The organism is Serratia sp. BIGb0163 (assembly GCF_024809935.1).
GTDB lineage: Bacteria > Pseudomonadota > Gammaproteobacteria > Enterobacterales > Enterobacteriaceae > Serratia > Serratia quinivorans.
In genome coordinates this window covers 56,923-114,593 of sequence record NZ_JANUDZ010000010.1, presented here as the reverse complement: position 1 = coordinate 114,593, position 57,671 = coordinate 56,923, and the positions used below count along the sequence as shown (strand labels likewise).

47 protein-coding genes (2 of these 47 only partly in view) are annotated in these 57,671 nt (G+C 55.7%); 25 read left to right on the top strand and 22 right to left on the bottom strand.

Annotation, left to right across the window (positions count from 1 at the left end; translation table 11 throughout):
- The 4 genes from fhuA to hrpB all read right to left on the bottom strand — a co-directional run.
- On the bottom strand, positions 1-1,833 hold the 5' portion of the coding sequence (gene fhuA / locus M2406_RS24445; RefSeq protein ID WP_012146681.1) for a ferrichrome porin FhuA. The gene continues 357 nt to the left of window position 1, outside the view; 1,833 of the gene's 2,190 nt are visible here — the first part of the coding sequence; it begins with the start codon at positions 1,831-1,833; its stop codon lies beyond the left edge, outside the window.
- Positions 1,834-2,055: 222 nt separating this feature from the next.
- A complete protein-coding gene (locus tag M2406_RS24440) occupies positions 2,056-3,450 on the bottom strand; it encodes a DUF1996 domain-containing protein (protein WP_259191745.1) in 1,395 nt (464 codons plus the stop codon).
- A gap of 181 nt (positions 3,451-3,631) precedes the next feature.
- Positions 3,632-6,145, bottom strand: a complete 2,514-nt coding sequence (mrcB, locus tag M2406_RS24435) for a bifunctional glycosyl transferase/transpeptidase (protein WP_259191743.1) — start codon at positions 6,143-6,145, stop codon at positions 3,632-3,634.
- Between the two features lie 99 nt (positions 6,146-6,244).
- On the bottom strand, positions 6,245-8,683 hold the full coding sequence (hrpB, locus tag M2406_RS24430) for an ATP-dependent helicase HrpB (RefSeq protein WP_259191742.1): 2,439 nt from the start codon (positions 8,681-8,683) through the stop codon (positions 6,245-6,247).
- Positions 8,684-8,762: 79 nt separating this feature from the next.
- Between hrpB and thpR the strand changes: the two genes are divergently transcribed.
- The 6 genes from thpR to folK all read left to right on the top strand — a co-directional run bounded on the left by thpR (position 8,763) and on the right by folK (position 13,743).
- Entirely contained in the window at positions 8,763-9,305 is a 543-nt protein-coding gene (thpR, locus tag M2406_RS24425) for an RNA 2',3'-cyclic phosphodiesterase (protein ID WP_259191741.1), read from the top strand.
- Positions 9,302-10,009 (top strand): DNA/RNA nuclease SfsA, encoded by a 708-nt coding sequence (gene sfsA, locus M2406_RS24420; protein WP_017893929.1) that lies wholly within the window; start codon positions 9,302-9,304, stop codon positions 10,007-10,009. The genes thpR and sfsA overlap by 4 nt, the downstream gene beginning before the upstream one ends.
- Positions 10,010-10,192: 183 nt before the next feature.
- Positions 10,193-10,648, top strand: coding sequence for an RNA polymerase-binding protein DksA (gene dksA, locus M2406_RS24415; protein WP_012146687.1), 456 nt, complete (start codon positions 10,193-10,195; stop codon positions 10,646-10,648).
- A gap of 71 nt (positions 10,649-10,719) precedes the next feature.
- On the top strand, positions 10,720-11,631 hold the full coding sequence (gene gluQRS / locus M2406_RS24410; RefSeq protein WP_259191740.1) for a tRNA glutamyl-Q(34) synthetase GluQRS: 912 nt from the start codon (positions 10,720-10,722) through the stop codon (positions 11,629-11,631).
- A 61-nt stretch (positions 11,632-11,692) separates the two neighbouring features.
- On the top strand, positions 11,693-13,243 hold the full coding sequence (gene pcnB, locus M2406_RS24405; protein WP_071593043.1) for a polynucleotide adenylyltransferase PcnB: 1,551 nt from the start codon (positions 11,693-11,695) through the stop codon (positions 13,241-13,243).
- Positions 13,243-13,743 (top strand): 2-amino-4-hydroxy-6-hydroxymethyldihydropteridine diphosphokinase, encoded by a 501-nt coding sequence (gene folK / locus M2406_RS24400; protein WP_017893931.1) that lies wholly within the window; start codon positions 13,243-13,245, stop codon positions 13,741-13,743. The genes pcnB and folK overlap by 1 nt, the downstream gene beginning before the upstream one ends.
- Positions 13,744-13,769: 26 nt before the next feature.
- Here folK and qseC read toward each other — a convergent pair whose 3' ends face one another.
- Entirely contained in the window at positions 13,770-15,128 is a 1,359-nt protein-coding gene (gene qseC / locus M2406_RS24395) for a quorum sensing histidine kinase QseC (protein WP_012146691.1), read from the bottom strand.
- Positions 15,125-15,787 (bottom strand): quorum sensing response regulator transcription factor QseB, encoded by a 663-nt coding sequence (gene qseB / locus M2406_RS24390; RefSeq protein WP_012146692.1) that lies wholly within the window; start codon positions 15,785-15,787, stop codon positions 15,125-15,127. The genes qseC and qseB overlap by 4 nt, the downstream gene beginning before the upstream one ends.
- 169 nt (positions 15,788-15,956) lie before the next feature.
- Between qseB and panB the strand changes: the two genes are divergently transcribed.
- From panB to panD, 3 genes are all read left to right on the top strand, one after another.
- On the top strand, positions 15,957-16,751 hold the full coding sequence (panB, locus tag M2406_RS24385; RefSeq protein ID WP_017893934.1) for a 3-methyl-2-oxobutanoate hydroxymethyltransferase: 795 nt from the start codon (positions 15,957-15,959) through the stop codon (positions 16,749-16,751).
- Positions 16,752-16,775: 24 nt separating this feature from the next.
- Positions 16,776-17,630: a pantoate--beta-alanine ligase gene (panC, locus tag M2406_RS24380; RefSeq protein ID WP_259191738.1), complete on the top strand. Its 855-nt coding sequence runs from the start codon at positions 16,776-16,778 to the stop codon at positions 17,628-17,630.
- 134 nt (positions 17,631-17,764) lie between these two features.
- Positions 17,765-18,145, top strand: a complete 381-nt coding sequence (gene panD / locus M2406_RS24375) for an aspartate 1-decarboxylase (protein WP_012146695.1) — start codon at positions 17,765-17,767, stop codon at positions 18,143-18,145.
- Positions 18,146-18,184: 39 nt separating this feature from the next.
- On the opposite strand, the gene M2406_RS24370 is transcribed toward panD, so the two are convergent.
- The 3 genes from M2406_RS24370 to M2406_RS24360 all read right to left on the bottom strand — a co-directional run bounded on the left by M2406_RS24370 (position 18,185) and on the right by M2406_RS24360 (position 21,377).
- A complete protein-coding gene (locus tag M2406_RS24370; protein WP_017893937.1) occupies positions 18,185-19,465 on the bottom strand; it encodes a polysaccharide deacetylase family protein in 1,281 nt (426 codons plus the stop codon).
- 221 nt (positions 19,466-19,686) lie between these two features.
- Entirely contained in the window at positions 19,687-20,457 is a 771-nt protein-coding gene (locus tag M2406_RS24365; protein ID WP_012146697.1) for an ABC transporter permease, read from the bottom strand.
- The gene (locus tag M2406_RS24360) at positions 20,454-21,377 is read right to left on the bottom strand and encodes an ABC transporter ATP-binding protein (RefSeq protein WP_012146698.1); all 924 of its coding nucleotides are present in this window, start codon (positions 21,375-21,377) and stop codon (positions 20,454-20,456) included. The genes M2406_RS24365 and M2406_RS24360 overlap by 4 nt, the downstream gene beginning before the upstream one ends.
- Before the next feature lie 236 nt (positions 21,378-21,613).
- Between M2406_RS24360 and can the strand changes: the two genes are divergently transcribed.
- Positions 21,614-22,270, top strand: coding sequence for a carbonate dehydratase (can, locus tag M2406_RS24355; RefSeq protein ID WP_012146699.1), 657 nt, complete (start codon positions 21,614-21,616; stop codon positions 22,268-22,270).
- Between the two features lie 37 nt (positions 22,271-22,307).
- On the opposite strand, the gene hpt is transcribed toward can, so the two are convergent.
- The gene (hpt, locus tag M2406_RS24350) at positions 22,308-22,844 is read right to left on the bottom strand and encodes a hypoxanthine phosphoribosyltransferase (protein WP_012146700.1); all 537 of its coding nucleotides are present in this window, start codon (positions 22,842-22,844) and stop codon (positions 22,308-22,310) included.
- A 97-nt stretch (positions 22,845-22,941) separates the two neighbouring features.
- The gene (gene cueO / locus M2406_RS24345) at positions 22,942-24,561 is read right to left on the bottom strand and encodes a multicopper oxidase CueO (protein ID WP_259191734.1); all 1,620 of its coding nucleotides are present in this window, start codon (positions 24,559-24,561) and stop codon (positions 22,942-22,944) included.
- 221 nt (positions 24,562-24,782) lie between these two features.
- Here cueO and M2406_RS24340 point away from each other — a divergent pair, with 221 nt between their 5' ends.
- The 7 genes from M2406_RS24340 (at position 24,783) to M2406_RS24310 (ending at position 30,852) form a co-directional block, all read left to right on the top strand.
- Positions 24,783-25,130 carry a YacC family pilotin-like protein gene (locus M2406_RS24340; protein ID WP_037410781.1) on the top strand — a complete coding sequence of 116 codons (348 nt, stop codon included), beginning with the start codon at positions 24,783-24,785 and terminating at the stop codon, positions 25,128-25,130.
- 110 nt (positions 25,131-25,240) lie between these two features.
- Complete coding sequence (speE, locus tag M2406_RS24335; protein ID WP_012146703.1) at positions 25,241-26,104, top strand: polyamine aminopropyltransferase; 864 nt, start codon at positions 25,241-25,243, stop codon at positions 26,102-26,104.
- 27 nt (positions 26,105-26,131) lie between these two features.
- The gene (gene speD / locus M2406_RS24330; protein WP_012146704.1) at positions 26,132-26,926 is read left to right on the top strand and encodes an adenosylmethionine decarboxylase; all 795 of its coding nucleotides are present in this window, start codon (positions 26,132-26,134) and stop codon (positions 26,924-26,926) included.
- A gap of 187 nt (positions 26,927-27,113) precedes the next feature.
- Positions 27,114-28,013, top strand: a complete 900-nt coding sequence (gene yhfZ / locus M2406_RS24325) for a GntR family transcriptional regulator YhfZ (RefSeq protein WP_115183849.1) — start codon at positions 27,114-27,116, stop codon at positions 28,011-28,013.
- A gap of 15 nt (positions 28,014-28,028) precedes the next feature.
- Positions 28,029-28,397, top strand: a complete 369-nt coding sequence (locus M2406_RS24320; RefSeq protein WP_012146706.1) for a PRD domain-containing protein — start codon at positions 28,029-28,031, stop codon at positions 28,395-28,397.
- A gap of 60 nt (positions 28,398-28,457) precedes the next feature.
- Positions 28,458-29,624, top strand: a complete 1,167-nt coding sequence (locus M2406_RS24315; protein ID WP_259191730.1) for a YhfX family PLP-dependent enzyme — start codon at positions 28,458-28,460, stop codon at positions 29,622-29,624.
- The gene (locus tag M2406_RS24310; RefSeq protein ID WP_259191729.1) at positions 29,617-30,852 is read left to right on the top strand and encodes a phosphopentomutase; all 1,236 of its coding nucleotides are present in this window, start codon (positions 29,617-29,619) and stop codon (positions 30,850-30,852) included. The genes M2406_RS24315 and M2406_RS24310 overlap by 8 nt, the downstream gene beginning before the upstream one ends.
- A gap of 43 nt (positions 30,853-30,895) precedes the next feature.
- On the opposite strand, the gene yacL is transcribed toward M2406_RS24310, so the two are convergent.
- From yacL to pdhR, 6 genes are all read right to left on the bottom strand, one after another.
- Positions 30,896-31,258, bottom strand: a complete 363-nt coding sequence (yacL, locus tag M2406_RS24305) for a protein YacL (protein ID WP_012146709.1) — start codon at positions 31,256-31,258, stop codon at positions 30,896-30,898.
- 139 nt (positions 31,259-31,397) lie between these two features.
- The gene (gene acnB / locus M2406_RS24300) at positions 31,398-33,995 is read right to left on the bottom strand and encodes a bifunctional aconitate hydratase 2/2-methylisocitrate dehydratase (protein WP_012146710.1); all 2,598 of its coding nucleotides are present in this window, start codon (positions 33,993-33,995) and stop codon (positions 31,398-31,400) included.
- 425 nt (positions 33,996-34,420) lie between these two features.
- Positions 34,421-35,845 (bottom strand): dihydrolipoyl dehydrogenase, encoded by a 1,425-nt coding sequence (gene lpdA / locus M2406_RS24295; RefSeq protein WP_012146711.1) that lies wholly within the window; start codon positions 35,843-35,845, stop codon positions 34,421-34,423.
- A gap of 233 nt (positions 35,846-36,078) precedes the next feature.
- Positions 36,079-37,971 (bottom strand): pyruvate dehydrogenase complex dihydrolipoyllysine-residue acetyltransferase, encoded by a 1,893-nt coding sequence (gene aceF, locus M2406_RS24290; RefSeq protein WP_112363502.1) that lies wholly within the window; start codon positions 37,969-37,971, stop codon positions 36,079-36,081.
- A gap of 13 nt (positions 37,972-37,984) precedes the next feature.
- Positions 37,985-40,648 (bottom strand): pyruvate dehydrogenase (acetyl-transferring), homodimeric type, encoded by a 2,664-nt coding sequence (gene aceE, locus M2406_RS24285; RefSeq protein ID WP_012146713.1) that lies wholly within the window; start codon positions 40,646-40,648, stop codon positions 37,985-37,987.
- A gap of 170 nt (positions 40,649-40,818) precedes the next feature.
- On the bottom strand, positions 40,819-41,583 hold the full coding sequence (gene pdhR / locus M2406_RS24280; RefSeq protein ID WP_012146714.1) for a pyruvate dehydrogenase complex transcriptional repressor PdhR: 765 nt from the start codon (positions 41,581-41,583) through the stop codon (positions 40,819-40,821).
- 633 nt (positions 41,584-42,216) lie between these two features.
- Between pdhR and M2406_RS24275 the strand changes: the two genes are divergently transcribed.
- The 3 genes from M2406_RS24275 (at position 42,217) to M2406_RS24265 (ending at position 46,157) form a co-directional block, all read left to right on the top strand.
- Positions 42,217-43,599: an amino acid permease gene (locus M2406_RS24275; protein ID WP_259191727.1), complete on the top strand. Its 1,383-nt coding sequence runs from the start codon at positions 42,217-42,219 to the stop codon at positions 43,597-43,599.
- Positions 43,600-43,795: 196 nt separating this feature from the next.
- Positions 43,796-45,196, top strand: a complete 1,401-nt coding sequence (locus M2406_RS24270; protein ID WP_259191726.1) for a glycoside-pentoside-hexuronide (GPH):cation symporter — start codon at positions 43,796-43,798, stop codon at positions 45,194-45,196.
- A gap of 10 nt (positions 45,197-45,206) precedes the next feature.
- Positions 45,207-46,157: a family 43 glycosylhydrolase gene (locus M2406_RS24265; RefSeq protein WP_017893952.1), complete on the top strand. Its 951-nt coding sequence runs from the start codon at positions 45,207-45,209 to the stop codon at positions 46,155-46,157.
- A gap of 198 nt (positions 46,158-46,355) precedes the next feature.
- Here M2406_RS24265 and M2406_RS24260 read toward each other — a convergent pair whose 3' ends face one another.
- From M2406_RS24260 to M2406_RS24250, 3 genes are read right to left on the bottom strand one after another with little or no spacing between them, the layout of a single operon-like run.
- Entirely contained in the window at positions 46,356-47,591 is a 1,236-nt protein-coding gene (locus tag M2406_RS24260) for a cytochrome c (protein WP_259191724.1), read from the bottom strand.
- A complete protein-coding gene (locus tag M2406_RS24255) occupies positions 47,588-48,142 on the bottom strand; it encodes a (2Fe-2S)-binding protein (RefSeq protein ID WP_259191723.1) in 555 nt (184 codons plus the stop codon). Before M2406_RS24255 ends, M2406_RS24260 begins: the two co-directional genes overlap by 4 nt.
- On the bottom strand, positions 48,139-50,928 hold the full coding sequence (locus M2406_RS24250) for a xanthine dehydrogenase family protein molybdopterin-binding subunit (protein ID WP_012146720.1): 2,790 nt from the start codon (positions 50,926-50,928) through the stop codon (positions 48,139-48,141). Before M2406_RS24250 ends, M2406_RS24255 begins: the two co-directional genes overlap by 4 nt.
- 204 nt (positions 50,929-51,132) lie before the next feature.
- Between M2406_RS24250 and M2406_RS24245 the strand changes: the two genes are divergently transcribed.
- Together M2406_RS24245 and M2406_RS24240 are read left to right on the top strand one after the other, a co-directional pair.
- Positions 51,133-51,717: an NTP transferase domain-containing protein gene (locus tag M2406_RS24245; RefSeq protein WP_112363508.1), complete on the top strand. Its 585-nt coding sequence runs from the start codon at positions 51,133-51,135 to the stop codon at positions 51,715-51,717.
- A gap of 7 nt (positions 51,718-51,724) precedes the next feature.
- Positions 51,725-52,777: an XdhC family protein gene (locus tag M2406_RS24240; RefSeq protein WP_012146722.1), complete on the top strand. Its 1,053-nt coding sequence runs from the start codon at positions 51,725-51,727 to the stop codon at positions 52,775-52,777.
- Here M2406_RS24240 and M2406_RS24235 read toward each other — a convergent pair.
- Positions 52,701-53,567, bottom strand: coding sequence for a helix-turn-helix domain-containing protein (locus M2406_RS24235; RefSeq protein WP_115183841.1), 867 nt, complete (start codon positions 53,565-53,567; stop codon positions 52,701-52,703). The genes M2406_RS24240 and M2406_RS24235 overlap by 77 nt on opposite strands.
- Before the next feature lie 169 nt (positions 53,568-53,736).
- Entirely contained in the window at positions 53,737-55,383 is a 1,647-nt protein-coding gene (fumA, locus tag M2406_RS24230; protein WP_012146724.1) for a class I fumarate hydratase FumA, read from the bottom strand.
- Between the two features lie 370 nt (positions 55,384-55,753).
- Between fumA and M2406_RS24225 the strand changes: the two genes are divergently transcribed.
- The 3 genes from M2406_RS24225 to rsmE all read left to right on the top strand — a co-directional run.
- Positions 55,754-56,266, top strand: a complete 513-nt coding sequence (locus tag M2406_RS24225) for a SprT family zinc-dependent metalloprotease (protein ID WP_012146725.1) — start codon at positions 55,754-55,756, stop codon at positions 56,264-56,266.
- Between the two features lie 101 nt (positions 56,267-56,367).
- The gene (endA, locus tag M2406_RS24220; RefSeq protein ID WP_259191716.1) at positions 56,368-57,063 is read left to right on the top strand and encodes a deoxyribonuclease I; all 696 of its coding nucleotides are present in this window, start codon (positions 56,368-56,370) and stop codon (positions 57,061-57,063) included.
- A 187-nt stretch (positions 57,064-57,250) separates the two neighbouring features.
- A protein-coding gene (gene rsmE / locus M2406_RS24215) for a 16S rRNA (uracil(1498)-N(3))-methyltransferase (protein WP_012146727.1) crosses the window boundary here: on the top strand, positions 57,251-57,671 show its 5' portion. It continues 311 nt past the right edge of the window; 421 of the gene's 732 nt are visible here — the first part of the coding sequence; its start codon is at positions 57,251-57,253; its stop codon lies off the right edge, out of view.

Here is a 57,671-nt window from a genome sequence, read left to right as displayed (position 1 = left end):
GGAATACTCGGCATCCGTGTAGGTATAAGAACCCAGCAGATTAAGGTTGGCCGACAGCGCGGCTTTGGCTTCCAGTTCGACCCCGCGAGAACGGATCTCACCGCCCTGCACGCTGGCGAATGGATGATCTGGATTAGGGTCAGCCACCTTGTTGTTGGTCTTGGTCAGCTGATAGATCGCCATGCTGGCAGTAATAGGGCGATCTTTCGGCGCAAACTTCACACCGGCTTCATACTGCTTGCCCTTGGAGGCGGCGAAGGTGTTACCACTGAAGTCCGTGCCGGAAGTCGGCTCAAAGGATTCACTGTAGCTGACATAAGGCGCAATACCGTTTTCAAAGACATAATTCAAGCCAGCCCGGCCGGTGAATTCGTTGTCTTTTTGCTTGGATACCGAGTTCTGATTCAAACGGTTGGTGCTGTTGGTATCGCTCCAGTCATAGCGCCCCCCCATGGTCAGCACCCACTGATTCCACTCGGCCTGATCCTGTACGTAAAGCCCGGTTTGCTCCTGACGATTGACCTGACTTGCACCACCGGTAATGGTGTAATTTTGGTTGCCGTACTGTGGAGCCACGACATTCAGCGGGGAAGCGGTGCCGTACTGATAGACGACGTCGTTACGCATGCGCATGTAGTCCACCCCCATCAGCAAGGTATGATCAACCACGCCGGTGGCAAATTTTGCCTGGGCCTGGGTGTCCACCGCAAAGCTCGACAAATGCTCTTTCGAGTTCATCACGCCACGCGTCAGCTCTGCCGGGTTAGTCGGGCTGATGCCCTGACCATAAATGGAACGGTAATCAAGATCCATTTTTGAGTAACGCAGGTTTTGGCGCACCGTCCACACGTCGTCAAAACCGTGCTCGAAGGCATAACCGACCATCTGTTGCTTGCGCGAGATGTTGTTATAACCCGGCTCACCGTCGTTGAAACTGGTTGGCAACTTGCCGTTGATGCCATTTTGCACCGTGCCCTCTTTCGGCAGCCAACCATAGAAGCCCAGGTCAGGATCATCCTGGAAACTGCTGAGGAAAGTCAGAGAAGTACGATCATCCGGCCGCCAACTGAAAGAAGGCGCGATAGCATAGCGCTTACTCTTTTCGCCCACCTGCTGCTGATCTTCATCACGCGCCAGACCTGTCAAACGGTAAGAGTAAACACCATCATCATCCACTGCGCCGCCAAAATCGAAACCGGTCTGGAACAGGTTGTCGGTACCCATCTTGAACTGAACTTCACGCAGGCTTTCGGTGGTCGGGCGTTTGCTGACCAGAGCGACGACTCCACCCGGATTGCTCTTGCCATAGAGTACCGAAGAAGGACCACGCAGCACTTCGGCACGCTCAAGGAAGTAAGGATCGATCTGGTAAATGGAGTAGTTGTCGTCCTGCAGTTTCAGGCCGTCGAGGTACATATTGGTACCTACCGAACTGAAGCCACGAATGTTCACGGCATCGTAGGCGGTGGAGGCACCACGGTTGCCCACCATCACCCCCGGCGAATAAGCCAGCGCACCTTTCACCGTCTCCGGCTGGCGCATATCCATCTCTTCACGCGTTACCACGGAAATCGACTGCGGGGTCTTTTCGATCGGCGTATCGGTTTTGGTACCGGTGGCGCTGTGCTTGGCCACATAGGTGCCGACCGGCCCCCAGGCGCTTTCCTGCTGCGGTTGGCTGCTGCCCACCACGGTAAGGGTCTCTTCCTTGGTGTCGGCGGAAAATGCCGGCATTGCCAGCGTACCAAGTGCGGCAGCGATAGTTATCGCTAACCCACTGACATGAGTGCGGCCCTGCTTGGCCCCGGAAGATGAAAGACGCTTGGTCGACATAGATGGTTTCTCTGGTAAATTATTTGATGACGAATGTAAACGATAATAATTATTATAAGCGCCGCATTTTATGCAGAAGCCAAATTAAACTGCAAGCTCATTTCAGCAGCAGAAGCCAGAGGGGACGGGGTTGATACACGGATTAACAGAGTGGGAATAGACTGAGCGGATAAGAACAAAAAGCCCGCAACACAATAGTGCGGGCCGGACAACACAATGCGCTTATTTCCTATATCCCATTAACATCAACAACGGTGGTGTTTTGCTCTCGGCTGAATCAATACTGAACAGACGACCGCTGTCATTACCTTCCACCGCGATAGTGATCTCGGTTTGCTGATTTTTCACTGCCTGCCGCAACCACGCATCCACGTTGCTATAACGGTATTCGCGATTGTGGTCCAGATACAGCGCCGTTTTGGTGTCGGTAGAACATGCCGGGCGGGCGCCCCAGCTCAGGTTCTCCGGCTGCCAGTCATTGTTGCATTGATAAAAATAGATCATGCCGGCAGTGGCGTCGGTCACGTTGCCAGCAACCGTGCGCAGGTGATAAACCAGATCTTTATCGGTATCAATATCTTTGTCTGCCGGCCATTCAGGCACCGCAAATTTGAGATAGGCAATTTTCCTGAGGCCCGGTTTTTTGCTGTCTCCCCGCACCAACAGCTCGGCAGGATTTTCATTTATGCTGCCATCAGCGGCAACCGTAGCCTCAGCCAGGGGGGCTGAATAGCTATAAGGTATTTTTTTGCCACAATCCATAGGGAAATTCATGCACTGGTCGGTCATGAAAGTTGCGGCCTGTTCAGTCCAGCCATTCATAAAATCACCGTGTGCGGTATAGATCGAACCCCATTTCTCCACCATTTTGCCGTTTTCCATCACCGGATCCAGCGACAGCTGAGCCTTGCTGATATCTACCGCCGTATCGCTATCCAGCTCATAGGCGACGTTCATATTGATGGTTGGCAGTTTCACCGGATAGGCCGCCGGGCACGCATCCTTCACCGCATAGACCGCATTTTTCAACGTTTTGCCTGGCTTGAGGTTTTTACCATCCCAGCAATTAGGGAATGCCAGAGCAATATTGAACTGCAGTTTGCCTGGCGCATACGGCGGACAGTTTTCAAACGGCACGGCAGAATACCCCAGCCCCTGACAAAAATAGTTCACCACGCCAGGCGTGGGTTTAGTGCCTTGATGGTCACCCACCAACAATTCCAACCCGCGGGGAAATGAATGCAGTGGGAACTGCTCTACGTTTTTCGCCTGGTAATAGGTTTTCTGATAGGCCGGGCGCACCACCGTACCGTCTTCCAACCGCAGTGCAGGCACCCAGTACGCGGAATTGTCGGCCAGGTTATTACAGGTGGTTTCCGGGTTAGCCAACAAAGTATCGGAGGTAGAATTGGCATCGGTTGCCGTGTTGCCAAAGAAATCATGCCACATCGCCATACCGGCCTCGCCCGGCATCATAATGGCATCGTCGGCCAGCGTATGGCTGTAATGGCATTGCACGTCGGCCTGCGGCCCGCTGGGCTGTGCGGCAAAAGTACTGAGGGGCAACCAACCGGCCATGCCGATGGTTAGCGCTGAATAAGCAGAAAAATATCGCATCGTTATGTTCCTTATTACGTTTTAGCGAGAAGGCGACGTCGAGACCTTTTGAAGGTTAATTCTCAGGTGTGACCGCCCTTCATCGACACCGATAATAGGGAATACAAAATGCCAACATCTTGATATAAACATGAAAAAGGGCACAAAGATTTGTGCCCTTTAGGGAAGGTTTCAGCAATGCTTACTTGCCGAACATGTCCTTGATCCAACCGGCAACGCCGTCAGCATCTTTTTGCTCACCCGCATCCTGCTGCTGTTGCTGTTGCTGTTGTTGCTGCTGCTGTTGAGCTGCCTGACTTGCCTGGCACAATCCTTGCGGATTGTCGGTCCACACCGGAATGGTGCGCCCGCCGCCGCCACAGACAAAGTTACCGCCTGAATCGATGCCCATCTGGTTGATACCTTCCGGCGGCTGCAGCATCAGCGGCAGCGGCGTCTGGTTTTCCAGATAGCGGCGATACAGGGTCAGCGCACCGTTGGCACCGGTCAGTTTGGCCGGGCCGTTGTTATCACGACCCACCCAGGCGATAGCCACTTCCTTGCCATCAATACCGGCAAACCAGCTGTCGCGCAGATCGTTGGTGGTACCGGTTTTCGCCGCCAGATTGTAGTTGGGGAATTTCACCGACAACGAGCGAGAAGTCCCACGTGCGACACCCTGTTGCATGGCGTACAGCGTCAGATAAGCGGCCTGTGCCGGCACCACGCGCTCCGCCTGCGGGAAGCTCTGGTACAGCACCGAACCGTCTTCGGCGATCACCGAGCGCACCGCTGACAACGTCGCACGATTACCGCCACCGGCGATGGTCTGGTATTCCTGCGCCACTTCCATCGGCGTCAGGCCAATCGCGCCGAGCAGCATGGAAGGTACCGGATTGATTTCCGCTTTCGGAATGCCCAGACGTTGCAACGTGGCACTGATTTGATCCAGCCCAACCGCCATGCCCAGGTTCACCGTCGGCACGTTGAGTGAGAAGGCAAGGCCATCCACCAACATCACCTGCCCACGGAACTTACGGTCATAGTTGTTCGGCTGCCAGACGGTGCCGTTCTGCAGTTTCAGCGTCAACGGCTGATCCGCCAGCCAGGTATTCAGACGGTATTTATCCGGCTCGGACAACGCGGTCAGGTAAGTGGGTGGCTTGGCCAGTGAACCGACCAAACGGCGCGCCTGCATCGCACGGTTAAACCCGGCGAACTGCGGGTTGGCACCGCCGACCATGGCGCGGACTTCGCCGCTGAAACGATCGACAATCACCATCGCCGCTTCCAGATCCTGCACGTGACGAGCCGCCCTCAATGCCGGAATACCGTCTTCGACTGCTTTTTCCGCCGCATCCTGCGAAACCGGATCCAGCGTGGTGAAGATTTTCACACCGGACAGATCGTTAACCTTGTCGCCCAGCTTGGCTTGCAGTTCCTGACGCACCATCTGCATAAACGCCGGCTGTGGTGTGATCACCCCACCTTTCGGCTGCACGCCCAACGGCCTGGCGCTGAGCATGTTATACAGTTCGGCATCGATAACCCCCTGGTTCTGTAACAGTTTCAGTACCAGGTTACGACGTTCCAGCGCCAGTTTAGGGTTACGCCAAGGGTTATACAGCGACGCCCCTTTAACCATGCCAACCAGCAGCGCCTGCTGATCCAGACTCAGTTCATCCACCGGGCGACCGAAGTAATACAGGCTGGCCAGCGGGAAACCACGGATCTGGTCGTTGCCGCTCTGGCCGAGGTAAACCTCGTTCAGATACAGCTCAAGGATACGATCCTTGCTGTAACGGTAATCCACCAGCAACGCCATATAGGCTTCGTTGGCCTTACGCCACAGCGAGCGTTCGTTGGTCAGGAACAGGTTTTTTACCAGCTGCTGCGTCAGGGTACTGCCGCCCTGCACCGCACGCCCGGCGGTCAGGTTGGCCAGCACGGCACGGCCGATGGAGTATGGGCTGATGCCGTCATGTTCATAGAAGTGACGGTCTTCGGTGGCGATCAACGTGTCCACCAGCAGGTCCGGGAAACCGGCACGCGGCACGAACAGACGCTGTTCACCGTTAGGTGACTGCAACATGGTAATCAGGCGCGGATCGAGGCGGAAGAACCCGAAACTGCGCTGGTTTTCCATGTTCTCGATTTTCGCCAGGCGGTTGTTCTGGAAATCCAGGCGGGCGTGGATCTGGCCTTCTTTACCGTCCGGGAAGTCAAATGGACGGCGCAGCATCTCAATGCTGTTGGCCTGTACGGTAAATTCACCCGGACGGGTCATGCGGCTAACCTGACGGTATTGCATGCCCTGCAGCAGATCGACCATTTCCTTTTTGCTGTACGGCATACCCGGTTCCAGGTTGACCATGCGGCCATACACCGCCGCCGGTAACTGCCAGACCTTGCCGTCAATGCGGCTGCGGATCTGCGAATCCAGATAAACGCCGTAGATTGCCAACAGCACGGCAACCACCAGAATCAGTTTGATCAGCAGGCCGAGCCAGCGGCGTTTTTTACGCGGCGGAGTCGCTTTTACCTTACGCGGCATGCGTTCTTCCTCGTCTTCATAATCATCTTCGTCATCCTGGTACTCGTCTTCCTCGTAATCATCGTAATCGTCATCTCGACGACGGCGCGGCGGCTTGCGCGACGCGGTGCGTGTTGGTTGTTTCCCTTTGCGCCCGATGGGCTCGCGGTCATCCCCAGCCATTGCTGTTAATCTCCAGACTTGGCGGCACTGCCGGCCATTATAAGTCGCTTAATCTGTCGTGGCGTGACGCCGCTGAACAGAAGAAACATCTGAATTCATTTACTGATATTTTTTCGTGCGCCGCGTAGGAGCGGTATTTGCCGGGTCGTCCGGCCACACGTGCTTCGGGTAACGCCCTTTCATCTCTTTTTGCACTTCCCGATAAGCGCCCTGCCAGAACGCCGCCAGATCGCCGGTGATTTGCAACGGCCGGTGCGCCGGTGAGAGTAACTCAAGCACCACCGGGATGCGACCTTCGGCCAGCATCGGGCTACGTTGTTCACCAAACACTTCCTGTAAACGCACCGCCAGCGCCGGGGGTTTGCCGGCATCATAGCGGATCGGCAGCCTGCTGCCGGTCGGCACAGTGTAATGAGTGGGTAACGCATTATCCAGTCGCTGCTTTTGCTGCCAATTCAGTAACCGCGCCAGCGCCTCGGCGATATTCACCTGTTTCAGCCCACGCATGTCACGTACGCCACTCAGCGACGGCAGCAGCCACTGTTCCAGTGATGCCAACAACGCCTCATCGTCGACCGGTGGCCAGTCAGCCTCCGGCAGCCAGTTCAGTGCGCACTGCAGGCGCACACGCAACTGTTCGGCGGCGGTGTCCCAGTTGAGCACCGCTACCCCCTGGGCACGTACCCAATTGAGCAGCGCCAGTTGCAGCTCTTCGGCAGCCGGTTTGGCCAGCGGCTGCGCACGCAGCGTCAGGCGACCAATCTGCTGGCGTTTCCAGGCGCGCAGCGTGCCTTTTTCCTCATCCCACTCTACGGCGGTTTGCTGGGAAACCATCGCCGGCAACTGTGCCGCCAGCGCCTCAATCTCAACCGGCAGCGCCAGCAGGATGCGGGCATCGGGGCTGTTATGTCCTTGCAACAGGCTAGGAACGATCAGCCATGGCGCACGCGATAACGCCTCATCCTGATTCATCGCCGCCCCCATGCCGTTGGCCAGCAGGTAACGGCCATCCTGACCGCGCCGTTGAGCGATGCGGTCAGTGAAGGCTAACGCCAACAGGCGCGGTGCCATCTCGACATCAACCTGCCCGGTTTTTCCTGGCAAACGTCGGGCAAGCTGGGTGGCACGGCGTTGCCAGTTCGGCTGCGGACGGCTCAGCCAGTAGCCAATATCCATTTGTCCGCTGCGCGGAGGCTCTTCCAGTAACGCCGCCAGCGCGGCGGCCGTTGCCAGCCCATCGGCTCCAAGATCCGCGCCATGGGTCAGCATCGCCGCCAGCCGTGGCTCACAGCCCAGTTTGGCCATCTGCCGGCCGCGCGAGGTGAGTTTATCGCCGTCATCAATGGCCCCCAGCCGCTGCAACAGCCTGCGGGCTGCCGCCAGCGCCGTTTCCGGTGGCCTGTCGAGCCAGGTCAGTTGCCCGACGTCATGACAGCCCCATTGCAGCAACTCAAGCCAAAAACCGGCGAGATCGCTTTGCAGAATTTCCGGTTCGGCATGCTCTGCCGCCCGTTCTGCCTGCTCTTTGGCAAACAGATGCCAGCAGATACCCGGCTCCAGACGCCCGGCACGGCCTGCACGCTGGATCATTGACGCCTGACTGATACGTTGTGTGATCAGCCGCGTGAGACCGTTACGCACGTCATAACGCGCCACTCGCTCCAGGCCGCTGTCTACCACCAGCCGGATACCTTCGATGGTCAGGCTGGTTTCGGCGATGTTGGTCGCCAGCACCACTTTGCGTCGCCCGGCGGGGGCCGGTTGAATCGCTTTCTGTTGCTGTGCCAACGGCAAGGCACCGTACAGCGGGCATAGTTCGGTATCCGCCGCCACCTCACCGTTCAACCGCTCCAGCACCCGGTTGATTTCCGCTACGCCCGGCAGGAACAGCAACAGCGATCCTGTCTGTTCCGACAGCAGGCGTTTGACCGCCGCGGCCACGCCATCCTCCAGCCGCTGATGGCTGGCCAACGGCTGATACTGGCGTTCAACCGGGAAACTGCGGCCTTCAGAGACCACCACTGGGGCCTGCGGCAGCAACTGCGACAGGCGGGCGTTATCCAGCGTCGCCGACATGATCAGCAGCTTTAGATCGTCACGCAGCCCCTGCTGTACGTCCAGCAGCAGCGCCAATGCCAGATCGGCCTGCAGGCTACGTTCATGGAATTCGTCGAGGATCACCAACGAGACGCCCTGCAGTTCGGCGTCCTGCTGCAGCATGCGGGTAAGAATACCTTCGGTAACAACGATCAATCGGGTATTCGGCCCGCTTTTGCTTTCGGCGCGCATGCGGTAACCCACCGTCTGGCCAGGCTCTTCTCCCAGTTGCTGTGCCAACCTATAAGCCACGTTTTTCGCCGCCAATCGCCGTGGTTCGAGCATGATAATTTGCCCCGGCAGCCCGGCTCTGGCCAGGATCTGTAATGGCAGCCAGGTGGATTTACCGGCACCGGTCGGCGCATGCAGCAATACCTGCGGGGCGGATTGCAGCGCAGTAAGTAATTCATCAAGAACCGCGCTGACGGGCAGTGAAGACACAGAACTCTCCGTAGTGGTTAACATTGGACGGCGCACATTGTAGCATTAGACTCCGCCTTTCATTACTTGCCGGGAACCTATGTCCAGCTCGCGCCGCCTGTTTTTCGCCCTGACCTTGCCTGATGCGCTGCAGCAACAGGTGATCCGCTGGCGCGCCGAAGCCTTCGCGCCGGAAGTCGGCCGGCCGGTCGCGGCAGCCAATTTACATCTGACGCTGGCCTTTCTTGGTGACGTTTCGTCGCAAAAAGAATCCGCATTGAAAAAGCTGGCCGCCCGTATCAGCCAGCCCGGTTTCAGCATGGTGCTCGATGACCTCGGCCACTGGCCGCGTCCCGGCGTGGTTTGGCTCGGCACCCGCCGTGCGCCGCGTGGGCTATTGCAGTTGGCGGAGCTGTTGCGATCGCAGGCGGCCCGCAGCGGCTGCTATCAAAACCCCATGCCGTTTCATCCGCATATCACCCTGCTGCGCAGTGCAACGCAGCCGGTCGCCGTACCGCCCGCTACGCCGGGCTGGAACTTCAGCGCTAACGAATTCGCCCTGTACCAGTCAGTGTTTGAAAACGGCCGCACGCGTTATCAGATGCTTGAGCAATGGTCTTTAGCCCATCAGGATACGCCATGATTTTTTCGCCACCGTTGCGCCACGCCACGCTGATTAAACGTTACAAACGCTTTCTGGCGGACGTCATTACCCCGGAAGGGGAAACCTTCACCCTGCACTGCGCCAATACCGGTGCCATGACCGGCTGTGCCACGCCTGGCGATACCGTCTGGTATTCCACCTCGGATAACCCCAAACGTAAATATGCCCACAGCTGGGAACTGACGCATACCCAACAGGGGGACTGGATCTGCGTGAACACCCTGCGAGCCAACACCCTGGTACGTGAGGCGATCGAACAGAATCTAATCAATGAATTATCCGGTTACAGTAAAATAAGCAGCGAAGTAAAATATGGCAGCGAAAGCAGTCGTATCGATTTGTTATTACAGGCAGAAGATCGCGCTAACTGCTATATTGAAGTTAAGTCAGTCACATTATTGCAACAACAACGTGGTTACTTCCCTGATGCGGTAACGCTCAGAGGACAGAAGCACTTACGTGAGTTGCTAAGCGTGGTTGAAAGCGGGCAACGGGCGGTATTGTTCTTTGCTGTGTTACATAGCGGTATTGAGCAGGTCGCACCGGCACATCATATAGATGAGCGTTATGCGACACTGTTGGCACAGGTTCAGCAGTTGGGCGTAGAAGTGGTTTGCTATGGGGCTAAATTATCACCTGACGGTATATATCTCTGCGATAAGTTACCGTTTTTTATCGATTAGCACTGACCGGGCACCAATAATTCGACAACCGGTTAACGCGTCGCCAAATACGCCTTCCTTCACACCATTGTCAAGCAGGCGACAGGAATAATTGCCAACCTACTTCCCATCTGTTATTTATAGCGGCCTGTTTTTCCCCCACATTGGGGATTCGATAGTGCGTGTGTATGTAGGAGAAGCAACATGCAAGAAGGGCAAACCCGTAAAACCTCGTCCTTGAGCATTCTCGCCATCGCTGGGGTGGAGCCGTACCAAGAGAAGCCGGGCGAAGAGTACATGAACGACGCCCAGTTGTCGCATTTCAAGCGCATTCTTGAAGCATGGCGCAACCAGCTCAGGGATGAAGTGGATCGTACTGTATCTCATATGCAGGAAGAGGCAGCCAACTTCCCTGATCCGGCCGACCGTGCCACTCAGGAAGAAGAGTTCAGTCTTGAACTGCGTAACCGCGACCGCGAACGCAAACTGATTAAAAAGATCGAGAAAACGCTGAAGAAAGTAGAAGACGAAGATTTCGGCTACTGCGAATCCTGCGGCGTGGAGATCGGCATTCGTCGCCTTGAAGCGCGTCCGACTGCTGATTTGTGCATCGACTGCAAGACTCTGGCCGAAATCCGCGAAAAGCAGATGGCAGGCTAATACAGTTGTTACCGCTGCGGCGTGCGTTCTGCGTGCGCCGCACAGAGAAAAGGGAAAGTTTCCCCTCTGATATGCAAGAAAGACAATATGTGGGGCGCTTTGCCCCATCGCCTTCCGGAAGCCTGCATTTTGGTTCGCTGATTGCCGCTCTGGGAAGCTACCTCCAGGCTCGTGCCCAACGCGGGCAGTGGCTGGTTCGCATTGAAGATATCGATCCCCCGCGCGAAGTCGCCGGTGCGGCCGATCGTATCTTATCCGCTCTGGAACACTATGGTCTCCTCTGGGACGGCCAGGTCATCTATCAATCCCAACGTCATGAAGCCTACCGCGCTACTTTGGATCTACTGCATCAGCAGGGGCTCAGCTATTGCTGCAACTGCACCCGCAGCCGTATCCAGCAGCTAGGCGGTCTGTATGACGGCCACTGTCGTCATTTGAATCTTGGCCCGCAGGGTGCCGCCATTCGCTTACGCCAGTCCACCCCGGTTTACGCCTTTCATGACCGCCTGCAGGGCGAGTTGCAGGCCGACCCAGCGCTGGCACGGGAAGACTTTATCATCCGCCGACGCGATGGGCTGTTCGCCTATAATCTGGCGGTGGTGGTGGACGACCATTTTCAGGGCGTTACCGAAATTGTGCGTGGTGCCGACCTGATTGAACCCACGGTGCGCCAGATAGCGCTGTACCACCAGTTGCAGGCGCCGGTACCCACCTATGTACATCTGCCGCTGGCGCTGGGCGCTAACGGCAGCAAACTGTCGAAGCAAAACCATGCGCCCGCTCTCCCCGACGGCGATCCACGGCCGATACTGGTGGCCGCACTGAAATTTCTGCGTCAACCGCTGCCGGAAAGCTGGCAAGATCTTGACCTGTCGTTATTATTGAGCTGGGCAGTCGCTCACTGGAAGCTGGAGGATGTGCCACGCCGGGAGGCTATTTCCCTGGACGAAAACACATCGGCATTCTCAAAAGAGCCATGGTGAGCTATGATTAGCCGCTATTTATTGTTAGCGCCATTTTTATCAGACACTATCGAGGTGTACCATTTTTACCCGAGTAGCCAATTTCTGCCGTAAGGTGCTAATCCGCGATGACAAGCAACCGCGCGACGATGCGCCGGTCAGCGATAAAAACGTAGTCCGCGAAGAAAGCGTGGTGGCGGAACAGCCAGCCGCGCCGCAGCGACGTTCCGTCGAACGCGGCAGAGAAAGCCCTGCCCGCCGGCCGGCACCGCGTAAACGCCCCCCTTTTCCTGCCGCAGAGGGAACCGGCTCAATGACCGTGATCCCACGCGACCAGCATTCCATCTCACGTAAAGACATCAGTGAGAATGCGCTGAAGGTACTGTATCGCCTGAACAAATCCGGCTTCGAAGCCTATCTGGTCGGTGGCGGCGTACGCGACCTGCTGCTGGGCAAAAAACCGAAAGATTTCGACATCACCACCAACGCGACGCCGGAGCAAGTGCGCAAGCTGTTCCGCAACTGCCGTCTGGTTGGCCGCCGCTTCCGCCTGGCCCACGTGATGTTCGGGCCGGAAATCATTGAGGTTGCCACCTTCCGTGGTCACCACGAGCAGCAAACGCCGGAGTCTGACAAAAATTCTTCCCAGCAGGCCCAAAACGGCATGCTGCTGCGCGACAACATCTTTGGTTCGATCGAAGAAGATGCCCAGCGCCGCGACTTCACCATCAACAGCCTGTATTACGGCGTAGCGGACTTCACCCTGCGTGATTACGTCGATGGCCTGCGCGATCTTAAACAGGGCGTGATCCGTCTGATTGGCGATCCGGAAACCCGTTATCGTGAAGACCCGGTGCGTATGCTGCGCGCGGTGCGCTTTGCCGCCAAGCTGGACATGACCATCAGCGATGAAACCGCCGAGCCAATCCCGCGTCTGGCGTCCTTGCTGCATGAGATCCCGCCGGCGCGTCTGTTTGAGGAATCACTCAAGCTGCTGCAGGCAGGCTACGGTTACCCGACCTATCTGAAACTCTGTGAATACCAGCTGTTCCAGCCGCTGTTCCCGCAGATTGCACGTCACTTCACGCCGGGTCAGGACACGCCAATGGAGCGTATTCTGGCGCAGGTGCTGAAGAACACCGACTACCGTCTGCAAAACAACATGCGCGTCAATCCGGCGTTCCTGTTTGCTGCTATGCTTTGGTATCCGCTGCTGGAACATGCGCAGAAACTGGCGCAGGAAAGTGGGCTGGCTTACTACGACGCCTTCGCGCTGGCGATGAATGATGTGTTGGACGAGCAGTGTCGTTCGCTGGCCATTCCAAAACGCATCACCACGCTGGTTCGCGATATCTGGCAGTTGCAGCTGCGTCTGTCCCGCCGTCAGGGCAAGCGTGCGCACAAGCTGATGGAACATCCGAAATTCCGCGCCGCTTACGATTTGCTGGCGCTGCGTGCCGAAGTAGAAGAAAACCAGGAGATGCTGCGTCTGACCGAATGGTGGGGCGAGTTCCAGGAAGCCACACCGGCACGACAGAAAACCATGTTAAGTACTTTGGGTGACGATCCGGCACCGCGCCGTGCGCGTCAGCGCCGCCCTCGCCGTCGGACGCCGCGTAAAGAAGGAGAATAATGATCCGCGTTTATATCGCGCTGGGCAGCAACCTGGCGCACCCGCTACAGCAGGTGAAAGCCGCACTGGAAGCGCTGGAGCATCTCCCGCGCACCCGGTTGATCGTCTGTTCTTCGTTTTACCGCACCAAGCCGCTGGGGCCGCAGAACCAGCCGGACTTTCTCAATGCGGTGGTGGCACTGGATACCTTGCTGCCCGCCGAACAGTTACTCGATCACACCCAGGCGATTGAACGCAATCAGGGCCGCGTGCGCAAAGATGAGCGCTGGGGCCCACGCACCCTCGATCTGGATATCATGCTGTATGGCGAACAAGTGATCCATACCGATCGCCTGACGGTGCCGCACTACGGTCTGAAAGAGCGTGAGTTTATGCTCTATCCGTTGGCAGAAATCGCCCCCGAGTTAGTCTTCCCGGACGGCGAATCGCTGGTCAGCTGCCTGAAGCGCGTACCGCAAAACGGCATGGAGCTCTGGCACCAACCCAGGCAAAAAGCCTAAGTCGGCGCAGGATATACAGAACGCCCCTACAGCGCTACCTGAGCAACAAAGCCCCCTTCAGGCCGATTGGCGAAGCTAACCCGCAGCCCGTGTAAACCGGCAATGCGTTGCACAATTGACAACCCCAACCCGCTACCGGTCTGTTCCTGACCCGGTGGACGATAAAAACGCTCCCCCAACCGCGCCAGATGTTCCGTCGTCACGCCCGGGCCATCGTCTACCACCGTCAACAGACGCTCTGTCAGCCTCACCGTGACCGTACCGCCCGTCGGGGTGTAACGCACCGCATTATCCACCAGGTTGCGCACCAGCAGCGACAGCAGCAACGCTTGCCCCTGTAACGGTGGTGGCATCCCCTGCTGTTCGTAACGTAGCGTGACGCCGGCCGCATGAGCATGGCGATCCTGCTCGGCCAACGTCATCGGTACCAGTTGGCTCCAGTCGGCAGCTTCCAGCTCGGCGAGGTCTGACAGGGAATCCAACCGCGACAGCGTCAGCAGTTGATCCACCAACCGGGTGGCGCGATCGATACCTACCGTCAGATTACCCAGCGCATGCTCACGCATCTGCTCGTCATCACCGGCCAGTTGTACCACTTCCGTTTGCACCCGCAGCGCCGCCAATGGGCTACGCAGTTCGTGGGCGGCGTCAGAAGTAAAACGGCGTTCACGCACCAACAGCGCATTGATTCGGGCAAACAGAGCATTAAGCGCATCGACCAATGGCCGGACTTCGGTCGGTACCTGACCGGCATCCAGCGGCGTGGCATCGTCCGGTGCGCGTTTACGCAGCCCGGCAGCGACGGTGCGTAATGGCCGCAGCTCGCGCCCGACCATCAGCGCAATCAGCAGCATCAGTATCGGCAGCGTCACCAGCCACGGCACCAGTTGCCCGGTTACCATGCCCAGCGCCATATCCCGGCGATAATCCCACTCCTGCCCCACCACGATGCGATAACGGCCATCCGGGCTGGTCAGCCACAGCAACCGCCAACTGTCGTCATCGCCCTTACGTTCTCCGTCGGTGAAACCTTCACGGTCACCGTCAAAACGGAAATCTGCCCCGTTCTCCCCGTCGTTGAGCAGCATCTTGCCGCTGCGGTCGAAGATGGCGAACGCCAGCGCATCATCATCCTGCTCGCCACGCTTGCCGTGATGCACCAGTTTTTTGGTTTTCGGCAGGCTGCGCACGCTCTCGTCTGCCAACAGATCGCCCAGATTGGCGGTTGCCAGCCGTTTGGCAAACAGCATCTGCTGGGTATCGAAGACTTCGTTGATGGTATTGCGGCTCATCTTCCAGGCCACCAGGCTGGCAGCGCACCAGGTCAATAACGCCAGCAGGCTGAAAATCAGGATCAGCCGCAGCCGCAAACTAAGATGTTTCACGCGTTGTCCCCCAGCGTATAACCCACGCCGTGTATGGTGCGGATAAACCCGTTACCCAGCTTGCGCCGCAGATGATGGATATGCACCTCCACCGCGTTGCTGCTGACTTCGTCGTCCCAGTTGTACAGTTTTTCCTGGATCAGCGGCCGTGCCAATACCCGCCCCTTGTTATGCAAAAACAGCTCCAGCACCGCCAATTCACGCGGGGTCAGCGTGACTGGCTCACCGTTACAGCTCACGCTGCGGGTTGCGGTATCGAACACCACATTGCCATGGACCAGTTGCGGCATCAGTTGGCCGTGACGACGGCGAATCAAGGCCTGCAGGCGCGCCGCAACCTCCGTCAGGGCAAAAGGTTTGCACAGGTAATCATCGGCGCCGCTTTGCAGACCGCTCACCCGTTGCTCCAGTGCATCACGCGCGGTCAGGATCAGCACCGGCACGTCATGGCCGGCCTGCCGCCACTGACGCAACAGATCCAGGCCATCGAGGCCCGGCAGGCTCAAGTCGAGGATCACCGCATCGTAAGGCGCGCTTTCCAGCGCATTTTTGCCGACCAGTCCATCGGTAAACCAGTCCAGATTAAAGCCCAACCTGGTCAGCCCGGCCTTGATACCGTCGCCGATTAACTTGTCATCTTCTATCAGCAGAATTCGCATGTGCGTCCTTTTTTAGCCTTTGCCGCCCATTACACCACAAGGTTCTTAAGAACCGCTTAAGCATTATGATCTGCGCTACCCACCCCGTTAGGGTTACAGTAGAATGACAGCACTTTTTTGCCGCCAGGGCCCTGCGTACACCGCGCGGTTCTATTCAGGAGACGACGTGATGAAACCCACCACCGTGACCCATTTGCACCAGTGGAAGCAGGAACAGCGCAAGTTTGCTTCCCTCACCGCCTACGATGCCAGCTTTGCCAAACTGTTTGAAGAGCAAGGCGTTAAAGTGCTGCTGGTGGGCGATTCACTGGGCATGACGCTGCAGGGCCACGACTCTACCCTACCGGTCACCGTCGCCGATATCGCCTATCATACCCGTGCCGTGCGCCGGGGTGCTCCGGCCTGTCTGCTGTTGGCCGACCTGCCCTTTATGAGCTATGCCACCCCACAGTTGGCCTGCGCCAATGCCGCCGAGCTGATGCAGGCCGGTGCCAATATGGTGAAGCTGGAAGGCGGCAGTTGGCTGTGTGAAACGGTGAAAACACTCACCGAACGCGCGGTGCCGGTCTGCGGCCATCTCGGCCTGACGCCGCAGTCAGTCAACGTATTCGGCGGCTACAAGGTGCAAGGCCGCGATGAACTTGCCGCCAAGCAACTGCTGGAAGATGCAAAAAATCTGGAGCTGGCCGGTATCCAACTACTGGTGCTGGAGTGCGTACCAACCGAACTGGCACGCAAGGTCACCGAAGCCCTGACCATTCCGGTGATCGGCATTGGTGCCGGTAACGCCACCGATGGACAGATCCTGGTGATGCACGACGCCTTCGGCATTACCGGTGGCCACACGCCAAAATTCGCTAAAAACTTCCTGGCACAGAGCGGCGATATCCGCTCGGCGGTGCAACAATATATTCAAGACGTAGAGCAAGGCATTTACCCCGCTGAAGAGCACTCTTTCAACTAAAGTGTCCGCGTTAGGAGTTATGGAATGGTAATTATCGAAACCCTGCCGCTGTTGCGTCAGCAGATCCGCCGCTGGCGTCAGGATGGGAAACGCATCGCGCTGGTGCCGACCATGGGCAACCTGCACGAAGGTCATATGCAGCTTATCGATGAAGCCCGCGCGCGCGCCGATATCGTGGTAGTCAGTATTTTCGTCAATCCGATGCAATTCGAACGCCCTGAAGATCTGGCCAGTTACCCACGCACCCTGCAGGAAGACAGCGAGAAACTAACCCGCCGCGGCGTCGAACTGGTGTTCGCACCTGCGCCGGCCGATGTCTATCCGCAGGGGCTGGAACAGCAAACCTATGTCGACGTACCGGGGATCTCCACCATGCTGGAGGGTGCCAGCCGTCCGGGCCACTACCGCGGCGTCGCCACTATTGTCAGCAAGTTGTTCAATCTGGTGCAGCCGGATCTGGCCTGTTTTGGCGAGAAGGACTATCAGCAACTGGCGCTGATCCGCAAGATGGTGGCGGATATGGGCTACGACATCAACATTGTTGACGTACCGACAGTACGGGCCAAAGATGGTCTGGCGCTCAGCTCACGCAACGGTTACCTGACCGCCGAAGAGCGGAAAATCGCCCCACAGCTCAGCAGAATCATGAATGCACTGGCCGAACAGCTCAGCAACGGTGAACGCCACGTCGACGAGCTGCTGGAACAAACCGCAGAGCACCTGCGCAACGCCGGGTTCACCCCGGATGAGCTGTTTATCCGCGACGCCGACAGCCTGCAACCGCTGAGTGTTGAAAGCCAACGTGCCGTGGTGTTAATGGCCGCCTGGCTGGGTAAAGCGCGGCTGATCGACAACCAGCAGGTTGACCTGACGCTGTAGGTCATTTTTTATGCAATCGTCACCATTACGACCGGCCAGACAGTAGACAATGGCGGGCTTATCGGTGACGATAACGCCGGATGGATGTTTAACCTCAATCGCCTGTGAAGGCTGATACTCAGTTAGGTAAAGTTATGATACGTACTATGCTGCAAGGCAAGCTGCATCGGGTGAAAGTGACTCAGGCCGACTTGCACTATGAAGGCTCCTGCGCGATTGATCAGGACTTTCTGGAGGCCGCAGGCATTCTGGAATATGAAGCTATCGATATTTATAACGTTGATAACGGTCAGCGTTTCTCAACCTATGCCATCGCCGCCGAACGCGGTTCGCGCATTATTTCGGTCAATGGTGCGGCAGCACGCTGCGCCTGCGTGGGCGACAAACTGATCATCTGTTCCTACGTACAGATGAGCGATGCCGATGCCCGCCAACACCGCCCGAAAGTGGGCTACTTCGAGGGTGACAACCACCTGCAGCGCAAGGCAAAAGCCGTGCCGGTTCAGGTCGCATAAAAGTAAAAACGGGCGCTGCCGGCGCCCGTTCCTTCCTGATTATTGCACCACCAGCGTTCCCGGTTTATTGGCTATTCTGTCCGCCATGGTCTGAATCGAGTCGGTGCGCAGAATATACAGCCGTTTCAGCGTATAGGGGTTATCCCCCGGTTTCACTTTGCCCTGCACCGTGGTCACCGCCATATGAAAACCGGCGTCTTTCGCAGCCTGTATCGCCCGCTGATTGTAGCCGCCAAATGGGTAGGAGACATACAGCACATGCGGATTAAACTGCGACAGCGCGCGGCGTGAGCGCTCAAAATCGAATTCAATATTGTGCAGCGAACGACTGAGCAGGATCGGTTGACGATTACCGTCGGTACGATGCAGGAAATGGGTATGCGACTGCACGTCGAACACGTCCTGAATCTGCTTTAGCTCGGAAATGCTCATAAACTGCAGCGAATCTGGGTTCCACTTCTGCGGGTGACGCTTGATGCGTGAAGAAATAATAAACGCCGTGGCACGGAAGCCGTAATTCTTCAAGACCGGGTAAGCGTAGCGATAGACCGATTTCAGCCCGTCATCAAATGTCAGCACCACCGCCCTGCCCGGCAGATTGATCTGGTTTTTCAGGTAGGCTTCCAACTGATACAGGGAAATGGTGTCGTAGCCCGCCTGCTTCAGATAGGTCATCTGGTTACTGAACGCCACGTCAGAGGTGGTCGTCGAGGTATGGCGGAAGCGCTTGTTCTCTTCGTTTTTCAGCAGATGATGATAGGTCAGTATCGGTATACCGGTGTCAATCTCGCAGTCCAGCTCACTGACATAACCCAGGCGATCGCCAATATTAACCTCATACCAGGTGTTGTTGAGCCGATCTTTCAGCTTGCCGATAATCGGGTAGCGCAGGTTCTGTTCCAGTACTCCAAACACATCGCTGGTGTTATCCGCATCGGTATAGACGTTGATCGCCTTCTGCGTGATCAGGTTCTGGTTAGTCAGCGGTTTATTCAACTCCCCCAGATCGTCTTTCACCTTGCGTGATTTTTTAAGCTCTCGCACATCGTCTTTATCGATAAAACCCGTGCCGTGGCCGAATTTGAACTCGTAATATTCCGCATCCGCCGGGAACACCTGGATCAGTTGCCCCTGCTTCACTTCACCGACAGGAATGACATGCTCGCCAATCAGCGAATAAACCTCACTGTCGCGTTGCGCTTCCATATATTCGGATTTAACGGCACTGTCTTCCGACAACAAATTTGCCAGGCTTGCCGGGGCGACAAGGGACAATAGAATGCCGAGTAACCCAGCCGCTATCTTGTGTGTAGACCGCATGGTTATGTTCTGCTTACGAGTGCGTATACCCGTCGCTTTTCCAGCCGCAACTTGAAATTCATAGGGTATATAACAAAATGGAGAAAATGTGGAGCGCCAGCATAGCACGATTTGAATGGCGGGGAGAAAGGGGTTATTTGAGCAATTCTATTGATTTACAGGCTACTTGCTTCAGGTCAGGTAAAGCGTCCCCGTACGCGATGTCCGGGGACGCTGGTTAATCAGGTACGCAGACCGCGACCGCGCTCAATCAGGTACCAGGACAGCAGGTAGAACACCGCAATGAACGCCACCAGCACCGTCATGGTCAGCGTCAACGGCACGTCGCTGATGCCCAGGAAGCCATAGCGGAATCCGCTAATCATGTAGACAATCGGGTTCAGTTTGGACACCGCCTGCCAGAACGGCGGCAACAGCGTCAGCGAGTAAAACACCCCGCCCAGATAGGTCAGCGGCGTCAGCACGAAGGTCGGGATCAGGCTGATGTCGTCAAAGGTGGTGGCAAACACCGCGTTGATCAGCCCCGCCAGCGAGAACAAAATCGCCGTCAGCAGCAGCGTAGCGACAATCACCCACCAGGCATGCACCTGCAACGGCACGAAGAACAGCGAAATCACGGTCACCAGCACGCCGACGCAAATACCGCGCGCTACGCCACCACCGACGTAACCGGCAATCACCACGTGCGTCGGTACCGGGGCCACCAGCAGCTCTTCAATGTTGCGCTGGAATTTGGCGCTGAAGAACGATGACGCCACGTTGGCGTATGAGTTGGTGATCACCGCCATCATAATCAGACCGGGGACGATAAACTGCATGTAATCAAAACCGTGCATCTCGCCAATGCGTGAACCTATCAGGTTGCCGAAGATGATGAAATACAGCGTCATGGTGATCACCGGCGGCACCAGCGTCTGGATCCAGATGCGGGCAAAACGGTTGATCTCTTTAGCCCAGATGCTCTGCAAGGCCACCCAATACAAACGCATCATGCTTTTTCTCCATTACCGTTAACCAGAGTGACAAACAGCTCTTCCAGCCGGTTGGCCTTGTTACGCATGCTCAGTACCTGAACGCCCTGCGCACTGAGCTGGGCAAACAGGCCATTCAGGCCCTGCTCGCGCATCACTTCCACTTCCAGCGTTGAGGTGTCCGTCAGGCGATGACGGTAACCGTCCAGCTTCGGCAACGGGCTTTTCGCCGCCAGATCGAGGATGAAGGTTTCAGACTTCAGCTTGGCCAACAGGCCTTTCATCGAGGTGTTTTCCACCAGCTCACCATTTTGGATAATGCCGATATTGCGGCACAGCATTTCTGCTTCTTCCAGATAGTGGGTGGTGAGAATAATGGTGGTGCCCTGGGCATTAAGCTCTTTCAGGAAGCCCCACATCGAGCGGCGCAGCTCGATATCTACCCCGGCGGTCGGTTCGTCGAGGATCAGCAATTTTGGCTGATGCATCAATGCGCGAGCGATCATCAGGCGGCGCTTCATCCCGCCAGATAACATGCGGGCACGTTCGTCGCGCTTGCCCCACAGATCCAGCTGGGTCAGGTATTTTTCCGCCCGCACCAGCGCCTCACGGCGGGTCACGCCATAGTAGCCGGCCTGATTGACCACAATCTGCATCACGGTTTCGAACGGGTTAAAGTTGAACTCCTGCGGCACCAGCCCAAGTTGGCGCTTGGCGTTGACGATGTCTTTATCGATATCGTAGCCGAACACCCGCACGCTGCCGGACGTCTTATTAACCAGCGAGCTGATAATGCCGATGGTAGTGGATTTTCCGGCGCCGTTAGGCCCCAGCAAGGCGTAGAAATCCCCCGCCTCGACGTTCAGGTCGATCCCGCGCAATGCCTTGACGCCACCGGCGTAAGTCTTGGTGAGCTGCGCTATTTCCAGTGCATAATTCATAAGTTAAAAAGTACCTTGTGACGATGAGTATGCTGCTGCGTCTTGTAATGAAGGTGATGTTATCATCAGCAGCGTTTTCACTGAGGCAAATCCGTGCGGAAAATTCAGGTTCCATCCCGCTTTACTGTATAAAAAGTGGCTGAATACCCTCTAGCGTAGCTGTTCCGATTTCCAAACTGTGACGCTTGTCCTATATTACCCCAACGCAATCTGTCCGTTACAGGTCTATAACCTCCATGAAAGAAATCGAAAAGCTTATCGCTAATAACCATACCTGGTCGGCTAACATCAGCAAGGAAGACCCGAACTTTTTTGAACGTTTGGCCCAGGCGCAAAAGCCTCGCTTTTTATGGATAGGTTGTTCAGACAGCCGCGTTCCCGCGGAAAGACTGACCGGGCTGGAACCGGGTGAACTCTTTGTTCACCGTAACGTGGCCAACCTGGTGATTCACACCGATTTAAACTGCCTGTCGGTGGTGCAGTACGCCGTCGACGTTCTGGAAGTTGAGCATATTATTATCTGCGGTCACCTGGGCTGTGGTGGCGTAGAGGCCGCGGTTGAGAATCCTGAGCTGGGGCTGATCAACAACTGGCTGCTGCACATCCGTGACCTGTGGTACAAGCACAGTTCACTGTTGGGTGAGCTGGAGCCAGAACAGCGCCTCGACGTACTCTGTGAAATCAACGTGATTGAGCAAGTCTATAACCTGGGCCATTCCACCATTATGCAGTCAGCGTGGAAACGCGGGCAGAAAGTGATGATTCACGGTTGGGTGTACGGGATCCAAGACGGACGTCTGCGGGATCTGGAAGTTGCAGCCACCAGCCGGGAAAGCCTGGAAATGGGCTATCGCAAGGCGATGGCTACACTGCAGCAGGATAAGGGGATTTAATCCTGTCAGGGGCGCGGCAAACCGCGCCCACCGCATATTACTCGTCCAGCAGTACCACTTTGCCGACGTACGGCAAATGGCGATAACGCTGAGCGTAATCGATGCCATAACCCACCACGAACTCGTCCGGGATCGGGAAGCCCACGTACTCCACCGGCACTTCGACTTCACGACGTTCAGGCTTGTCCAACAGGGTGCAAATCGCCAGTGATTTCGGCCCGCGCAACGCCAGAATTTCGCGCACTTTGTTCAGCGTATTACCGGAGTCAATGATGTCTTCGACGATCAGCACGTCTTTCCCACGGATGTCTTCATCCAAATCCTTGAGGATTTTCACGTCACGGGTGGTGGACATGCCGCTGCCGTAGCTGGAGGCGGTCATAAAGTCGACCTCATGCGGCACTTCAATGGTGCGACACAGATCGGCCATGAACATAAAGGAACCGCGCAGCAGCCCGACCAGCACCATATCACTGCCGCTATCGCGGTAATCTTCGGTGATCTGGCGGCCAAGTTCGGCGATACGGGTCTTAACTTCCTGCTCGGAAATCATTACTTCTACAGTGTGTTTCATAGTTTTCAGGTCAGTTGCCGGAAGAAGGGCGCAGAGTTTAGCATAGCCTGAAGCCGCTGGCGACGCGAGTGCGCCGCCAGGTTTTCCATGGGGGTGATCAATCGGTGACGGTAAAGCCCAGCATCATGCCGGTATCTTCATGCTCCAACAGGTGGCAGTGGGCCATATACGCATGATCGCTATTGGCTGGGTGATCAAAGCGCACCAATACTTCACTGCGCCAACCTTCGACCCGTACCGTGTCTTTCCAGCCGCTGCGGTGAGCCGCCGGAGGTTTGCCGTTTTCCGACAGGATGCGGAACTGGGTGCCGTGAATATGGAACGGATGCAGCATCATGTCGCCCTCACCCGAAATGGTCCATTTTTCGTATTTGCCGCGCTTGGCCTCAAACATCGGCTTGGTCATGTCGAAGGCCTTACCGTTGATCATATTGGCATGGCTGAAGTCGAACGACTTGGCGCCGTGATCCATCCCTTTCATATTGCCGTGGTCCATCCCCTTCATACTGCCATGGTCCATGCCTTTCATGCCGGCCATATCACCACCGTCTTTAGGCATACTGCCGTGGTCCATGCTCATGCCGGCCATAGCCTGATGGCCGTAGCGGTCCATCAACGCCTGCATACCCAGCTTATCCAACTGCGGGTTCATCATCAGTTGCAACCAGCGCTCCTGGATCCCGCTTACCGCCGGTATTGCGGGCAATTTGACCAGGCTGTCCGGCATGCTCTTGATACCCTGCGCCAGCGAAGGCTGAATATGCAATACCGGCAGCGGCTGGTCGAACGGGGCCAGCGTCATGCCCATCTGTTTAACCGGCAGCGTAACAATATCGAAAGGCTTGCCGTCGGAGGCATCCACCAGCACTTCAAAGCGTTCACCCATCAACATCGACAGTTCGCTCAGCTTGACCGGCTCGGCCAAAAAGCCGCCGTCGCTGGCGATCACGTAGAGCGGCCGATTATCGCTGGTTGCCAGGTTCAGTGAACGCGCATTACAACCGTTGAGGAAACGCAAGCGCAACCAACCACGCGGTGACACATGCCGTGGATACTGGGCACCGTTGGTGAACATGCGGTCACCGAACCAGCCTACTGCGGCACTCATTACGTCCAGCTGGTATTCAATCTGTGCATCTTTACCCAACCGTTTGTCCTGCAGGATCACCGGAACATCATCCTGCCCCCAGGTTTTAGGCAGCGGCAACTTGCTGCTCTCGTCGTCTTCCAGCAGAACCAGCCCCGCCAAACCCATCATCACTTGCTGGCCGGTCTTGCCGTGAGTATGCGGATGGAACCAGCAGGTGGCTGCGGGCTGTTCGACCTTGAATTGCACCCTGCGCGTGGTACCTGGCTGAATCAGTGCCTGCGGGCCGCCATCAACGTCACCGGGGATTTCCAGGCCGTGCCAGTGAACGGTACTGGCCTCCGGCAAGCCATTGCGAATATCCACCGTCACCGGTTTGCCGCGCTGCAATCGCACCGCAGGCCCCAATAACGCCCCATTAACGCCCCAGGTTTGGGTCGCCTTGCCCGGCAGCCAGTTCATTTCGCCGGTTTGCAGCGCCAGCGCTATGTTCCCTTGAGCGTCCGGCATCAGCAGCGGCGGGATCGGCAACGCCGGCAGCTCGGCTGCCCACACGCCCCGGCTCCACAAGGGTAAAGCACTTGCCGCGCCCAGCGCAGCGGTCAATTTGATAAAATCACGGCGTAACATCGCTGACTCCCTTTTTCAGTGATCGGCACTTAATGCGGCACAAGCTGCACTGCAACTTGAAAGAGTATGGGTATAGATTGATCTGTTCGCAGCCTAAACCCTCCCCTTAGCGGAAGGTCAAGCCTTTGCTGCCGGTTATGTTACCTGCCGGTAATAAAATTTGGTGCCTTTACAGGCAAGTGTGATAACGTCTGTGGACAATAAACAGGTCTATTTTCATGATGAAAAAAACAACGTTACTGGTGCTGCTGCTCACCATGCTGGGGTTCTCCAACGCCAGTCTGGCGCTGAATGAGTCTGAGGCGGAAGATCTGGCCGATCTGACGGCGGTCTTTATTTATTTGAAAAATGACTGCGGCTACAACGATTTGCCCAATGCACAAATCAAGCGCGCCATCGTTTATTTCGCTCAGCAAAACCGTTGGGATCTGACCAACTATAATAGTTTTAATATGAAGGCGCTGGGTGAAGACAGCTATCGCGATCTCAGCGGGATCGCCATCCCTACCCCCAACAAGTGCAAATCCCTGGCGCGCGACTCGCTGAGCCTGCTGGCATACGCCAACTAATCCCCCCGCCTTGCGCTACCTCTGTTTGAAATTCAGCCGTGCATCACCAGGCAGAGTTAGCTATGATGTTGCGCCAATTTTTCATGGCTGTTATTACGGAGTCCCCGCACATGACCCAGAAAGAAATTTGGTATGAAACGCTGCATGCCAACTTCGGCCAGTACTTCTCGGTAGAGAACGTACTGTATCGTGAGAAGACCGAGCATCAGGATTTGGTGATTTTTGAAAACCCGGTTCTGGGGCGCGTGATGGCGCTCGACGGCGTGGTGCAAACCACCGAGCGCGATGAGTTTATCTATCACGAAATGATGACCCACGTACCGCTGCTGGCCCACGGCCAGGCGAAGAAAGTGCTGATCATCGGCGGTGGCGACGGCGCCATGCTGCGCGAAGTCAGCCGCCATCAGGGCGTAGAGCAGATCACCATGGTTGAGATCGACGCCGGTGTGGTCGAGTTCTGTCGCCAATATCTGCCAAACCACAATGCCGGTGCTTATGACGATCCGCGCTTCAAGCTGGTGATCGACGACGGCGTCAACTTTGTTAATCAGACCGATGAAAAATTCGATGTGATTATCTCTGACTGTACCGATCCCATCGGCCCCGGCGAAAGTCTGTTCACCTCAGCATTCTACGAAGGCTGCGCGCGCTGCCTGAACGAAGGCGGCATTTTTGTTGCGCAGAACGGCGTGTGCTTCCTGCAGCAAGACGAAGCGGTCAATAGCCACACCAGGCTGAGCCAGTACTTCAAGGACGTCAGCTTCTATCAGGCGGCGATCCCGACCTATTACGGCGGTATCATGACCTTCGCCTGGGCGAGCCAGGATCCGGCGTTGCGCCAGCTTGATCTGACCACGCTGCAACATCGCTTTCATCAAAGCGGCTTAAACTGTCGTTATTACAACCCGGCAATTCACGCTGGCAGCTTTGCTCTGCCACAGTATTTGCTCGACGCACTGAACGTTTCACGTTAAGCGAGAAGATAAAGGAGGTGAACCAAATTGCATAAGCTAAAACTGCACGGCTTCAACAACCTGACCAAGAGCCTGAGTTTTTGTATTTACGATATTTGTTACGCCAAAACCGCGGATGACCGCGCTGGCTATATCGCCTACATTGACGAGCAATACAACGCCAATCGCCTGACCGAGATCCTGAGCGAAACCTGCTCGATCATTGGCGCCAATATTCTGAACATTGCCCGCCAGGACTATGAACCTCAGGGTGCCAGCGTGACCATTCTGGTCAGCGAAGAGCCGGTGGATCCGAACGATGTCGATACCTCGGAACACCCAGGTCCGCTGTCAAAAACGGTGGTTGCCCACCTGGACAAGAGCCACATCTGCGTTCATACCTATCCGGAGAGCCATCCGGAAGGCGGTTTGTGCACTTTCCGCGCCGATATCGAAGTGTCGACCTGCGGCGTGATTTCACCGCTTAAAGCGCTGAATTACCTGATCCACCAGTTGGAATCCGACATCGTTACCATGGACTACCGCGTGCGTGGCTTTACCCGCGACGTGAACGGCGTGAAGCATTACATCGATCATGAGATCAACTCGATCCAGAACTTTATGTCTGATGATATGAAGGCGCTGTACCACATGATGGACGTGAATGTTTATCAGGAGAACATCTTCCATACCAAGATGTTGCTGAAGGATTTCGATCTGAAGCACTACCTGTTTAACGCCAAACCGGATGCGCTGAGTGCCGCCGAACGTAAAGAGATTACCGATCTGCTGTGGAAAGAGATGCAGGAAATCTATTACGGCCGCAATATTCCGCATCTGTGATAAGTAACGGGTGCGGCATGCCGCACCCTACTCTTAAATGCCTGTCTGTTTTCGCCCAAACCATAAGCCTCATTCGTCTACCTCTCTGAGTTATGTGATCCCTCTCCCATTATCATTTTTTGTCGATTGCCTGATCGGCCGGGAAGATAGAAGATTTAAATCTTCACAAAAATGAAAATTAAAAAAGATGAGCAAGGCATTTATTAAGAAGGAAGGTCTGGCGTTAGTCAGCCTGGCACGCTACCTGTTCGGACTGGCACCGGGTGCCCGTCTGAAAACCATTGATGAGCTGTCCAGCGAACTGAATCTCTCGGTCGGCGTGGTACAACACGCCTTGAAGACCCTGGAAACCGCCTCTTGCGTTACGCTGGAGCGTCGCGGCAGGAATGGCACCCTGCTTAGCAACATGAATTATCCGGCCCTGCTGGAGCAAGCGGATATCGGCAATATTGTGTGTGCCATGCCATTGCCCTACACCCGACTGTATGAAGGACTGGCCAGCGCGCTTAAGGCCCAGTTTGAGGGTTACCCACTCTATTACGCCCATATGCGCGGTGCAGATGTCCGCATTGAATGCCTGATCGACGGCGTTTATGACATGGCGGTCGTCTCCCATCTTGCCGCAGAAAGCTACTTGCGCGATGGCAAAGTCACGGCAGCAATGATGTTGGGGGCCGGTTCTTACGTTGACGGGCATCAGTTGGTTTATCGCAAAGGCGAAAAACAGAACATCCGTCGTATTGGTCTGGACTCTCGTTCACCCGATCAGCGTTTGCTCACGGAAGTGGTATTTGCCGGGCAGGATATTGAACGCATTAACCTGCCTTATAACGAATCTCTGACGCGGATTGAGCGGGGAGAAATAGATGCAACGGTGTGGAACGTAACCGAAGATCTCGACAGTCTGAACCTGGTCAAGGAACCCCTTAATCATTACCCGGTAAGCATTAAGGCTTCCGAAGCCGTCCTGCTGGTGCGCAATGATGACCGGGTGATCCCTCATCTGGTCAAGACGCTGGTTAACCTGCAGCGGCTATTGGCACATCAACAAGAAGTCAAAAAAGGCACCAGAGAACCCAGTTACTAACTCAGGAGCAGCAAAATGGAAACACGTCTGCAGATTTTACATGATGCCCAGGTCATCGATACTGAGGTCTATATCGGTATGCTTGAGGTCGTTAAACGGCTCGAACAGCATTGGCAGCTTAATATCCGCCATACCCAGGGCGAAATGATGATTACCCATATGGCCAATGCCCTGACACGCGCACGCCGTGGGGAAATCATCGCGGCTATCGATCCGGAGCTATTAGATGAGATCGAAGCATCAAACGTCTTTGCCAACATCCGGGAAATCAACAGCGACCTGCTGAGTTTATTCGCATTTGCGATTCCAGATTCTGAACTCGGCTACCTACTGGCTAACGTTTTTGGCTTGTATCTCGCCCAGACAGACAGCAGCACAGTGTGAAGTTTTGGTCACGCCTTAAATATTCAAAAAAATGAATTAATAGCACACATCGAGGGACCTATGTTTCTAAATGCGCTGGAAAAACAAAACCCTGCCCTGATTGATGCCGCTGTTCACTTTTGGCGTAACGGCGCTATCAAGCCGGATTGCTACGTTATCGATGTCGACCTGGTATTGGAAAATGCCCGGCTATTACAGGAATGCGCAGAGAAACTGGGCCTTTCGCTGTACCTGATGAGCAAACAGTTTGGCCGCAATCCGCTGCTATGCCAGCTACTGTTGAAGCAGGGTTATCAGGGCATTGTCGCCGTTGATTTTAAAGAGGCGCGTCAACTTTGGCAGCAGGGTTTACCGATAGCCCACATTGGCCATCTGGTGCAAACGCCCGTCAATATGATTGATGAAGCCATTGCCCAGCGTCCAGAAGTCATTACCGTTTATAGCATTGAAAAAGCACGGCAGATCTCCACTGCGGCGCTGCGCCAAAATCACCGGCAGGCGCTGCTACTGAAAGTTCAGGATAAAGGCGACGTGGTCTATCCGGGCCAGGAGGCGGGTTTCTTATTGGCAGAACTGCCGGACGTGATTAATCAAATCAGCAGGATGGCAGGCGTTGAAATTATTGGGGTCACTCACTTCCCCTGCATGCTATTCAACGAGCAACGGCAAACTACCGAGGCAACCCCCAATCTCGCCACATTAGCCAGGGCAAAAAACCTGCTGGAACAGCAGGGTATTGAAGTTCGCCAAATGAATGCCGCTTCGGCAACCTGTATTGAAACCCTGCCCAAACTGGCCGCTGCCGGCGTGACCCATACCGAACCTGGCCATGCCCTGACGGGCACGCAGCCCGCGAATCAGTACGGCGGCGGCCCGGAAAAAATAGCCATGCTTTATCTTTCTGAAATTTCGCACGGCCAGGACAACATCAGTTTCTGCTATGGCGGTGGCTACTATCGCCGCGGTCACCTGCAAAACGCGCTGGTGCTCGACGGCCAATGGCAGCGCTGTCGCGTACTGCCGATAGATAGCGACAGCATCGATTATACGCTGCCATTAGCAGGACGCTGGCCTGTCAGCAGCCCGGTGATTATGTGTTTTCGCACTCAGGTTTTTGTAACACGCAGCGATGTGGCGCTGATAAGCGGTATTCAAATGGGTAACCCTCAACTGTTGGGGGTGTTTGATAGTCTCGGTAACGACCTGGCAAGGAGCCATCATGGATAAGTTTGTGGTTTTGGTCATTGATAGTTTTGGCGTGGGCGCTATGGGAGATGTTCCCGAAGTGCGCCCACAGGACATTGGCGCCAATACTTGCGGCCATATTTTGCAACGGTTGCCCAATCTGCAACTGCCGATGTTGGAAAAGCTCGGTTTGATCAATGCGCTGCATATCGCCGAACCCGACCATCGCGTCAGCGCCATGCACGAAAGCCCGACAGCGGCTTTTGGCGTCGCACTGCTGCAACACGAGGGCGGTGATACCTTCATGGGGCATCAGGAGATCATGGGTACCCTGCCGCTTCCTCCGGTGCGCATGCCCTTCTCTACCCGGCTTGAAAAGGTTGAACAGGCGCTAAAAAACGAAGGTTTTAAGGTCGAACGCTATCCAGCTCACAACAGCGAATTGCGTTTACTTTGGGTCAACGACGCTGTCGCCATTGGTGACAACCTCGAAGCGGATTTAGGCCAGGTGTTTAATGTCTGTGGCAATCTCTCGGCCATCAGTTTTGAACAGGTTGAAAAAATTGGTCGGGTGGTGCGCAGTTGTGTCGAAGTGGGCCGGGTTATCGCCTACGGCGGCTTGCTGGAAAGCAGTGAACAAATCCTGGCGGCGGTGGAAGTCAAAGATAACCGCTTTATCGGCATCAACAGCCCAAAGGCCGGGGTTTATCGGAACGGCTTCCAGGTGATCCACCTGGGCTATGGGGTCGATGCCAGCGTTCAGGTACCGCAACAATTATACCAGCAAGGCATTTTGACCGTCCTGGTAGGGAAAGTGGCCGATATTGTCGAAAACCCGCAGGGACGTAATTATCAGCAGCTGGTTGATTCGCAAACCATTCTGGATATCACCCTCGATGAATTGCAGCGCCCGGGGCCGGCGTTTATCTGCACCAATATTCAGGAAACCGATCTTGCCGGTCATGCGCAAGATGCAGAACGTTACGCCGAACGCCTGCAGCTGGTCGATGCTTCACTGGCAAAACTCATCTCCGCGATGGATGGAAGCGATTGTCTGGTCGTCATGGCTGACCACGGTAACGATCCTACCGTTGGTCACAGCAAACACACGCGCGAACAGGTTCCCCTGTTGATTTTTCGCCCAGGGCAAGCGGCTTGCTCACTCGGTATTCGCACCACGCTTTCTGACGTGGGGGCAACAGTTTGTGAGTTCTTCAACGCTAAAGCTCCCTACAACGGCCGCTCATTTCTGGCCGCGCTTAACGCTTAGCGCCTAATGTACAGGGGCACTCTCACTGCCCCTGCCGGCACAATCAGTATTTCAGCATAAAAGAACGGTAGGCCTTCAGCACCTGCAGGAAATCTTCGACGCCGCAGAATGAGAGGCTTTCTTCGTCATAATAATTCATCCCCTCCTCCATCTCTTCGCCTTCAAACTCCAGCAGATTGGCACGGATCATTACTTCTTCACCGTCCATCAGCAATGTGTATTCATGGCCTTCCAACTGCCATTGACGCTCGCTGCCTTTCACTTCCGCCGCACCGGCTTCAATGCGATCCAGCAGGTTAAAATCGCCTTTGAGTTCTTCGTTGATCCAGTGGCCAATAACCTCATGCCCCATCGAAAATCTGACGATCACCTGTCCGGTCACGTCACGCAGAAATTCGTAATCCATAGCACGCCCTCCTGAGCCCTTTCTCTTAGTGTAAACATTAATTCATGACTAACTCAGTGAGCGCTCGCAAAGTTGGCAACTGAGAAAAATAAAACGGGAGGCCAAGGCCTCCCGTTAAACAGTTGCGCAATATAGCGACTTAAACAGCGGTTTGGAAGATCACGCCGTCGGCTTTTTCAGTGTACTGACCCAGTTGGTCAAAGTTCAGATAGCGGTAGGTATCCGCCGCCGTTTTATCAACCTGCGCCATGTACGTCTGGTACTCGTCCGGCGTTGGCAGGCGGCCCAGCAATGAAGCCACCGCCGCCAGTTCTGCAGACGCCAGATAGACGTTAGCGCCAGTACCCAAGCGGTTCGGGAAGTTACGGGTAGAGGTGGAAACTACCGTCGCACCATCAGCCACACGCGCCTGGTTACCCATGCACAGTGAACAACCCGGGATCTCGATGCGTGCCCCGCTCTTGCCGAATACGCTGTAGTAGCCCTCTTCGGTCAACTGAGCTGCGTCCATCTTGGTTGGCGGTGCCACCCACAGACGGGTCGGCAACTGGCCCTTGTGCTGATCCAGCAGCTTGCCGGCGGCACGGAAGTGGCCGATGTTGGTCATGCAGGACCCGATGAACACTTCATCGATCTTGCTGTTGGCCACATCTGACAGCAGACGCGCATCATCCGGATCGTTTGGCGCACACAGGATTGGCTGAGTGATCTCTGCCAGATCGATGTCGATCACCGCAGCGTATTCTGCATCCGCATCGCCTTCCAGCAGTTGCGGATCTGCCAGCCATTTCTGCATGCCCTGGATACGACGCTCCAGCGTACGGCGGTCGCCGTAACCTTCGGAGATCATCCACTTCAGCAGTACGATGTTGGAGTTCAGGTACTCTTCGATCGGTGCCTTGTCCAGTTTGATGGTGCAACCGGCAGCGGAACGCTCGGCAGAGGCGTCGGTCAGTTCAAACGCCTGCTCAACTTTCAGCTCCGGCAAACCTTCGATTTCCAGAATACGGCCGGAGAAGATGTTCTTCTTGCCCTTCTTCTCAACCGTCAGCAGACCCTGCTGGATGGCGTAGTAAGGAATGGCATGTACCAGGTCGCGCAGCGTGATACCTGGCTGCATTTTACCTTTGAAGCGCACCAGCACCGACTCAGGCATGTCCAGCGGCATCACGCCGGTGGCGGCTGCAAAGGCGACCAAGCCGGAACCCGCCGGGAAGGAAATACCAATCGGGAAACGGGTGTGGGAGTCACCGCCGGTACCCACGGTATCCGGCAGCAGCATGCGGTTCAGCCAGGAGTGGATAACGCCGTCGCCAGGTCGCAGCGATACGCCACCCCGGTTCATGATAAAGTCCGGCAGCGTATGGTGAGTGGTCACATCAACCGGTTTCGGGTACGCGGCAGTGTGACAGAACGACTGCATCACCAGATCGGCAGAGAAGCCCAGGCAAGCCAGGTCTTTCAGCTCGTCACGGGTCATCGGGCCGGTGGTGTCCTGAGAACCGACGGAGGTCATCTTCGGCTCGCAGTATTCCCCCGGACGCACGCCGGCAACGCCACAGGCGCGGCCAACCATTTTCTGCGCCAGCGAGAAGCCTTTGTTGCTGGCTGCCACTTCTTTAGCAATGCGGAACACATCGCTGTGCGGCAGACCCAAAGATTCACGTGCTTTCGTGGTCAGGCCACGACCGATGATCAGCGGAATACGGCCACCGGCGCGCACTTCGTCGAGCAGCACGTCGGTCTTCAGTTCGAAGTTGGCAATCAGTTCACCGGTTTCATGGTTACGCACTTCACCCTTGTACGGGTAAATGTCGATCACGTCACCCATGTTCAGGTCATTGACGTCCACTTCAATCGGCAACGCACCGGCATCTTCCATGGTGTTGAAGAAGATAGGCGCAATTTTGCCACCCAGCACCACACCGCCACCGCGCTTGTTAGGCACGTGCGGGATGTCGTCGCCCATAAACCACAGCACCGAGTTGGTGGCGGACTTACGGGATGAACCGGTACCGACCACGTCACCGACGTAGGCCAGCGGGAAGCCTTTTTTGTTCAGCAGTTCAATCTGCTTGATCGGGCCAACGCTGCCAGGCTGATCCGGCACTATGCCTTCACGTTCGTTTTTCAGCATCGCCAGGGCGTGCAACGGGATATCCGGGCGCGACCAGGCATCCGGTGCCGGTGACAGATCATCGGTATTGGTTTCACCGGTGACTTTAAACACGGTAACGGTGATTTTTTCCGCCAACTGCGGACGCGACAGATACCATTCGGCATCGGCCCAGGACTGCATAATCTGTTTGGCGTGTGGGTTACCCGCCTTGGCTTTCTCTTCCACGTCGTAGAAGTTATCAAACATCAGCAGCGTATGAGACAGCGCTTTGGCGGCAATTGCGGCCAATTTTTCGTTGTCCAGCGCGTCAATCAGCGGATGAATGTTATAGCCGCCCTGCATGGTGCCCAACAGTTCAATGGCTTTCTCAGGGGTAATCAGGGGGGAGGTTGCTTCGCCTTTGGCGATGGCCGCCAGGAAACCTGCTTTAACATAGGCGGCTTCGTCGACGCCTGGGGGTACACGGTTAATCAGCAGGTCTAACAGGAATTCTTCTTCGCCTTTTGGCGGATTCTTTAATGATTCAACCAGCGCTGCCATTTGGGTGGCGTCTAACGGCTTAGGGACGATGCCCTCTGCAGCACGCTCGGCTACGTGCTTACGGTATTCTTCTAGCACGACATTCTCCTCGCTCTCATTGTCATTTATTGTGCCTGGCGTTCTCTATTCAAACCGGGTTTAGCGCACGGTATTGATGCCATTGATCCTGACGGGGCACTGCTGTCGATGTCCTGGACTGTAAGTTACAGTGCCCGGTTCCGCTCAGCCAGCATATCAGGATTTGAATTGGTTGTTAATTCGTTCACATAAAAGCAACATTAAATCTTTGCTGAATCGTTGAGTACAGTGTAATCGGCTGCGGCAAAGGCTAGCCGCGGCTGCAGGTTGGGTCCGTCTACAACAAAATTAAGCCTGACGAGCACAACACAATACCCATTCACTTACAATGGCTATTGGTCGCGAATAGTAAAATTTGAGAGCGGAAGGCACAAAAAAACGGCCCCTTTTCAGGAGCCGCTTATCAACCGTTCAAACCAGCAGAATTACTTCTTCTTGGCTTTCGGGTTAGGCAAGTCGGTGATACTGCCTTCGTAGATCTCAGCCGCCAAACCTACGGATTCGTGCAGGGTTGGGTGAGCATGGATAGTCAGAGCGATGTCTTCTGCGTCGCAACCCATCTCGATAGCCAGACCGATCTCACCCAGCAGCTCGCCGCCGTTGGTGCCGACAATCGCGCCACCGATAATACGGTGAGTTTCTTTGTCGAAGATCAGTTTGGTCATGCCGTCTGCACAATCGGAAGCGATAGCACGGCCAGAAGCTGCCCACGGGAAGGTGGAAGTTTCGTAGCTGATGCCTTTCTCTTTCGCTTCTTTCTCGGTCAGACCCACCCACGCAACTTCCGGCTCGGTGTACGCGATCGATGGGATCACTTTCGGGTCGAAGTAGTGCTTCATACCGGCGATAACTTCTGCGGCAACGTGGCCTTCATGCACGCCTTTGTGCGCCAGCATCGGTTGACCGACGATGTCGCCGATAGCGAAGATGTGCGGCACGTTGGTGCGCAGTTGTTTGTCGACGTTGATGAAACCACGCTCGTCAACTTCAACACCGGCTTTACCCGCTTCCAGCAGTTTGCCGTTCGGCACACGGCCGATAGCCACCAGCACCGCGTCGTAACGCTGTGGTTCTGCAGGGGCTTTTTTGCCTTCCATAGTGACATAGATGCCGTCTTCTTTGGCTTCTACCGCGGTCACTTTGGTTTCCAGCATCAGGTTGAACTGCTTGCTGATGCGTTTGGTGAAGACTTTCACCACGTCTTTGTCAGCAGCCGGGATCACCTGGTCAAACATTTCGACCACGTCGATCTGTGAACCCAGCGCATGGTATACGGTGCCCATTTCCAGGCCGATGATGCCGCCGCCCATAACCAGCAGACGCTCTGGGACAGTTTTCAGTTCCAGTGCATCGGTAGAGTCCCACACGCGTGGATCTTCATGAGGAATGAATGGCAGTTGGATCGGACGGGAACCTGCGGCAATGATGGCATTGTCGAAGTTGATGGTAGTTGGGCCATTTTCGCCTTCAACAACCAGGGTGTTAGCGCCGGTGAACTTGCCCAGGCCGTTAACCACTTTCACTTTACGGCCTTTAGCCATACCAGCCAGACCGCCGGTCAGCTGATTGATGACTTTTTCTTTCCAGACGCGCACTTTGTCGATGTCAGTTTTCGGCTCGCCGAAAACGATGCCGTGTTCGGCCAGGGCTTTGGCTTCTTCGATCACTTTGGCAACGTGCAACAGGGCTTTGGAAGGGATACATCCCACGTTCAGGCAAACCCCGCCCAGAGTGGAATAACGTTCAACCAGAACGGTTTCAAGACCTAAGTCAGCGCAACGAAAGGCAGCAGAGTAACCTGCCGGGCCCGCCCCAAGTACCACGACCTGAGTTTTAATTTCAGTACTCATCATGACCTCTTAATTGATTGTCCGGCGGGTCAGACGTCATTTTTATAGCTAATCGATCTCATAACGCCCTTCATCCACCGGGACGCTTACACCGCCAGCAGTTTACAGAATTGTTAATAATCTGCAAAGCGTGTTCGAGTGACCCGTGTCTCAACAATTTTGTCGAGTCGTGCAAAAACCGACAAAACTGCTACTGAAGTGGTAAGGGCGCAGCATGCTGCGCCCTTTTTTCATTACATCACCATACGGCGGATGTCAGCCAGCATGTTGTTGATGATGGTAATAAAGCGCGCACCATCTGCACCGTCAATAACACGGTGGTCGAAGGAGAGCGACATTGGCATCATCAGGCGCGGCACGAACTCTTTACCGTTCCAGACCGGCTCCATAGCAGACTTGGATACGCCCAGAATGGCCACTTCCGGTGCATTCACAATCGGTGCGAAGTGAGTCGTCCCGATACCACCCAGGCTAGAGATGGTGAAACACCCGCCCTGCATTTCGCCTGCGGTCAGCTTGCCGTCACGAGCTTTTTTGGAGATAGCCATCAGTTCGCGGGACAGTTCAGTGATGCTCTTCTTGTTCACATCCTTGAACACCGGAACCACCAGACCGTTTGGCGTATCAACCGCCACACCCACGTTGATGTATTTCTTCAACGTCAGCTTCTGGCCATCTTCGGACAGAGAGCTGTTGAAGCGCGGCATCTGCTCCAGAGCAGCAGCAACGGCTTTCATGATGAACACCACCGGGGTGAACTTCACGTCCAGCTTACGCTTGGCAGCTTCTTCGTTCTGTTGCTTGCGGAAAGCTTCCAGATCGGTGATATCGGTTTTGTCGAAGTGAGTCACGTGCGGGATCATCACCCAGTTGCGGCTCAGGTTGGCACCAGAGATTTTCTGGATACGACCCAGTTCCACTTCTTCGATTTCACCGAACTTGCTGAAGTCCACTTTCGGCCAAGGCAGCATGCCTGGCAGACCGCCACCGGCAGCAGCAGCCGGAGCCGCTTCTGCACGTTTGACCGCGTCTTTCACGTAAGTCTGAACGTCTTCGCGCAGGATGCGGCCTTTACGACCGGTGCCTTTCACTTTCGCCAGGTTTACGCCGAACTCACGCGCCAGACGGCGGATGACCGGGGTAGCGTGCACATAAGCGTCGTTCTCAGTGAACTCGCCTTTGGCAGCAGGTGCAGCCTGTTGGGCCGGTGCAGAACTTGCAGCCGGAGCCGGTGCAGCTTCTGCCTTCTGGGCTGGAGCGGCAGCAGGCGCAGCGCCTTCAACTTCGAACACCATGATCAGGGAACCGGTTTTCACTTTATCGCCGGCGCTGATTTTAATTTCTTTCACGGTACCTGCGAACGGTGCCGGCACTTCCATAGAAGCCTTGTCACCTTCAACGGTGATCAGTGACTGCTCAGCGGCAACTTTGTCGCCCACTTTAACCATCACTTCAGTGACTTCTACTTCGTCGCCGCCGATGTCCGGTACTGCAACGTCTTTGGCCGCAGAGGCCGCCGGTGCTGCAGGAGCAGCCGGAGCAGCCGGAGCTTGTGCCGCAGCCGGAGCGGCAGCAGAAGCGGCGCCAGCCACTTCGAACACCATGATCATAGAACCGGTGGTGACTTTGTCGCCGGTGGCGATTTTGATCTCTTTCACGGTACCTGCGAACGGTGCCGGAACTTCCATTGAAGCCTTGTCGCCTTCAACGGTGATCAGGGACTGCTCGGCTTCCACCTTGTCGCCCACTTTCACCAGGATCTCGGTCACTTCAACTTCGTCAGCACCGATGTCCGGTACCGCAACGTCTTTGGCAGCAGCGGCAGCCGGTGCAGCAGCAGGTGCTGCGGCCGGTTTCTCTTCAGCCTTGGCAGCTGGTGCGGCCTGAGCCGCCCCTTCTGCTTCAAAGATCATCAGCAGTTTGCCGGTCTCGGTTTTATCACCGACGGCAACCTTGATTTCTTTAACCACACCCGCCTGCGGGGATGGGACTTCCATGGAAGCTTTATCACCTTCAACGGTGATCAGCGATTGTTCTGCTTCAACTTTATCGCCCACTTTCACCAGAATTTCGGTGATTTCCACTTCGTCTGCACCGATGTCCGGTACTTTAATTTCGATAGACATTCTTCTGTACCTCTTATGCCAGACGCGGGTTAACTTTTTCTGGGTTGATGTCGAATTTCTTAATCGCATCAGCTACCACAGAAGCTTCAATTTCACCGCGTTTAGCCAGTTCACCCAGTGCAGCAACCACAACGTAAGAAGCATCAACTTCAAAGTGGTGGCGCAGGTTTTCGCGGCTGTCTGAACGACCGAAGCCGTCAGTACCCAGAACGCGATAGTCGCTGGCTGGAACGTAAGTACGAACCTGTTCTGCGAACAGCTTCATGTAGTCGGTAGACGCAACCGCCGGCGCTTCGTTCATCACCTGAGCGATGTAAGGTACGCGCGGAGTTTCGGTTGGGTGCAGCATGTTCCAACGCTCACAATCCTGGCCATCACGCGCCAGTTCAGTGAAGGAAGTCACGCTGTAGATGTCAGAACCCACGCCGTAATCGTCAGCCAGGATCTTCGCCGCTTCACGAACGTGACGCAGGATAGAACCTGAACCCAGCAACTGAACCTTGCCTTTGCTGCCTGCCAGAGTGTCCAGCTTGTAGATACCTTTACGGATACCTTCTTCTGCACCCTGCGGCATAGCCGGCATGTGGTAGTTTTCGTTCAGTGTGGTGATGTAGTAGTAGACGTTTTCTTGCGCGTCACCGTACATGCGAACCAGACCGTCGTGCATGATCACTGCCACTTCGTACGCGTAAGCTGGATCGTAAGAGATACAGTTAGGAATAGTCAGGGACTGGATGTGGCTGTGGCCGTCTTCGTGCTGCAGACCTTCACCGTTCAGGGTGGTACGGCCTGAAGTACCGCCTACCAGGAAGCCGCGCGCCTGTTGGTCGCCTGCTGCCCAGCACAGGTCACCGATACGCTGGAAACCGAACATCGAATAGTAGATGTAGAACGGGATCATTGGCAGATCGTTGGTGCTGTAGGAAGTCGCTGCGGCCAACCATGAAGAGGCTGCGCCCAGTTCGTTGATGCCTTCCTGCAGGATCTGGCCTTTCTCGTCTTCTTTGTAGTAAGCAACCTGCTCACGGTCCTGCGGAGTGTACTGCTGGCCGTTCGGGCTGTAGATACCGATCTGACGGAACAGACCTTCCATGCCGAAGGTACGAGCTTCGTCGGCAATGATTGGAACCAGGCGATCTTTGATCGACTTGTTCTTCAGCATCACGTTCAGGGCACGCACGAAGGCGATGGTGGTAGAAATTTCTTTGTTCTGCTCTTCCAGCAAGGAGCTGAAGTCTGCCAGAGCCGGCATTTCCAGCTTCTCGGTGAACTTCGGCATACGGGTAGGCACATAGCCTGCCAGCGCCTGACGACGTTCGTGCAGATATTTGTACTCTTCGGAATCTTTCTCGAAGGTGACGTACGGCAGTTTTTCGATGTCAGCATCGGCAACCGGTACGTTGAAACGATCGCGGAAGTGGTGAACCCCTTCCATGTTCATTTTCTTCACCTGGTGAGCAATGTTTTTACCTTCCGCGGTTTCACCCATGCCGTAACCTTTGATGGTATGGGCCAGGATAACGGTTGGTTTGCCTTGGGTGTCCTGCGCTTTTTTCAGTGCAGCAAAGACTTTCTTCGGATCGTGACCGCCACGGTTCAGCGCCCAGATCTCTTCGTCGGTCATATCTTTGACCAGCGCAGCAGTTTCCGGGAAGCGACCGAAGAAGTGCTCACGTACGTAAGCGCCGTCTTTGGATTTGAAGGTCTGGTAGTCGCCGTCCAGGGTTTCGTTCATCAGTTGGATCAGCTTGCCGCTGGTATCTTTACGCAGCAGTTCATCCCAACGACCACCCCAGATCACTTTCAGTACCTGCCAGCCTGCGCCAGCGAAGATGCCTTCCAGCTCATTGATGATCTTGCCGTTACCGGTGACCGGGCCGTCCAGACGCTGCAGGTTGCAGTTGATGACGAATACCAGGTTGTCCAGCTTCTCACGGGTAGCGATGGTGATCGCGCCCTTGGATTCCGGCTCATCCATCTCGCCGTCGCCCAGGAAGGCGTAAACGGTTTGAGCAGAGGTGTTCTTCAGGCCACGGTGTTCCAGATATTTCAGGAACTTCGCTTGATAGATGGCGCTGATTGGGCCCAGGCCCATGGAAACGGTCGGGAACTGCCAGAATTCCGGCATCAATTTAGGATGCGGGTAAGACGACAGGCCTTTACCGTGAACTTCCTGACGGAAGTTATTCATTTGGTCTTCGGTCAAGCGGCCTTCAAGGAAGGCACGTGCGTAAACGCCCGGAGAGATGTGGCCCTGGAAGTAAACCAGATCGCCGCCATCTTGTTCGGTGCGTGCACGGAAGAAGTGGTTGAAGCAGACTTCATAGAAGGTCGCAGAAGATTGGAAGGAAGCCATGTGGCCGCCCAGATCCAGATCTTTTTTGGAAGCACGAAGAACGGTCATTACCGCATTCCAGCGAATAGCGCTGCGGATACGACGCTCAAGATCCAGGTTACCAGGGTAAGCAGGTTCGTCTTCCACCGCGATGGTGTTGACGTAGTTGTGAGCCGCAGCACCGGCTGCAACGCTAACACCGCCTTTACGGGCTTCACCCAGAACCTGATCAATCAGAAACTGAGCTCGCTCAACACCCTCTTCACGGATGACCGATTCGATCGCCTGCAGCCAGTCGCGGGTTTCGATCGGATCCACGTCATTGTTTAAACGTTCTGACATGGTGGTATTCCTTATCTGTCTAATGGTTTGTTTTGGAGCCTGTCTTCCTGTGTTCTGAGGCAAAACACACGAAGACAGGCCCATCAGTTTAGTTGCCGCTTACTTAAATGCTTAATTAAGCACTTCGAACGTAAACCCCGCAGGCTGGTGTGCCCTGAAGAGAACCGCTCTTAATCCTTGCGTTGCTGGAGACGCCGCAGCGATCTCTCGCGTCGGGTATGCTCCCGACTGAGATCCAGCAAGATTTCCTCGATAAACGCCAAATGGCGGTGCGAGGCTTCACGAGCTTTTTCTGGCTCGCGTGCCACAATCGCCTCAAAAATTCCGGCGCGGTGGCTGCTCACTTTTGCCAACATCTCACGGCGCGAGTAGAGCAATTCAAAGTTCTGACGCACGTTCTGTTCCAGCATCGGCCCCATACAGCGCAGCAGGTGCAGTAACACAACGTTGTGGGCAGCTTCGGTCACGGCGATTTGGTATTGCATGACCGCGTCGGCTTCGGCGTCGAGATCGCCGCTGTCCTGGGCCTGCTGAATCAGCATATGGCAATCGCGGATGCGTGCCAGATCTTCGTCGGTACCGCGCAACGCTGCGTAATAGGCAGCAATGCCTTCGAGGGCATGACGGGTTTCCAACAGATCGAATTGTGATTCAGGATGGTCGGCCAGCAGTTCAGCCAGCGGATCGCTAAAGCTCTGCCACAGATTAGTTTGTACAAAGGTGCCACCGCCCTGACGGCGCAGGAGCAACCCTTTGGCTTCCAGGCGCTGGATAGCCTCTCTCAGAGAAGGACGGGAAACATCAAATTGTTTCGCCAGTTCACGCTCCGGTGGCAGTTTTTCGCCTGGACGCAGTGTTCCCTCGAGGATCAGGTGTTCGAGCTGCTGCTCGATGACGTCTGACAACTTGGGTTGGCGGATTTTGCTGTAGGCCATGGGTGATTTCTTCTCTGCGAATGGCGCGGAGTCAATTGGTAATACCAATTTCAAAAACGTGACGGTAAAGTAACAAAGTATTCACCTCCTGTCCATATGGGCCTTGATCGAAATCAGGTTACCCGCACATTTTAACACCTCAATACCAGACCTGCTGCAAACCGCTAACGCGCGCTTGGTAATACCATTTACGAGGTAGGTTTTTGATTTAACTTTTGCGAAACCTGCCGTCAGGCAGACTGAAGTCTCTAAAGTAGAATTCTATTGCATGTTTATTAAACTTTGACGAATACCTATTTACATCGCAAAAGGTGCGTTCGGCCGGTTAATATTTCGCCACCAACCAGCCGCCAGAGCTAAATTATTTTTGCGCATTATGTGAGTTAATGCTTATTTCATGCATTGAATCCCCCCTGTCGTCACACAACCCGCATTTTGTTTCCTAAACTGCTGAAATCTTAATCACTCACTACATAAAGCAGGTGCAAACTGGCGCGCATAACATTATTCTTTGCCAAACGGTAGCGGCTCCGTGGAATTAATAGATATAACGCCGTAAATAAAACAAAACACACATCGTAACCACTGCTTTACAGCATGTGAGTAATTCTGCAACGACAGAGGGTTTGATTGATGGATGGTCAACAGCATGATGGCGACCAGCTGAAACGCGGGCTTAAAAACCGCCATATTCAGCTTATTGCACTAGGGGGCGCTATTGGTACCGGGCTATTTCTCGGGATCGCGCAAACAATAAAGATGGCCGGCCCTTCGGTCATTCTCGGTTATGCCATTGGCGGCTTTATCGCATTTCTGATCATGCGCCAACTGGGTGAAATGGTGGTCGAAGAGCCGGTGGCCGGTTCCTTTAGCCACTTCGCCTATAAATACTGGGGTAACTTCGCCGGCTTCGCTTCCGGCTGGAACTACTGGGTGCTGTACGTCCTGGTTGCCATGGCGGAACTGACCGCGGTGGGGATCTATGTGCAGTACTGGTGGCCGGAGATCCCGACCTGGGTGTCGGCAGCCGTATTCTTCCTGGCGATTAATGCCATCAACCTGGCAAACGTGAAGGTGTATGGCGAGATGGAATTCTGGTTCGCCATCATCAAGGTCGTGGCGATTATCGGCATGATCGTGTTCGGTGCCTACCTGCTGTTCAGCGGCATGGGCGGGCCGGAAGCCACAGTGACCAATCTGTGGGCGCAGGGCGGGTTCTTCCCGAACGGCGTCATGGGGCTGGTGATGGCGATGGCGGTGATCATGTTCTCGTTCGGTGGGCTGGAGTTGGTGGGCATCACCGCGGCAGAAGCCGACAACCCGCAGAAAAGCATTCCCAAAGCGACCAACCAGGTTATCTACCGCATCCTGCTGTTCTATATCGGTTCACTGACCATTCTGTTGTCGCTGTACCCGTGGGGTAAAGTGGTTGAAGGCGGTAGCCCGTTCGTACTGATCTTCCACGCGCTGAACAGCAACCTGGTAGCAACGGTGCTGAACGTGGTGGTGTTGACCGCCGCGCTGTCGGTATACAACAGCTGCGTCTACTGCAACAGCCGCATGCTGTACGGCCTGGCAAAACAGGGCAACGGGCCGAAAAGCCTGCTGAAAGTCGACGGTCGCGGCGTCCCTGTCATTGCGATTGCCGTTTCCGCCACCGCCACGGCGTTCTGCGTACTGATTAACTACCTGATCCCCGGCCGTGCCTTCGAACTGCTGATGGCGTTGGTGGTGTCGGCACTGGTGATCAACTGGGCGATGATCAGCCTGGCACATCTGAAGTTCCGCTCAGCCAAGAACCGCGAAGGTGTTGAACCGAAGTTCAAAGCCTTCTGGTACCCGTTCAGCAACTATCTGTGCCTGGTGTTTATGGCCGCTATCCTGGTGATCATGTACCTGACGCCGGGGATCCAAATCTCGGTGTTGCTGATCCCGGTTTGGGTCGCCATTTTAGGCATCGGCTATGCCATTAAACAGCGTAGCCAGCGTGCCGTGAGCGCTACAGGCCGCGGGTAACCAAGCCAAAAAACAAGGCCCGCAGTGCAAACTGTGGGCCTTTTTATTGCCGCTCTATTTTGCAAGCTGGCTCACAGTTTCCCCGCCACGGTGGATTTGTCCATCTCTACAACCATTCACTTCTGATAACTCGCCGCCAACCGGGACAATAATCGTTGCCACTCAGTTAGACTTTGCCGGCGCGGAGAAAATGTCCATGAAGAGCAACGCCCTATCAATAAAAGAAAAGATTGGCTACGGCATGGGAGATGCCGGCTGCAACATGATCGGCGGAGCGATTATGCTGTTTCTCAACTATTTCTATACCGATATCTACGGTCTGACTCCCGCACTGGTCGGCGTGCTGCTGCTGTCAGTCCGCGTGCTGGATGCCATCACCGATCCGATCATGGGCGCAATAGCCGATCGCACCCAAAGCCGTTGGGGTCGCTTTCGCCCCTGGTTGCTGTGGATCTCCCTGCCATATGTATTATTCAGCGTGTTGATGTTTACGACGCCGGAATGGAGCTACAACAGCAAAGTGGTCTATGCCTTCGCCACTTACTTCTTGATGTCGCTGACCTACACGGCGATCAATATCCCCTACTGTTCGCTGGGCGGCGTGATCACCGCCGATCCGCACGAACGGGTCTCCTGTCAGTCCTACCGTTTTATCCTGGTTGGTATCGCTACCCTGATCCTGTCCCTGACGCTGCTGCCAATGGCTGAATGGTTTGGCGGCGCAAACAAGGCGCGTGGCTATCAGATGGCAATGGGTGTACTGGCACTGATTGCCCTGTTCATGTTTCTGTTCTGCTTTGCCACGGTCAAAGAACGTATACGTCCGGCAGTGCCAACCCATGACGCCCTTAAATCCGATCTGAGAGACGTGTGGAAAAACGATCAGTGGGTGCGCATTCTGCTGCTGACGTTTTGCAACGTCTGCCCCGGTTTTATCCGCATGGCCGCCACCATGTATTACGTCACCTACGTCATGCAACAATCAACCTCCTTTGCCAGTCTGTTTATCGCGCTGGGCGTAGTTGGCATGATGGTTGGCAGCGCATTGGCCAAGCCCCTGACCGATCGCTTCTGCAAACTGAAAGTGTTCTTCTGGACCAATATTTTGCTGGCGGCGTTTTCGTGCGGCTTCTATTTCCTCAACCCTCAGTTCACTTCGCTGATCGTCGCCGCCTATTTCCTGCTGAATATCCTGCATCAGATCCCTTCGCCGCTGCACTGGTCGTTAATGGCCGACGTGGACGATTACGGCGAATGGAAAACCGGCAAGCGCATCACCGGCATCAGTTTTTCCGGCAATCTGTTCTTCCTTAAAGTCGGGCTGGCGGTGGCCGGCGCCATGGTGGGCTTCCTGATGTCGCTGTCCGGCTATCAGGCCGATACGGTCAGCCAAAGCGCTGGCGCACTTAACAGCATCGTGCTGTTGTTCACCGTGATCCCCGGTATCGGATATCTGATCACTGCCGGCGTGGTACGCCTGCTGAAGGTTGATCGCCAACTGATGCGTCAGATTCAGATCGACCTGGAAAAGCGACGCATTAATTACCGCGAGCTAACCGACTACTCTGAGCAGCAACTAAAAACCCGAACCCCGTAAGGAGCCTGCGATGCGCGACTACCCTAATCCCTTGATTGAACAGCGGGCCGATCCCTTTGTTTTGCGCCACAGCGATGGCTATTACTACTTCACCGCCTCGGTACCGGAATATGACCGGTTAGAACTTCGGCGCGCGCGTAGCCTCAGCGAACTGGCGCAAGCCAGCCCGACGGTGGTATGGCGAAAACCACAGCAGGGACCGATGAGCCATTTAATCTGGGCGCCGGAACTGCACTTTATTAACGGCAAATGGTATTTATACTTCGCCGCAGCCCATAGCCCGGAGATTGCCAATGGCCTGTTCCAGCACCGAATGTTTGCTCTGGAATGCAGCGCTGCCAACCCGCTGACCGGAGAGTGGGAGGAAAAAGGCCGAATTTATACCCATATCGACAGTTTCTCCCTCGACGCCACCCACTTCGAACATCGTGGCAAACACTATTATCTCTGGGCGCAGAAGGATCCGGCGATCCACGGCAACTCCAACCTGTATCTGGCCGAAATGGAAGATCCCTGGACGCTGAAGGGCCGGCCGGTGATGCTCAGCCAACCTGAACTCCCTTGGGAAACCGTCGGGTTCTCGGTCAATGAAGGACCGGCGGTGATCGCCCATGGCCAAAGAATATTTATCAGCTACTCCGCCAGCGCGACCGACGAGAATTATTGCCTCGGTCTGTTATGGGCCGATATCGACAGCGACATCACCGATGCCGCCCAATGGCATAAGCTCGAACAGCCCGTGTTTCGCACCAGCGTAAAAAACCGCCAGTTCGGCCCCGGGCACAACAGCTTTACCCTGGATGAACAGGGGCGAGATATCTTGGTTTACCATGCGCGTAATTACACGGAAATCGAAGGGGATCCGCTCTATGACCCAAATCGTCATACACGGATTAAACCGCTGGAATGGGATGAGGAAGGAATGCCGGTATTGGGTGAACCCCCGGCAGATAATCGTTAATAAAAAATGGCTCGATATGCCGAGCCATTTCAGACTACTGACAAAGCCCGTTATTAGGGAGAACGTGCCGAAGGGGTCGTAGCGGCTTGCCCGCCGGAGCGCCCCTCGGTGCGCTAGGCCCGGCTATCTCGGATTCAAAGACAACTTTGTCATCAAACTCAAATGGCTCGATATGCCGAGCCATTTTTCCATTGAACCTTACTTACGTAGCGCTTTCACCTGCTCGGCCGTCACATCCGCCGGCAACCCGCCCCAGGTCACACGCAGGTAGTTCACCAGTTCCGCCACCTGTGCATCATCGAGACGTTCGCCAAAGGCCGGCATGCTCAGCATGCTTTCGCCGTTAGGGAATTGCTGGGCCGGTAAACCGTCCAGTATCGAGACAATCAGGTTTTTAGCGTCCGGTTGGCGCAGCGTAGCGTTATCACGCATCGCGACCGCCACATGAGGCTTACCCTGGCCTTCACGCGCATGGCAACCGGAGCACTGATCCTGATAGCTGATGCGCCCGGCATCGCTGCCCTGACCGATTTTAACCGGCACAGCCGCCGGCGGCTGTTCACCCATCAGATAGGTCGCCAGCGCCTGACCATCTTCCGGCGTCAAATGACGGGTGCTGAGACTCACCACCATATGCATCTCACTAAAGGCGGAACCCTGCGGTGCCAGGCCGGTCGAGAGGAAGCGGTTCAGATCGTCCGGCGTCCAGCCGCGCTGCGCCAACCCGTGCGGGGTGATGTCCGGTGCCATAAAGCGTCCAAGATCACCGCCCTGCATAGGTTTGGCCAGATTCATTTGACCCAGCATACCGCGCGGCGTGTGGCATTCCCCACAGTGGCCCAGCGTATCCGCCAGATAACGGCCGCGTTGCCACTGCGCCGAATCACCCTGCGAACTGACCGGCAGCGGATCCTGACTACGGAACAACAGATTCCAGCCAATCAGCGCCATGCGCTGGTTAAACGGGAACGGCATGGCGTTTTCCGGAATGGCAACATCCACCGCCGGACGGGTCATCAGATAGGCATAGATATCATCGGCATCCTGACGCGACATCCCTTTATACGAGGTATAAGGCATGGCCGGATACAGATGACGACCGCCCGGTGCCACGCCCTGGGTCACCGCCAGGAAGAAGTCGTCCTTGGTCCAGCGGCCGATCCCCTGATCGACCGAAGGAGTCAGGTTACTGCCATAGATAGTGCCGAACGGCGTATCCAGCGGATACCCCCCTGCCATTGGCGCGCCACCGCTGGCGGTATGACAGGCAGCGCAGTCGGCGGCCTGAGCCAGATAGCGGCCACGGGCAACCTGTTCGGTACTGGCGGTTACCTGCTGTACCGGGCCGTCGTAATGGCGATTTTCACGCCACCACAGCACGGCGATGACGATAATCACCACCAGCAGGATCAGCAGTGCGAGACGTTTTTTCATTGCGCCGTCTCCTTCACCAGGCCAGGGGTTTTCAGCACTACGTCGCGTACCGCTTCGTAGTAACGCACATAGCCGGTACAGCGGCAGATATGGCTGTCCAGCGCCTGTTCAATCGCGTTTTCCAGTTGATCGCGGGCAATCGGCTCGCGCTTGAGCTTCTCGACAAAAATAGTGGCGGCGTTAACAAAGCCCGGCGTGCAGTAACCGCACTGGAAACTGTAATGCTCCAGGAAAGCCTGCTGGATCGGCGAAAGCTCGACCACTTCTCCCTGATCATCCACCTTGGCGTGGCCTTCGACGGTACGCACTTTCTTGCCGCTGAAGAAATGCGCGCCGGTGATACAGGTACGCACTTCCTCACTGGTGCCACTCGGATGATCGACAATCGCCACGCAGGCGTGGCAGATCCCCTGCCCGCAGCCAAGACGCGAACCGGTCAGGTCGAGATATTCGTGCAGGAAGTCGATCATCATCAGCCCTTCCGGTACTTCGATCGGGCCGTACTGCTTTTCATTGATGGTCAGGGAAATCGGCTGGGTTTTAATGCTCATTGTAATACCTCACGAATATTTTCTGCACGAACGGGCAAATCACGGAAACGGTGGCCGGTAGCGTCGGCTATAGCGTTAACCAGTGCCGCAACTACCGGGATCATCACCACTTCGGCCATGCCTTTGGGTGGATCGGTTTCCGACAGCGCGGGCAGGATGTCATCGGTCTGTTTCCAGACCGCCACATCGCTGGCGCGCGGCAGATGGTAACGGTTAAAGTTCCAGGTACCGTTACCAGGCCCGTCTTCGTACAGCGGTAAATATTCGTGCAGTGCATGGCCAATCCCCATTGCCAGGCCGCCCTGCAATTGGCCGGAAACCAGCTCTGGCACAATCAGATTGCCGCACTCCATGATTGAATGGTGGTTCAGCAGCTCCACCTGACCGGTAGCGATATCCACCGCCACTTCCGCCAGGGTACCGACGGCGCTGTAATAGGTGACCGCCGCGTTATTGCGTTGGGTCGGTGGATAGTAGGCCTGGCTGCGCGACAAGGTTTTAAACTCGCCATTGGCATTGCGCACCGCCAGCCCGTCAATCGGCAGACGCTCGCTTTTACCGCTCAGGGTGAAGTCCGCCTCGGCCCACTGCCAGCGGTTAAATACGTGTACCGCCGCACCGGTGATACCGCCCATCTGGTAGGCTTGTTTCGCCAGCCGCTCCAGGCTCAGCACTTCCATGCCGGCCGCGGTCAGTCCGCCTTCCACCCAACGTGCGTCTTCTCTGCGCACCACTAATGGTGCTGCCTGGCCGCCACCGGGGCCGGATTGCCAAATGGCCATCGCCGCCGGCCACAGGCCGTGATCGAATATCAGACGCGCCGCTTCGCGCGTGCTGTGGGAGAAATAATACGCCGAGTTGCTGGCGCTGGACGGTGAGCAATAGCTTGGCGTCCAGGCCGGATTGGCTTGCAACTTGTCCTGTTCGGCCTGCGACATAATGTAAGGATCGCCGCTGGTGACCATCGGCAGTACCGACCAGTCGGTCACCGAGAAGTGCGCCTCATCCGCCGGTTTGCCCAGCCACTGTGCGCACAGCACCGATTGTGAGGTCGACATGCCGGTTCCCATTTCGGCACCGCTGTGATGCAGCATGATGCGCCCATCTTCCCCCAGCTCGACGCGAGCGAACGAGGTCTCGGCCCCGGTGCCGAAGTCTTTTTGCACGCAGCCAAAGCCAACGCCATAACGCTTGCCCGGGTGCCGGCTCTCAAACTCCGCCTTCCGCTGGGCACGTTGCAACCACATCTCATGCTTCGCTGCCTTTTCCAGCACTTCATCGGCACGAATGGCCCCGGCCGGGATAGCGCCCTGGGTATTTTTCATGCCGGATTTGAGTACGTTGCGCAAACGGAACTCGATCGGGTCGATCTTCAGCTCGGCAGCCAGTTCATCCACCATCATCTCGGTAGCGGCCATGCTTTGCAGCGTGCCGTAGCCACGAGCAGATCCGGCATCAATGGCGCGCGAAGCCAGCCCCACCGCCGACAAATCGCTTTTCGGGAAGTAGTAAATCGACTGTGCCGCCGTCGCCGCTACCATCACCACCGACGGCGTAAAGTTGCTGCGACCACCGCCGTCTGCCGTCATCTCGCCGTGGAATGATTGCAGTACGCCGGTTTGACGGTTGACCGCAATACGGTAATTCATATCGAAGGCATGGCGCTTCAGCGCCGTCTGGAACTGTTCGAAACGGTCATTGGCCAGGCGTACCGGGTGCCCGTCGCCGTACATCGCCGCCACCGCACCGTAGTACGGGAAGTTAAAGTGATCTTTCGAACCGTAACCCACGGTGTAGCACGGGTGCAAAATCAGCTGTTTCACCGGCGGGTTGTGTTTGGCCAACATGCGTGGCATTTCGTCGGCCACTTCCTGCGGTGACTGGGTAGGCACCACCAGATGCAGGGTCTGCGTCGTGGCATCGTACCATCCGTTGGCGTTATCCGGCTCCAGCGCCGAAGTATCGACGGATTGCGTAGTATAGCGACGCGACATCACCAGCCAGTCTTCCGGCGGCGTTTGCAGCTCATTGGCTATCATGCCGGCGTAATACATCCCTTCCTGATCCAGCTTGCCGCCCTCGCGACCTTCCGGCCAGACCGGCAGGTGTTTCTTCATCGATACCGGGAAAATCGGCGTGTCTTTCAGGCTGGAGAAGCGATCGTCGTCGAACGGCTTATCGCCCCCCACGCGCACATAGCGGAAAGTGCCCCAGGGATCCCGCTCCAGCGGGCCGGTTTCCGCCCCGTACCTGAGAGTTTCCTCACGGAATTTCAGCTTGTCTTTGGCAAAGCGGAAACGGGCGAAATCGTGATAAATCAGAATTGCCACCGCCTGGCCAAGATAGGCCGGAGTTTTGCCGATCGGCAGCAGCATGTCGTCGCCGTAGAACGCCGGGAAGGCCAGGCCGTCACGTGCCAGATCCTCTGCCGTGACCAGCCGGTCGGGCTGCAGGTCGTCTCCCAGCAACGAGAGATCGATGCCCTCGAACAGCCGGTCGGCCTTGGTGACGCGTAAAATAAAGGCGTGCGCCTGTTGTTGCGGCCAGTGCGGCATATCGACCGCGCGAATGTCGCGGGCGAACACCTTTTGCCCCATCACCTTGGCACGACCATCGATGCGAAAGCGAATACGCTTTTCATGGGCATCCCAGTTCGGGGACTGAAGGATTTTTTGCTCAAACAGCGCGGCATAAGCACGGCTGTACAGTGGCGCGAGGTACACGGATACCCCCGCAATCACGGCGCTTTTGATAAAGCGGCGCCGCGACGGGCTAAAATTGCTCATAAAAAGTCCTTTGCTTCTTTATTGTATTTTTGTATTCAGCGGTGGTGTTGCGCAAACGCTGACGACCTTGCCGTAGACGTCATAAGCATATGCTTATAACTAAAATTATGTGATGATTAACATGCTGTTTTCAAGAAAAACACATCTCAAGAACACATATTTTTAGTAAGGTAATAATAAGTTGCGCAAATTCGGGCGGGTAAGATGACAACGGGCATAGTGATCGCCGCTGCCGGACGTGGAGAGCGTTTCTCTCTGGCCGGGGGCGAAGGCAATAAATTGAATGCCGAGTTTGCGGATAATTCTGGTCAGCAACGCTCGATATTTGAACAAACGCTGCGTCAGGCGCTGGCCTCTGATCTGCCGGTATGGGTGGTCACCCGCCCGGACAATCTTCTGGTACAGCAGGTCTGCGCGGCCTATCAGGTTCCGGTCACGCTACTGGCAAGCTCTGGCCTCGGAGAATCCATCGCCGCCGGCGTTAACGCCACCCCGCACTGGCAAGGCTGGCTGATCCATTTAGCGGATATGCCCTTCGTTACGCCGACGGTTTTCCGGCAGGTGGCGGCCGCCCTACGGCAACACGCCATCGTCCGCCCCGCTTTCCAGCAGCAGCCGGGCCACCCGGTCGGGTTTTCCGCCATTTTGCGCAAACAACTGGGCCAATTGCGCGGTGATAATGGCGCACGTGAGCTGCTTAAAGGGCAGCCAGTGTTCCTGCTTTCTCTTGAAACGTCCGAAGTGGTGCAGGATATTGATCTTCCGTCACAGCTACCGGCCAGCGAGTAAATCATCTATGCAACATCTCGATATCACCGTGGTCAACCAGGCGATAAGCTGGCTGAAGCAACAGCCGGTGTGGCTGTGCACCGTACTGAACACCTACGGCTCCTCACCGCGATCGCCAGGAGCGCTGCTGGTGGCCACCCAGGATGGGCATTACTGTGGTTCGCTGTCGGGTGGCTGCGTGGAAGAGGATTTTCTGCGGCGCGTAGCGGCCGGGGAATATCAGGCGGCCAGCCAGGTGATCCGTTATGGTGAAGGGGGTCTGGAGCCGAATGTAGCACTGCCGTGCGGCGGCGTATTGGAAGTGCTGATCGAATCCCTGCCAGCCGGTGACGACAGTATTGCCTATCTGACAAAAATTGCCGGTGCACTGAACGGACACCACGCGCTGGTCAAACGCCTGACCTTGCCCGATGCCTGTACCAGCCTGACATTGACCGATTTCGCCAGCGCCACCCAGGTGGAACGTCGTGGTCCGCAGGTCACTTTGCATATCGCCGCGGCACCGCGTTTGTTGATCGCCGGGCTGTCCAGCGTAGCGCTGTACTGCGCCGACTTCGCCAGCTCACTGGGCTTTGAAGTGTTGGTTTGTGAGAATCGGCCGGAGGCGCTGGATAATTTCGCCCCTCAGCTCAGAGGCAACGTCACATTGTTGCGCCAGTTCCCGGCCAAGTTTATTGAAGACGGCGGCTGCCACGCCAATACGGCGATTGTGGCGCTGACCCACGATCCGCGCATGGACGATTTGACGCTGATGGAAGCGATCCACACCCCGGCATTTTACATCGGTGCCATGGGGTCATTGCGCAACAGCGCGCGCCGCCGCCAGCGTCTGCAGCAAATTGCCGAATTCAGCCCACAGGAACTGGAACGTATTCATGCCCCGATCGGGTTGCCACTCGGCAGTAAAACCCCGGCGGAAATCGCGCTGGCGGTAATGGCGGATATCGTGCAGCAGAAAAACCGCACTACCGCGGTCCGATCGGTCAACCAATTGGAGTCACTGGCACCAGATGCTGGAGCTCAAGCTGCAACTCCTCCCGCTCGTTCAGCGAATAGTTGAACATCGTCAGGTCTGGCCCTACTCTGCGGGCCAGGCCCAATTCCGGTAGTGCCTGGGTGTAAATCTGCACCACATGGTCGTGCAAGGCCACCGGCTTGCCGGAGTAACAAAAGCGGCAATAATCGCCGTGAATTTCCGGCCATGGCTCAAGCCCGGCGGCATCACTGGTCGGGCAGTCCTCGGCAACGCCAAGCGCATATTCCACTCTGACCTGCTCTCCATCAGGAATAAACTGGGTCAATGCATAGGTCAACGCCGGCCGGCTGGCCACCGAGTGATAGAACTGCTCTCTGATTTTGCTGCGGATGTGCAAATGCGACTTATCCAAATCGGCAATATCGAGGTGGTAAGCGTAACTTTTCCCCTTGATCGCATACTGCCCTTTGGCCACCTTGATGCGGTCAACCTGAATATCACCAGGATGGTTGGCTGACAGCGAACGAACCAGATGACTGAAGTCCTGCTTGCGGGCATGACGATAGACGCTGGGAGATTCGGCAAAGTGCTTTTTGAAGCAGCGGGAAAAGGTTTGTTGGTTATCAAATTGATATTCAATGGAAATATCAAGAATGGTTTTTTGCGTAAAGCGCAAGGCGAAAGCGGCGAGATACAAACGGCGGGCGCGAATATAGGAGGCCAGCGACAGACCGGTCTGCGTCTTGAACATTCGCTGCAGATACCATTTCGAGTAGCCTGATTTGGCAGAAACGATATCCAATGATAGCGGGTTGGTCAGGTTGTCTTCAATCCAGACCAGTAGTTCCCTGATATGATTTTCTTGCGTTTCCATGTAGTTGCCGAGCCTTCTGTGCCAAATATGCCTTTATTCGTGTATTACTGCTGCGCACGTAGGGTATACAGGTTAAAACGCGGCGTCCAGCGGGCTACAGGACTTTACACAGGGCCTGAGCAAGTCTGAAACTTGCCGCCCGAAAGCGGACGGCAAGTATTGACGAAAGTTATTTCACACAGCGTGAACACTGACCGGCCTGGATCTTCTGGAAGAAGTCATTGCCTTTATCATCCACCAGAATAAACGCCGGGAAATCTTCCACTTCGATTTTCCAGATGGCTTCCATCCCCAGTTCAGGGTATTCGACGCAGGTCAGGCTTTTGATGCTTTGTTGCGCCAGCACCGCCGCCGGGCCACCAATACTGCCGAGGTAAAAACCGCCGTGTTTGTGGCAGGCGTCGGTCACTTGCTGGCTGCGGTTGCCTTTCGCCAGCATGATCATACTGCCGCCGTGGGACTGCAGCAGGTCAACGTAAGAGTCCATACGCCCGGCGGTGGTTGGCCCCAGAGAACCTGAAGCGTAACCGTCTGGCGTTTTGGCCGGGCCGGCGTAGTAAATTGGATGATCCTTAACGTACTGCGGCAGACCTTCACCGTTGTCCAGCCGCTCTTTCAGCTTGGCGTGTGCGATGTCACGCCCCACGATGATGGTGCCACTCAGCGACAAACGGGTAGACACCGGGAATTGCGACAGCTGCTTGAGGATATCGGCCATTGGGCGGTTGAGGTCAATCTTGACGGCTTCGCCTTCCCCCGCCTGACGCAGTTCTTGCGGAATAAACTTGCCCGGATTGTGCTCCAGCTTCTCCAGCCAGATGCCGTCACGGTTAATCTTGCCCTTGATGTTACGGTCAGCGGAGCAGGAAACGCCCATGCCTACCGGACAGGAAGCACCATGGCGCGGCAGACGCACCACGCGAATGTCGTGCGCAAAGTATTTGCCGCCAAACTGCGCGCCCAACCCCAAATTCTGCGCTTCTTTGAGTAACTCTTCTTCCAGCGCTACGTCGCGGAATGCCTGACCGTGCTCATTGCCTTCGGTCGGCAGGCCGTCATAGTACTTGGTCGAGGCCAGCTTGACGGTTTTCAACGTCGCTTCGGCCGAGGTACCACCGATAACGAACGCCACGTGGTAAGGCGGGCAGGCTGCGGTACCCAGCGTGCGCATTTTCTCGACCAGATAATCCTTCAGCTTGCCCGGGGACAGCAGCGCCTTGGTTTCCTGATAAAGATAGGTCTTATTGGCTGAACCACCGCCCTTGGCGATGCACAGGAACTTGTATTCTTCACCGTCAACGCTGTAGAGATCGATCTGCGCCGGCAGGTTGCTGCCGGTGTTGACCTCGTTGTACATATCCAGCGCGGCGTTTTGCGAGTAGCGCAGGTTGTCTTCGATAAAGGTGTTGTACACCCCACGCGACAATGCCGCTTCGTCACCGCCGCCGGTCCAGACGCGCTGGCCTTTTTTGCCGACGATGATGGCGGTACCGGTATCCTGACAGGTCGGTAAAATACCCTTGGCGGCGATTTCTGAGTTACGTAAAAATTGCAGCGCAACGTACTTGTCGTTTTCGCTGGCGTCCGGATCCTTAAGGATATCGGCCACCTGCTGCTGATGCGCCGGGCGCAGCATGAATGAGGCGTCATGGAATGCATGTTGAGCAAGGAGGGTTAACGCTTCGGGGGCTACTTTCAGCACTTCCTGGCCTTCAAACTCACTCACGGAAACGTGGTCACGGCTCAACAGATAGTATTCAGTATCGTCTTTCTTCAGTGGGAACGGATCTTGATAATGGAACGGTTTATTCGACATTAATCTCTCACTTGCAACATCAGCTGCGTTAAATTCACACTTACTCAGCCAGCTCGGGGCAGGCCGCGTCAAAAAACTCCCCACACCTTACGTATTTTTAATCAGTCGGTTATTGCGCTAAATCGCATAACTCCCTCTGATTTGTAGGGGCGCTGTATACTGCGCCCGTGTTAATCGGGACGAATATATTCGTCCCCTACAGGCAGGGACTCAGCATGTACGGTTCATTATCCCGCAGTTAACACAATGATTACAATCCATCAGCGTCGATCGGGTTATCAATGCGGTGAAAAACCTGCCTGGTAAACCCCTGACAAATTAGCTTTGCCTCTTATTGCCAGCCGGCGCGCCTTTGCTTAAGCTAGCCGCAATGAACAAAGCAAGAATCCCCATTGCGCTGCAACAGGCGGTGATGCGCTGTCTGCGAGAAAAACTGCAGCTGGCCCGTCAGCATTTTTCCGTCGAGTTCCCTGAGCCAAAAATCCTTTACCAGCAACGCGGAACCAGCGCGGGCACCGCCTGGCTGCAAGCCTGGGAAATCCGGCTGAATCCGGTGTTGCTGATGGAAAATCAGCAGCCGTTTATCGATGAAGTGGTACCGCATGAACTGGCGCACCTGCTGGTATTTCGCCAGTTTGGCCGCGTGCCGCCACACGGCAACGAATGGCGCTGGATGATGGAAAGCGTATTACAGGTATCGGCCAGCCGTACCCATCAGTTTGAGATTGCCTCGGTGCAGAGCAAAACCTATCCCTACCGCTGCGGTTGCCAACTGCACCAGCTTACCGTGCGCCGCCACAATCGGGTGATGCGTGGAGAAAGTGAATATCGCTGCCGTCAGTGTGGCGACAAACTGAAATTTTTCGCCGGCGAGCCTGTTTAGCGTAACGATTTATACGTTAAAACAAGTAAATATCGCCATTTGCTACGGCTTCAAACTTCCGCTACCCTGCCTGCTTTTCCAATTTTGAGCTGTTTTGGAATATGCTTCGCAAAATTTTATTTATGGTGGTTCTCACTGCCGGTGCCGCACAGGCGCACGGCATCAACAACTTTTCTCAGGCCAAGGCGGCTGCCGCCAAAATCAATCAGGACGCCCCCGGCTCCTTCTACTGCGGCTGCCGGATAGACTGGCAGGGTAAAAAAGGCATCCCCGATCTAAACAGTTGTGGCTACCAGGCGCGTAAAAACGCCCAACGTGCGCAACGTATCGAATGGGAACACGTGGTACCGGCCTGGCAATTCGGTCACCAATTACAGTGCTGGCAACAGGGCGGGCGCAAAAACTGCAATAAAGACGCCGGTTACCGCCAAATCGAAACCGATTTGCACAATCTGCAGCCGGCGATAGGTGAAGTGAACGGCGATCGTAATAACTTTATGTACAGCCAATGGAAAGGCGGCGAGGGCCAGTACGGCCAGTGCCCGATGAAAGTGGACTTCAAAAATAAGCAGGCCGAACCGCCTGCCCGCGCCCGCGGTACGATCGCCCGCACCTACTTCTATATGCGCGACCGTTATCAACTGCGGCTTTCACGCCAGCAGACCCAGCTTTTTGAAGTATGGGATCGCCAATACCCGGTCAACCAATGGGAATGCCTGCGCGAAGCACGCATCGCTAAGGTACAGGGTAACCATAATCCTTATGTTCAGCAGGCGTGCCAGCAACGAAAAGGCTAAATCCCCTGCGTACTTAAAACTGCAGCGGTGTTGACTGCGTAAGCGCACCCGAATCACTTACCTAAGTAAGCTCATCGGGATGCACTCACTTGCCGCCTTGCTGCAGCTTCAATTACTTTGGGTATATACTCTTTTTTTTCAAGCTGCAGCACTGATGACTGCACATGAGTCAGGATCGAATATTCATATGCGCATACCTCGCATTTATCACCCGCAGCCGTTAATCGACCATGCGGAAATCTTCTTAAGCGAAGACGCCGCTAACCATATCGGGCGTGTACTGCGCATGAACGCCGGCCAGGCGCTGCAGTTATTCGACGGCAGCAATCAGGTGTTTGACGCCGTGATCGCCCAGGTCGACAAGAAAAGCGTGCAGGTGCAGCTCAGCGCCGGCCAGCTGGAAGACCGTGAATCACCGCTCAATCTGCATCTGGGTCAGGTAATTTCTCGCGGTGAGAAAATGGAGTTCACCATTCAGAAATCCATCGAGCTGGGGGTTAACGTCATTACCCCGCTGTTTTCCGAGCGCTGCGGCGTTGCGCTTTCCGGCGAACGCCTGGCGAAAAAAATTCAGCAGTGGCAGAAGATTGCCATCGCCGCCTGCGAGC

Excerpts from the sequence above, each read along its gene's own strand:
- M2406_RS24315 (WP_259191730.1), top strand. The coding sequence starts at position 28,458 with ATGTTTCTAAATGCGCTGGAAAAACAAAACCCTGCCCTGATTGATGCC.
- can (WP_012146699.1), top strand. The coding sequence starts at position 21,614 with ATGAAAGAAATCGAAAAGCTTATCGCTAATAACCATACCTGGTCGGCT.
- sfsA (WP_017893929.1), top strand. The coding sequence starts at position 9,302 with ATGATTTTTTCGCCACCGTTGCGCCACGCCACGCTGATTAAACGTTAC.
- panC (WP_259191738.1), top strand. The coding sequence starts at position 16,776 with ATGGTAATTATCGAAACCCTGCCGCTGTTGCGTCAGCAGATCCGCCGC.
- pdhR (WP_012146714.1), bottom strand. The coding sequence starts at position 41,583 with ATGGCCTACAGCAAAATCCGCCAACCCAAGTTGTCAGACGTCATCGAG.
- M2406_RS24365 (WP_012146697.1), bottom strand. The coding sequence starts at position 20,457 with ATGATGCGTTTGTATTGGGTGGCCTTGCAGAGCATCTGGGCTAAAGAG.
- M2406_RS24245 (WP_112363508.1), top strand. The coding sequence starts at position 51,133 with ATGACAACGGGCATAGTGATCGCCGCTGCCGGACGTGGAGAGCGTTTC.
- endA (WP_259191716.1), top strand. The coding sequence starts at position 56,368 with ATGCTTCGCAAAATTTTATTTATGGTGGTTCTCACTGCCGGTGCCGCA.
- M2406_RS24260 (WP_259191724.1), bottom strand. The coding sequence starts at position 47,591 with ATGAAAAAACGTCTCGCACTGCTGATCCTGCTGGTGGTGATTATCGTC.
- M2406_RS24310 (WP_259191729.1), top strand. The coding sequence starts at position 29,617 with ATGGATAAGTTTGTGGTTTTGGTCATTGATAGTTTTGGCGTGGGCGCT.
- yhfZ (WP_115183849.1), top strand. The coding sequence starts at position 27,114 with ATGAGCAAGGCATTTATTAAGAAGGAAGGTCTGGCGTTAGTCAGCCTG.
- M2406_RS24265 (WP_017893952.1), top strand. The coding sequence starts at position 45,207 with ATGCGCGACTACCCTAATCCCTTGATTGAACAGCGGGCCGATCCCTTT.
- M2406_RS24360 (WP_012146698.1), bottom strand. The coding sequence starts at position 21,377 with ATGAATTATGCACTGGAAATAGCGCAGCTCACCAAGACTTACGCCGGT.
- panB (WP_017893934.1), top strand. The coding sequence starts at position 15,957 with ATGAAACCCACCACCGTGACCCATTTGCACCAGTGGAAGCAGGAACAG.
- gluQRS (WP_259191740.1), top strand. The coding sequence starts at position 10,720 with ATGCAAGAAAGACAATATGTGGGGCGCTTTGCCCCATCGCCTTCCGGA.
- hpt (WP_012146700.1), bottom strand. The coding sequence starts at position 22,844 with ATGAAACACACTGTAGAAGTAATGATTTCCGAGCAGGAAGTTAAGACC.
- qseB (WP_012146692.1), bottom strand. The coding sequence starts at position 15,787 with ATGCGAATTCTGCTGATAGAAGATGACAAGTTAATCGGCGACGGTATC.
- M2406_RS24250 (WP_012146720.1), bottom strand. The coding sequence starts at position 50,928 with ATGAGCAATTTTAGCCCGTCGCGGCGCCGCTTTATCAAAAGCGCCGTG.
- thpR (WP_259191741.1), top strand. The coding sequence starts at position 8,763 with ATGTCCAGCTCGCGCCGCCTGTTTTTCGCCCTGACCTTGCCTGATGCG.
- aceE (WP_012146713.1), bottom strand. The coding sequence starts at position 40,648 with ATGTCAGAACGTTTAAACAATGACGTGGATCCGATCGAAACCCGCGAC.
- M2406_RS24225 (WP_012146725.1), top strand. The coding sequence starts at position 55,754 with ATGAACAAAGCAAGAATCCCCATTGCGCTGCAACAGGCGGTGATGCGC.
- M2406_RS24440 (WP_259191745.1), bottom strand. The coding sequence starts at position 3,450 with ATGCGATATTTTTCTGCTTATTCAGCGCTAACCATCGGCATGGCCGGT.
- dksA (WP_012146687.1), top strand. The coding sequence starts at position 10,193 with ATGCAAGAAGGGCAAACCCGTAAAACCTCGTCCTTGAGCATTCTCGCC.
- cueO (WP_259191734.1), bottom strand. The coding sequence starts at position 24,561 with ATGTTACGCCGTGATTTTATCAAATTGACCGCTGCGCTGGGCGCGGCA.
- M2406_RS24235 (WP_115183841.1), bottom strand. The coding sequence starts at position 53,567 with ATGGAAACGCAAGAAAATCATATCAGGGAACTACTGGTCTGGATTGAA.
- yacL (WP_012146709.1), bottom strand. The coding sequence starts at position 31,258 with ATGGATTACGAATTTCTGCGTGACGTGACCGGACAGGTGATCGTCAGA.
- M2406_RS24340 (WP_037410781.1), top strand. The coding sequence starts at position 24,783 with ATGAAAAAAACAACGTTACTGGTGCTGCTGCTCACCATGCTGGGGTTC.
- M2406_RS24320 (WP_012146706.1), top strand. The coding sequence starts at position 28,029 with ATGGAAACACGTCTGCAGATTTTACATGATGCCCAGGTCATCGATACT.
- M2406_RS24270 (WP_259191726.1), top strand. The coding sequence starts at position 43,796 with ATGAAGAGCAACGCCCTATCAATAAAAGAAAAGATTGGCTACGGCATG.
- M2406_RS24370 (WP_017893937.1), bottom strand. The coding sequence starts at position 19,465 with ATGCGGTCTACACACAAGATAGCGGCTGGGTTACTCGGCATTCTATTG.
- mrcB (WP_259191743.1), bottom strand. The coding sequence starts at position 6,145 with ATGGCTGGGGATGACCGCGAGCCCATCGGGCGCAAAGGGAAACAACCA.
- M2406_RS24240 (WP_012146722.1), top strand. The coding sequence starts at position 51,725 with ATGCAACATCTCGATATCACCGTGGTCAACCAGGCGATAAGCTGGCTG.
- fumA (WP_012146724.1), bottom strand. The coding sequence starts at position 55,383 with ATGTCGAATAAACCGTTCCATTATCAAGATCCGTTCCCACTGAAGAAA.
- folK (WP_017893931.1), top strand. The coding sequence starts at position 13,243 with ATGATCCGCGTTTATATCGCGCTGGGCAGCAACCTGGCGCACCCGCTA.
- aceF (WP_112363502.1), bottom strand. The coding sequence starts at position 37,971 with ATGTCTATCGAAATTAAAGTACCGGACATCGGTGCAGACGAAGTGGAA.
- M2406_RS24255 (WP_259191723.1), bottom strand. The coding sequence starts at position 48,142 with ATGAGCATTAAAACCCAGCCGATTTCCCTGACCATCAATGAAAAGCAG.
- lpdA (WP_012146711.1), bottom strand. The coding sequence starts at position 35,845 with ATGAGTACTGAAATTAAAACTCAGGTCGTGGTACTTGGGGCGGGCCCG.
- panD (WP_012146695.1), top strand. The coding sequence starts at position 17,765 with ATGATACGTACTATGCTGCAAGGCAAGCTGCATCGGGTGAAAGTGACT.
- M2406_RS24275 (WP_259191727.1), top strand. The coding sequence starts at position 42,217 with ATGGATGGTCAACAGCATGATGGCGACCAGCTGAAACGCGGGCTTAAA.
- speE (WP_012146703.1), top strand. The coding sequence starts at position 25,241 with ATGACCCAGAAAGAAATTTGGTATGAAACGCTGCATGCCAACTTCGGC.